Raw genomic sequence first — 57,671 nt, 5'->3', positions numbered from 1 at the left:
TCATGACCCCGCTGTTTCAGCGTTTATCTGTTCTGTTTCTCTCCCTGTTTCTTTTCGGTTGCAGCTCTACTCCGGATATTCCCCCCTTTTCTGCCAGTGGCTATCTTGCCGATCGTGGTGTTGTTCGTATCTGGCGTAAAAACAGCGACCACCAGTCGGTCCATATCCGCACCTTCTATACGCCGTTCAGTGGCGGTGAGGGTGAAGTGACGGATTATGTCTGGCTGGAAGAGTCGTTGATCAGCATCCAGCGTCAGGTGAAGGGCAACCAGCCTGATGATGTGACCCTGCGCTTTGACCAGGCTGGCGGTCTTAACTTTATGCAGCGCCAGCTTTCAGGCCGGCGTGAAGCGGTCAGTCCGGATGCGGTTGAGCTCTATAAGTTTGATGCCGAGCGGATGCGTAACCTCAGCGATGCGCTATTAAGCGGTCAGGTGTTCCTCAGACAGGGACACTGGCTGGGAAACAATGTGCTGGAGAGTTGCGAAGGCCAGCAGGTCAGACCGGCTTTTGACGCCGACGCTCTGCAGATGCTGACACAGCAGCAACGCCGCGCATCGGCACCGCTGATGGTGTCATGGCTTGAAGCGCCGGAAGGGATACAGCTATTGCGGGTCAGTCAGCAGGATGACTGCTCACAGCAGCCGACAGAAGAAGATATGTGAATTGAAAAGGGGGCACCTGGTGCCCCCTGAACTTATTTGCGATTAATGGCGCGGTAGCCGATATCGCGGCGACAGAAGCTGCCCTGCCATGAGATTGGCTGTGTCAGCTCATAAGCCCGCTTTTGTGCCGCGGCCACATCGTCGCCCAGCGCGGTTACGCACAACACGCGGCCACCGTTTGTCAGCACCCGATCCTCTTCCAGCCGTGTTCCGGCGTGGAATACCTTGCCGTCAGCAACTTCTTCCAGTGGCAGACCGTGAATCTGATCGCCCTGAGTGTAGTCACCCGGATAACCGCCCGCCGCCAGGACCACACCCAGCGCAGGGCGGGGATCCCATTGTGACGTTTTCTGATCCAGCTTACCGTCACAGGCGGCCAGGCAAAGATCGACCAGATCCGACTGCAGACGCAGCATGATCGGCTGAGTCTCTGGATCGCCGAAGCGGCAGTTGAATTCGATCACTTTCGGCTGCCCGGTGTGATCGATCATCAGACCGGCATAGAGAAAACCGGTATAGACATTGCCTTCAGCCGCCATGCCGCGCACGGTCGGCCAGATAACCTGATCCATAACGCGCTGGTGGATCTCATCGGTGACAACCGGAGCCGGAGAGTAGGCACCCATTCCGCCGGTGTTCGGACCGGTATCGCCATCGCCCACGCGTTTGTGATCCTGGCTGGTGGCCATAGGCAGCACATGCTCGCCGTCCACCATCACGATGAAGCTGGCTTCTTCGCCATCCAGAAACTCTTCAATCACAATGCGGTGTCCGGCATCGCCAAAGGCGTTACCGGCCAGCATATCCTGAACCGCATCCTCAGCTTCCTGCAGCGTCATCGCCACAATTACGCCTTTACCTGCGGCCAGGCCGTCGGCTTTGATGACGATAGGGGCGCCTTTCTCACGCAGATACGCGAGAGCGGGCTCAACCTCGGTGAAGTTCTGGTATTCCGCACTCGGGATCTGATGACGCGCCAGGAAATCTTTAGTGAAAGCCTTAGAGCCTTCCAGCTGCGCAGCGGCCTGAGTCGGACCAAAGATAGCCAGCCCGGCCTCACGGAAGGCATCCACGATGCCAATTACCAGCGGCGCTTCGGGGCCGACAATCGTCAGATCAATCTTTTCACGCCGGGCAAACTCAAGCAGGGCAGGAACATCAGTCGCACTAATCGCGACATTCTGCAGCGCAGGCTCTAATGCGGTACCCGCGTTACCCGGCGCCACAAACACGGTTTCCGCCAGCGGCGACTGGACTGCTTTCCAGGCCAGAGCATGTTCACGTCCGCCATTGCCGATTACTAAAATTTTCATCTGTTTCTCTCCAGAACGATTAATGGCGGAAGTGACGCATGTCGGTGAAGATCATGGCAATGCCGTGCTCATCAGCCGCCGCAATCACCTCTTCATCGCGGATAGAGCCGCCAGGCTGGATGACGCAGCTCACGCCTGACGCGGCTGCCGCATCAATACCATCACGGAACGGGAAGAAGGCATCCGACGCCATGGCTGATCCTTTTACTTCCAGCCCTTCATCGGCTGCTTTAATGCCGGCAATCTTAGCGGAATAGACACGGCTCATCTGTCCGGCACCGATACCAATGGTCATGTTGTCGCGTGCATAAACAATGGCGTTAGACTTAACGAACTTCGCCACTTTCCAGCAGAACAGCGCATCACGCAGTTCCTGTTCGGTTGGCTGACGTTTACTGACTACGCGCAGCTGGCTGGCATCGACCATGCCGAGATCGCGATCCTGTACCAGCAGACCCCCGTTGACACGTTTGAAATCCAGTGCGGCAGTACGGTTTTGCCATTGGCCGCAGATCAGGACACGGACATTCTGCTTCGCGGTGGTAATTTTCAGCGCAGCCTCGGAAACCGCTGGCGCGATAATCACCTCAACAAACTGGCGGCTGATAATGGCCTGCGCAGTTGCTTCATCCAGCTCGCGGTTAAAGGCGATGATGCCGCCAAATGCGGAGGTCGGATCGGTCTGGTAAGCGCGATCATAGGCTGCCAGCAGCGAGTCACCGGTCGCTACGCCACAAGGGTTCGCATGTTTGACGATGACGCAGGCGGGTTCACTGAACTCTTTGACGCACTCCAGTGCAGCATCCGTGTCAGCAATGTTGTTATAGGAGAGCGCTTTACCCTGAACCTGCCGGGCAGTCGCCACTGAAGCTTCAGTGATATTCTCTTCTATATAGAAGGCAGCATCCTGATGGCTGTTTTCACCGTAGCGCATATCCTGCTTCTTAATGAAGTTCAGATTCAGAGTACGCGGGAAACGGCCGGCGGGCTGATTACGATCACCGTGATAGGCGGGCACCAGGCTGCCAAAGTAGTTAGCGATCATGCTGTCATACGCGGCAGTGTGTTCAAACGCTTTGATCGCCAGATCGAAACGGGTCTCAAGCTTCAGACCATTTTCATGGGCATCCATTTCGGCAATGATCGCATCGTAGTCGCCGCTGCTGACCACGATTGCCACATCTTTATGGTTCTTGGCAGCAGAGCGCACCATGGTCGGGCCACCGATGTCGATATTTTCCACTGCATCTTCCAGTGAACATCCTTCACGGGCGACGGTCTGTGCAAAGGGATAGAGGTTAACGACCACCATGTCGATTGGGCTGATGTCGTGCTGCGCCATAATGGCATCATCCTGGCCGCGACGACCTAAAATGCCGCCATGCACTTTGGGATGCAGGGTTTTGACGCGTCCATCCATCATTTCCGGGAAACCGGTGTAGTCAGAGACTTCTGTGACAGCCAGACCCGCATCCGCCAGCAGGCGAGCTGTTCCGCCTGTGGAGAGCAGTTCGACACCGCGACTTGAGAGCGCCTGAGCAAATTCGAGGATACCGGCTTTGTCAGAGACACTGAGCAATGCGCGGCGTACAGGACGAGTTTGTTGCATGGTGGTTTATCCCTTGGCTTTGTTTCGCGTGTATAAGAGCGTTACATCAGGCTTTACAGCGGTTTTCTCTTCTCTATATAGGAAGAAAAAATCAAAAACCTCAGGTAACGCCCCGAAAAGGGGTGTCCGGAACTTCGCCCGGCATTGTAGCGAAAACGTTTGCGTGATGCTCGCCTAAATTTATCTGGCCCGACTAATGTGGATAACATTGTGTGTAACTGCGTATAACAGCCGCTTTTGCTGTGGAATGCAGCGAACGCTCTTTTTTATGCAATTTATGGGTTGCGCCTCTCAGACAACTCCCTATAATGCGCATCCATCAACACGGAACACCGGCAACGGAAAACGGGTTGAGAGGCACAGGAGACTGCGCCGCCGGAGAAAAACTTCTGAAATAGAGGTTGACTCTGCAGGAGGAAAGCGTAATATACGCCACCTCGCGACAGGACGCTAACGCACTGTTCGCACTGCTCTTTAACAATTTATCAGACAATCTGTGTGGGCACTCGCAGGATTGATATCAGCGTCTCCGGACGTAAAAAAATATCAAGCCTCACGAGTGAACACATAATGAAATTCATTATGACGTTTTACAGATGAGCACCGCTTAACTTGTTTAAGCAAATCAAACTTAAATTGAAGAGTTTGATCATGGCTCAGATTGAACGCTGGCGGCAGGCCTAACACATGCAAGTCGGACGGTAGCACAGAGAGCTTGCTCTTGGGTGACGAGTGGCGGACGGGTGAGTAATGTCTGGGGATCTGCCCGATAGAGGGGGATAACCACTGGAAACGGTGGCTAATACCGCATAACGTCGCAAGACCAAAGAGGGGGACCTTCGGGCCTCTCACTATCGGATGAACCCAGATGGGATTAGCTAGTAGGCGGGGTAATGGCCCACCTAGGCGACGATCCCTAGCTGGTCTGAGAGGATGACCAGCCACACTGGAACTGAGACACGGTCCAGACTCCTACGGGAGGCAGCAGTGGGGAATATTGCACAATGGGCGCAAGCCTGATGCAGCCATGCCGCGTGTATGAAGAAGGCCTTCGGGTTGTAAAGTACTTTCAGCGGGGAGGAAGGCGACGGGGTTAATAACCCTGTCGATTGACGTTACCCGCAGAAGAAGCACCGGCTAACTCCGTGCCAGCAGCCGCGGTAATACGGAGGGTGCAAGCGTTAATCGGAATTACTGGGCGTAAAGCGCACGCAGGCGGTCTGTTAAGTCAGATGTGAAATCCCCGGGCTTAACCTGGGAACTGCATTTGAAACTGGCAGGCTTGAGTCTTGTAGAGGGGGGTAGAATTCCAGGTGTAGCGGTGAAATGCGTAGAGATCTGGAGGAATACCGGTGGCGAAGGCGGCCCCCTGGACAAAGACTGACGCTCAGGTGCGAAAGCGTGGGGAGCAAACAGGATTAGATACCCTGGTAGTCCACGCCGTAAACGATGTCGACTTGGAGGTTGTTCCCTTGAGGAGTGGCTTCCGGAGCTAACGCGTTAAGTCGACCGCCTGGGGAGTACGGCCGCAAGGTTAAAACTCAAATGAATTGACGGGGGCCCGCACAAGCGGTGGAGCATGTGGTTTAATTCGATGCAACGCGAAGAACCTTACCTACTCTTGACATCCAGCGAACTTTCCAGAGATGGATTGGTGCCTTCGGGAACGCTGAGACAGGTGCTGCATGGCTGTCGTCAGCTCGTGTTGTGAAATGTTGGGTTAAGTCCCGCAACGAGCGCAACCCTTATCCTTTGTTGCCAGCGATTCGGTCGGGAACTCAAAGGAGACTGCCGGTGATAAACCGGAGGAAGGTGGGGATGACGTCAAGTCATCATGGCCCTTACGAGTAGGGCTACACACGTGCTACAATGGCGCATACAAAGAGAAGCGACCTCGCGAGAGCAAGCGGACCTCACAAAGTGCGTCGTAGTCCGGATCGGAGTCTGCAACTCGACTCCGTGAAGTCGGAATCGCTAGTAATCGTGGATCAGAATGCCACGGTGAATACGTTCCCGGGCCTTGTACACACCGCCCGTCACACCATGGGAGTGGGTTGCAAAAGAAGTAGGTAGCTTAACCTTCGGGAGGGCGCTTACCACTTTGTGATTCATGACTGGGGTGAAGTCGTAACAAGGTAACCGTAGGGGAACCTGCGGTTGGATCACCTCCTTACCTGAAGATACCTTCCCGCGCAGTGTCCACACAGATTGTCTGATAGAAAATAACGAGCAAAGTGTCTTTCGAAGACAGACTTAATTGTCCCCTTCGTCTAGAGGCCCAGGACACCGCCCTTTCACGGCGGTAACAGGGGTTCGAATCCCCTAGGGGACGCCAAAGCTTGGTGACAGGTGAAAGATGTTACCCACATATCTTAAAGATGACTTACGAGTCATGTTTAAGATATTGCTCTTTAACAATCCGGAACAAGCTGAAAATTGAAACGACGCAGCGCGTCATTCCTCCGTAATAAGGAATGACAAAGCGATGCGTTCGAGTCTCTCAAATGCTTGCAGCACGCAGCGTTGTAAAACGCCTGTGGGTTGTGAGGTTAAGCGACTAAGCGTACACGGTGGATGCCCAGGCAGTCAGAGGCGATGAAGGACGTGCTAATCTGCGTAAAGCGACGGTAAGGTGATATGAACCGCTACAGCCGTCGATGTCCGAATGGGGAAACCCGGTGCACTCTGTGCATCATTGCAGCATGAATACATAGTGCTGCAAGGCGAACCGGGGGAACTGAAACATCTAAGTACCCCGAGGAAAAGAAATCAACCGAGATTCCCCCAGTAGCGGCGAGCGAACGGGGAGCAGCCCAGAGCCTGAATCAGCTTGTGTGTTAGTGGAAGCGTCTGGAAAGTCGCAGGGTACAGGGTGATACTCCCGTACACAAAAACACACATGCTGTGAGCTCGATGAGTAAGGCGGGACACGTGGTATCCTGTCTGAATATGGGGGGACCATCCTCCAAGGCTAAATACTCCTGACTGACCGATAGTGAACCAGTACCGTGAGGGAAAGGCGAAAAGAACCCCGGCGAGGGGAGTGAAACAGAACCTGAAACCGTGTACGTACAAGCAGTGGGAGCCTTCTTTATGGGGGTGACTGCGTACCTTTTGTATAATGGGTCAGCGACTTATATTCTGTAGCAAGGTTAACCGTATAGGGGAGCCGCAGGGAAACCGAGTCTTAACTGGGCGTTAAGTTGCAGGGTATAGACCCGAAACCCGGTGATCTAGCCATGGGCAGGTTGAAGGTTGGGTAACACTAACTGGAGGACCGAACCGACTAATGTTGAAAAATTAGCGGATGACCTGTGGCTGGGGGTGAAAGGCCAATCAAACCGGGAGATAGCTGGTTCTCCCCGAAAGCTATTTAGGTAGCGCCTCGTGAACTCATCTTCGGGGGTAGAGCACTGTTTCGGCTAGGGGGCCATCCCGGCTTACCAACCCGATGCAAACTGCGAATACCGAAGAATGTTATCACGGGAGACACACGGCGGGTGCTAACGTCCGTCGTGAAGAGGGAAACAACCCAGACCGCCAGCTAAGGTCCCAAAGTCATGGTTAAGTGGGAAACGATGTGGGAAGGCACAGACAGCCAGGATGTTGGCTTAGAAGCAGCCATCATTTAAAGAAAGCGTAATAGCTCACTGGTCGAGTCGGCCTGCGCGGAAGATGTAACGGGGCTAAACCATGCACCGAAGCTGCGGCAGCGACGCTTATGCGTTGTTGGGTAGGGGAGCGTTCTGTAAGCCGTCGAAGGTGTGCTGTGAGGCATGCTGGAGGTATCAGAAGTGCGAATGCTGACATAAGTAACGATAAAGCGGGTGAAAAGCCCGCTCGCCGGAAGACCAAGGGTTCCTGTTCAACGTTAATCGGAGCAGGGTGAGTCGACCCCTAAGGCGAGGCCGAAAGGCGTAGTCGATGGGAAACAGGTTAATATTCCTGTACTCGGTGTTACTGCGAAGGGGGGACGGAGAAGGCTATATCAGCCGGGCGACGGTTGTCCCGGTTTAAGCGTGTAGGCGGAGTGTCCAGGTAAATCCGGACGCTTGTTAACGCTGAGGCGTGACGACGAGGCACTACGGTGCTGAAGTGATAAATGCCCAGCTTCCAGGAAAAGCCTCTAAGCATCAGGTAACACAGAATCGTACCCCAAACCGACACAGGTGGTCAGGTAGAGAATACCAAGGCGCTTGAGAGAACTCGGGTGAAGGAACTAGGCAAAATGGTGCCGTAACTTCGGGAGAAGGCACGCTGGCGCGTAGGTGGAGGGACTTGCTCCCCGAGCCGAAGCCAGTCGAAGATACCAGCTGGCTGCAACTGTTTATTAAAAACACAGCACTGTGCAAACACGAAAGTGGACGTATACGGTGTGACGCCTGCCCGGTGCCGGAAGGTTAATTGATGGGGTTATCCGTAAGGAGAAGCTCTTGATCGAAGCCCCGGTAAACGGCGGCCGTAACTATAACGGTCCTAAGGTAGCGAAATTCCTTGTCGGGTAAGTTCCGACCTGCACGAATGGCGTAATGATGGCCAGGCTGTCTCCACCCGAGACTCAGTGAAATTGAACTCGCTGTGAAGATGCAGTGTACCCGCGGCAAGACGGAAAGACCCCGTGAACCTTTACTACAGCTTGACACTGAACATTGAGCCTTGATGTGTAGGATAGGTGGGAGGCTTTGAAGCGCGGACGCCAGTTCGCGTGGAGCCAACCTTGAAATACCACCCTTTAATGTTTGATGTTCTAACGTAGGCCCGTTACCCGGGCTGCGGACAGTGTCTGGTGGGTAGTTTGACTGGGGCGGTCTCCTCCTAAAGAGTAACGGAGGAGCACGAAGGTCAGCTAATCACGGTCGGACATCGTGAGGTTAGTGCAATGGCATAAGCTGGCTTGACTGCGAGAGTGACGGCTCGAGCAGGTGCGAAAGCAGGTCATAGTGATCCGGTGGTTCTGAATGGAAGGGCCATCGCTCAACGGATAAAAGGTACTCCGGGGATAACAGGCTGATACCGCCCAAGAGTTCATATCGACGGCGGTGTTTGGCACCTCGATGTCGGCTCATCACATCCTGGGGCTGAAGTAGGTCCCAAGGGTACGGCTGTTCGCCGTTTAAAGTGGTACGCGAGCTGGGTTTAGAACGTCGTGAGACAGTTCGGTCCCTATCTGCCGTGGGCGCTGGAGAATTGAGGGGGGTTGCTCCTAGTACGAGAGGACCGGAGTGAACGCACCACTGGTGTTCGGGTTGTCATGCCAATGGCATTGCCCGGTAGCTAAGTGCGGAAAAGATAAGTGCTGAAAGCATCTAAGCACGAAACTTGCCCCGAGATGAGTTCTCCCTGACTCCTTGAGAGTCCTGAAGGGACGTTGAAGACTACGACGTTGATAGGCCGGGTGTGTAAGCGCAGCGATGCGTTGAGCTAACCGGTACTAATGACCCGTGAGGCTTAACCTTACAACGCCAGAGGCGTTTTTGAGAGACACAATTTTCAGCCTGAACCGGATATATCTGCGCGGCCTTACGGGCGGCGCGGAGACAGAATTTGCCTGGCGGCTTTAGCGCGGTGGTCCCACCTGACCCCATGCCGAACTCAGAAGTGAAACGCCGTAGCGCCGATGGTAGTGTGGGGTCTCCCCATGCGAGAGTAGGGAACTGCCAGGCATTAAACAAGTGAAGAAGCCCCGCACAGTAGTGCGGGGCTTTTTTACGTCCGCGCTTTGCCACGTTAAGCTGAAACATTTTCATTTTCTGCATCAAACCTCGACATCTTACAACGAACAGGCTAATGTTGGGCATCTGGATGTCTAAACGTTTATATGGTTGTAAGAGGTGAGCAGGTTATGCCAATCAGGGTTCCCGACGAATTACCGGCAGTGAATTTTTTGCGTGACGAAAATGTCTTTGTGATGACATCGTCGCGCGCCAGTGTTCAGGAGATCCGCCCGCTTAAAGTGCTCATACTGAATCTGATGCCGAAAAAGATCGAAACGGAGAATCAGTTTCTGCGTCTGCTTTCCAACTCGCCCTTACAGATCGATATTCAGCTGCTGCGCATCGACAGCCGTGAGTCACGCAATACACCCACTGAGCACCTCAACAACTTCTACTGCAATTTTGAAGATATCCAGCATGATAACTACGATGGCTTAATCGTGACAGGTGCGCCACTCGGGCTGGTTGATTTTAATGATGTCGCTTACTGGCCACAGATTCAGCGCGTTCTGCACTGGGCAAATGAGCATGTCACCTCAACCCTGTTTGTCTGTTGGGCGGTGCAGGCTGCGCTTAACATTCTGTATGGTATTCCCAAGCAAACCCGGCATAACAAACTGTCTGGCGTCTATGAGCATCAGATACTGCATCCCCATGCGTTACTGACCCGCGGTTTTGATGATAATTTCCTCGCACCGCACTCACGCTATGCTGATTTTCCCACTCATTTGATTACGGATTACACCGATCTTGAGCTGTTTGCTGAATCGGAACAAACCGGTGCCTATCTGATGGCGAGTAAAGACAAACGTCTGGTGTTCGTTACCGGCCACCCGGAATATGATGCCCTGACGTTGTCTGGTGAGTATCATCGCGATTATGAAGCGGGAGTGAATCCGGAAGTCCCTTATAACTATTTCCCGCAGGATAATCCGGCCTTGCCACCCCGCGCCACCTGGCGCAGTCACGGCAATCTGCTGTTCTCGAACTGGCTCAACTACTACGTTTACCAGATCACGCCGTTCGATCTGCGTCACATGAACCCAACGCTGGAATAGTCCCGTCTGAAGATCAACTGAACCGTGTTAGCCGATGGCAACACGGTTTTTTTTCGCCTGCAAAAAGTCAAATGAAAGCAATTCCTTTAATGGATTAAAGTTTTATTACAGATAAAACATGAGGATAGATTTATCTTTCCATTAAAATGGAAATAGTTTTTGATTTAAAAAAATAAATGCTTATGCTCTGATCCTGTAGCTTACAAAATAAACACCGTGTGGATCCGCTGCTTTCGATCCTTTAAATACAGGAGAACGCCAGCATGACAGACTCAGTGATCAGCCATACCCTGATTTTCAGCCAGCCCTTTAGCCATGCCGAACAGCAGCTGTTAACGCCCGAGGCTGTTTCTTTTTTAGAGACTCTGGTCGCACGCTTTGCACCGCAACGCGAAGTGCTGTTATCGGCTCGCCAGCAGCGTCAGCAGCAATATGACCAGGGCTATCTGCCAGAATTCGATATGGAAACGGCTTCCATAAGAGCCAGTGAATGGCGTATTCAATCTATTCCGGCAGATTTAGAAGATCGTCGGGTCGAGATCACCGGCCCACCCGATCGGAAAATGGTAATTAACGCCCTGAACTCAAATGTTAAAGTCTTTATGGCCGACTTTGAAGATTCGCTGTCTCCGGAGTGGTCGAAGTTGATTGAAGGGCAGCTGACACTGCGCGAAGCAGTAAAGGGCACCCTGAGTTATACCAGCGACAAAGGCAAAATTTATCAGCTCGGCGCTACCCCTGCCGTGCTGATGTGCCGGGTGCGCGGTCTGCATCTGTCAGAAAAACATGTCAGCTGGCAGGGGAAGGCAATTCCGGCCGGGCTGTTTGATTTCGCGCTCTATTTCTTCCACAACGTCCGGCCATTACTGGCCAAAGGCAGCGGTCCTTATTTCTATCTGCCGAAAACCGAGAGCTGGCAGGAGATCGCCTGGTGGCGTGAGATCTTCAGTTTCAGCGAGGATCAGTTCGATCTGCCGCATGGCACGATCAAAGCCACTGTCCTGATCGAAACCTTACCCGCCGTGTTTCAGATGAATGAGATCCTGTGGAATCTGCGCGATCACATTGTTGGCCTCAACTGTGGCCGCTGGGATTACATCTTCAGCTATATCAAATCCCTGAAACAGCATGCGGATCGCGTGCTGCCGGATCGCCAGTCCGTCACCATGTCTCAGCCATTCCTGGACGCTTATTCGCGACTGCTGATTAAAACCTGTCATCGCCGGGGCGCTTTTGCGATGGGCGGGATGTCAGCGCTCATCCCCGCTAAAGATCCTACGCGCAATGCCTGGGTACTGCAGCGCGTGACGGAAGATAAGCAGCGGGAGGCAGGTAACGGGCATGATGGCACCTGGATTGCTCATCCTGGTCTGGCAGAGACCGCGATGGCGGTCTTCAACACCGCGCTGGGCGACCGGCCAAACCAGCTGCAGGTCATGCGGGAAGAGGATGCGCCGATCACGGCGGAGCAACTGCTGGCGCCCTGTCAGGGTGAGCGCACCGAAGCCGGTATGCGCGCCAACATCCGTGTTGCGCTGCAATATCTGGAAGCGTGGATCAGCGGTAACGGCTGTGTCCCGATTGACGGACTGATGGAGGATGCCGCCACCGCTGAGATCGCACGCACCTCAATCTGGCAATGGATTCGTCATCAGCAAATGCTGAACAACGGTCAGCAGGTCACAGCTGAACTGTTTCTGCGCTGGCTGAACGAAGAGCTGCATCTGCTGCAAAACGCGCTGGGCGAAGCCCACTTCAGCGCCGGTCGCTATGACGACGCGGCGCAGCTGATGGCTCAGATCACCACCGAGCGCGAGCTGGTTTCCTTTCTTACCCTGCCAGGCTATCGCCTGATCCCCTGAACAGAGGAGCTATTGCCATGACACGTACTCAACAGATCGATCAACTGGAACAACTCTGGCAGACCGCACGCTGGCAGGGCATTAGCCGCCCTTACAGCGCAGCAGAAGTCGTCAATCTGCGCGGCTCGGTCCTGCCCGCCTGTACGCTGGCAGAGCGCGGTGCGGAGAAATTATGGGCGTTGCTGAATGGCGAGGCGAAGAAAGGGTATATCAATAGCCTGGGTGCGCTGAGCGGCGGGCAGGCACTGCAGCAGGCCAAAGCGGGCATCGAAGCGATCTACCTTTCTGGCTGGCAGGTGGCTGCGGATGCCAACGTGGCGGGGCAGATGTATCCCGATCAGTCGCTCTACCCGGTGAACTCGGTGCCGGAGGTGGTGACGCGCATTAATCAGACTTTTCAGCGCGCCGATCAGATTCAGTGGTCCAGCGGCATTGAAGCGGGGGACAGCCGGCATACCGATTTCTTCCTGCCAATTGTGGCCGATGCTGAAGCTGGTTTTGGCGGCGTGCTGAATGCGTATGAGCTGATGAAGGCGATGATTCAGGCGGGCGCGGCGGCGGTCCACTTCGAAGATCAGCTGGCGGCGGTAAAAAAATGCGGTCACATGGGCGGCAAAGTTCTGGTACCGACTCAGGAAGCCATTCAGAAACTGGTGGCGGCACGGCTGGCTGCCGATGTGATGGGCGTGCCAACCGTGCTGCTGGCACGCACCGATGCCGACGCCGCTGACCTGATTACCTCAGACTGCGATGAATACGATCGGCCCTTTATCCAGGGCGACCGGACGGCAGAGGGCTTCTTTCGCACCCACGCCGGCATTGAACAGGCGATCAGTCGCGGGCTGGCCTATGCACCTTATGCAGACATCCTGTGGTGTGAAACCTCAACGCCGGATCTGGCGATGGCGCAGCGCTTTGCCGACGCCATTCATGCGCGTTTCCCCGGCAAGCTGCTGGCCTACAACTGTTCACCGTCGTTCAACTGGAAGAAGAACCTCGACGATCGCACCATCGCGAAGTTTCAGCAGGCGCTCAGCGATATGGGCTATCGCTTCCAGTTCATCACGCTGGCGGGCATCCACAGCATGTGGTTCAACATGTTCGATCTGGCCCACGCCTACGCCCAGGGCGAAGGGATGCGTCACTATGTTGAAAAGGTTCAGCAGCCTGAGTTCGCTGCCCGCGATCGCGGTTACAGTTTCTCATCGCATCAGCAGGAGGTGGGCACCGGCTATTTTGATCAGGTGACCAATATCATTCAGGGCGGTAAGTCCTCGGTCACCGCGCTCACCGGTTCGACCGAAGAGCATCAGTTCTGACCCTTTTTCTCTGACTGATTCCCCGTCCGCAAACCGCGGGCGGGCGTTTACCGGAGCTGATTATGCCGCCACGCGAATCATTGATCGCCCACACTATCCTGCAGGGTTTTGATGCACAGTATGGTCGCTTTCTCGACATCACTGCTGGCGCGCAGCAGCGGTTTGAGCAGGCGGAATGGCAGGCGGTGCAGCATGCCATGAAGGCCCGCATTCATCTCTATGATCATCACGTCAGCCTGGTTGCCGATCAATTGCGGGTGCTGAACGGTGCGGCCAGCTGGGATGAGATGTTCTGGCTGCGGGTTAAGGACCACTATCAAAGCCTGCTGCCCGGCTATCCACGGCATGAAATTGCCGAAAGCTTCTTTAATTCTGTCTACTGCCGGTTACATGGACATGCCGATCTGCAGCCGGACCGGCTGTTTATCTTCAGCTCTCAATCCCTGACCGCACCGGTCACACCTTTGCGCCCGTTATCGCGCCGTTATCAGCCGGAGCGGGGCTGGCTGGCACTGGTGGATCAGGTGTTGAGCGATTTACCGCTGACGTTGCCGTGGCAGCAGCGCGCTCGCGATGTCGGCTGGATTGTCCGCCACCTGCAGTCGCATTTTCCCCGGTTGAACCAGGGCTGGCTCGAGGTCAACAGTGAACTCTTCTATCGTAACAAAACCGCCTGGCTGGTGGCGCGCCTGCATCTGCCGGAAGGCATCTTGCCCTGTCTGCTGCCGATCCAGCGCAGTGAAACGGGCGAACTGTGGATCGACACCTGTCTGACCGATGTGAATGACGCCAGCATTGTCTTTGGTTTTGCCCGCGCCTATTTCATGGTTTATGCGCCGGTGCCTGCGGCGCTGGTCGCCTGGCTGCAACCGATTCTGCCTGGCAAAACCCTGGCGGAGCGCTATATGGCGATTGGCTGCCAGAAGCACGGTAAAACCGAGAGCTATCGCGAATATCTTCAGGCGCTGGCAGAGAATGAGACGGCCTTTGAGATCGCACCCGGCGTGCGCGGCATGGTGATGCTGGTCTTCACGCTGCCGGGCTTTGACTGGGTGTTCAAGGTCATCAGGGATCGCTTCGCGCCGCAAAAAGAGGTGACGGAAGCACAGGTCCGCGCCTGTTATCAGCAGGTCAAAGAGCACGATCGCGTGGGACGTATGGCGGATACGCAGGAGTTCGAACAGTTTGCGCTGCCGCTGTCGCGCATCTCACCGGCGCTGCTGGCAGAACTCCATGCCTGCGTGGCTGAGAAGCTGCATATCGAAGGCGATCGCCTGATTATTCGTCACCTGTGGCTGGAGCGTCGTATGCAGCCGCTCAATCTCTACCTGGCCCAGGCGAATGCCGCAGAGCGACGTCACGCGATTGAGGAGTATGGCAATGCCATCCGACAGCTGGCGGCGGCCAATATCTTTCCCGGAGACATGCTGTTTAAAAACTTCGGCATCACCCGCCATGGCCGGGTGATTTTTTACGATTACGATGAGATTCGCCCGATGCAGGAGCTGCACTTCCGGGAGGTGCCCGCGGCGCGCTATGAGGAGGATGAACTCAGCGCCGAGCCCTGGTACAGCGTCGGGCCGGACGATGTCTTCCCGGAAACCTTCCGCTATGCGTTATGCAGTGAAGCCGCTACCGGCGCATTGCTGCTGCAACTGCATCCGGAGATATTCGACGCCCGCTGGTGGCGCGCGCAGCAGCAGCGCATTGCCCAGGGCCATGTGGAAGAGGTGATCGCCTGGCGGCAGACGCAGCGTTTCAGCGTCTGCTACGGCGCAGATAAAGTTAACGACCGCTGTACGCCAGCGTAACCTGGCGCGCTTCGCGGATGACCAGTGCACCTAATTCAGTAATCCGATCGTCTGTCATGCGGGCGATGGGGCCGGAGATGGAGAGCGCGGCAAACGCCTCGCCATGTTCGTCATAGATCGGCGCGGCGACACAGCGTAGTCCAAGCGCATGCTCTTCATCATCAAACGAGAAGCCCGCTTTGCGCACCAGCGCCAGATTCTCTTTCAGACTCTGCGGTGACATCAGGGTTTTCGGCGTGTAGTAATGCAATCCTTTCTGATGCAGCAGGGCGGTGACCTGCTCATCGCCCAGATGGGCCAGAAACGCTTTGCCTGCGCCAGACGCATGCATCGGCAGCTTGCCGCCAATCGGCGCAGACATTCGCATCAGCTGGGTACACTGCACCTGATCAATGATCACCGCCTGGTGATCGCTGAGATCCAGCACCGCCAGATTCACCGTTTCACCGGACTGCTCCATCAGGCTACGCAGCACCGGGTGTACCAGCGCCAGCAGGTTACGGCTCTGCAGGAAACTGCTGCCGACCACGAAGGCGTGTGCGCCGATCGTCCACAGCCCGAGATCGCCCACCTGCCGGACAAAACCCTGCTGCTGCATGGTGCTGAGCAGGCGATGCGTGGTGGAGTTAGGCAAACCCGCCTGCTGAGCCAGCTCGGTCAGCGCTACGCTGCCATGTGAGTCAGCAATCAGCTCCAGCAGCGTCAGGCCGCGGGTCAGCGATTGCACCTGACCGCCCGCGGGTGCGGCGACAGGGGTGCCACGGGGTTTCTTGCCGCGCTTAACAGGAACCGGCGTTGCCATCATTGTTTCTCCTTTTACATTGTGGAAATCATTTTCGTTTTAATCACGCGCATTGCAAACGCTGGTTTTCTGGTCAGACCTGTATAGCCGTGACCTGAAAATCTCTCATTCGAGGTTACTTTGTCGCCTGACCAGCTTGTGCCAGAATGAAAAACGGGCTTTTCCGCCAGCAGACTGACGTGAATGGGGCAACAGTGAGCAATAAAATCGACGCGTTAAAACAGCAGCTCGCACAACGCATTATGGTGCTGGATGGTGGTATGGGCACCATGATCCAGAGCTATAAGCTGGAAGAAGAGGATTATCGCGGCAGCCGTTTTGCTGACTGGCCTTGCGATCTCAAAGGCAACAACGATCTGCTGGTGCTGAGTAAACCAGCGGTGATCCGCGAGATCCACGACGCATATCTGGCGGCGGGTGCGGATATCCTCGAAACCAACACCTTTAACGCCACGTCGATTGCGATGGCGGATTACCAGATGGAAAGTTTATCGGCGGAGATCAATTTTGAAGCGGCCCGCCTGGCGCGAGCCTGCGCCGATGCGTGGACGGCGAAAACGCCGGATCGTCCGCGCTATGTTGCGGGTGTGCTCGGCCCGACCAACCGCACCTGCTCGATCTCACCCGACGTCAACGATCCTGCCTACCGTAACGTTACTTTTAATCAGCTGGTGGAGGCGTACCGCGAATCGACCCGCGCGCTGGTGGAGGGCGGTTCCGACATCATCATGATTGAAACGGTGTTCGATACGCTGAATGCCAAAGCAGCCGTCTATGCGGTGCAGACCGAGATGGAAGCGCTGGGCGTTGCGCTGCCGCTGATGATCTCCGGCACTATCACCGACGCCTCCGGCCGAACGCTCTCCGGCCAGACCACCGAAGCTTTTTACAACTCGCTGCGTCACGCCGAACCGCTCTCTTTTGGCCTGAACTGCGCGCTGGGACCCGACGAGCTTCGTCAGTATGTGGCGGAACTGTCGCGCATCGCTGAAGGCTATGTGACCGCCCATCCCAACGCCGGCCTGCCCAATGCCTTTGGCGAATATGATCTGGATGCGGAAGTGATGGCGCAGCAGATTGGTGAATGGGCCACCGCCGGATTCCTGAACATTATCGGCGGCTGCTGTGGCACCACACCGCAACATATCGCTGCCATGGTGGCGGCGGTTGAAGGCGTCGCACCGCGTCAGTTGCCGACGATCCCGGTGGCCTGTCGTCTCTCCGGTCTGGAGCCGCTTAACATCACCGCAGAGTCACTGTTTGTTAACGTCGGTGAGCGCACCAACGTCACCGGCTCGGCAAAATTTAAACGGCTGATCAAAGAAGAGAAGTATAACGAAGCGCTGGAAGTGGCGCTGCAGCAGGTGCAGAGCGGCGCGCAGATCATCGACATCAACATGGATGAAGGCATGCTCGACGCCGAGGCGGCGATGGTGCGCTTTCTGAATCTGATTGCTGGCGAACCGGATATCGCCCGCGTGCCGATCATGATCGACTCCTCAAAATGGGAGGTGATTGAGAAAGGGTTGCAGTGCATTCAGGGCAAAGGGATCGTGAACTCAATTTCGATGAAAGAGGGTGAAGCGGCCTTTATTCATCATGCCCGTCAGGTCCGGCGTTACGGCGCGGCGATGGTGGTCATGGCGTTTGACGAAGTGGGGCAGGCGGATACCCGCGCCCGAAAAATTGAGATCTGCCGCCGTGCTTACCGGATCCTCACCGAACAGGTCGGTTTCCCGCCGGAAGATATTATCTTCGACCCCAACATCTTTGCGGTCGCCACCGGCATCGATGAACATAACAACTACGCCATGGATTTCATTGGTGCCTGCGAAGATATCAAGCGCGAGCTGCCCCATGCGATGATCTCCGGCGGCGTCTCCAACGTATCGTTTTCATTCCGTGGCAACGATCCGGTGCGTGAAGCGATACATGCCGTCTTTCTCTATTACGCCATCCGTAAAGGCATGGATATGGGCATCGTCAACGCAGGCCAACTGGCGATTTATGATGATTTGCCAGCAGAACTGCGCGAGGCGGTAGAGGATGTGATTCTTAACCGGCGGGATGATGGCACCGAGCGGCTGCTGGCGCTGGCGGAGAAATACCGTGGCGGCAAAAGCGATGGCGCGCAGGAAAAACAGCTCGCGGAATGGCGCAGCTGGGACGTGGTGAAACGGCTGGAGTATTCGCTGGTCAAGGGGATCACCGAGTTTATCGAGCAGGATACCGAAGAGGCGCGCCAGCAGGTACCACGGCCGATAGAGGTGATTGAAGGCCCGCTGATGTCCGGCATGAACGTGGTCGGTGACCTGTTCGGTGAGGGCAAGATGTTCCTGCCGCAGGTGGTGAAATCGGCGCGCGTGATGAAGCAGGCGGTGGCGTATCTGGAGCCCTTTATCGAAGCCAGTAAAGAGGCGGGGCGCAGCAACGGTAAAATCGTGCTGGCCACGGTCAAAGGCGACGTGCACGACATCGGCAAAAACATTGTCGGCGTGGTGCTGCAGTGTAATAACTACGAAATCATTGACCTTGGCGTGATGGTGCCGGGCGAAAAAATTCTTAAAACGGCGCGCGAAGTGAATGCGGACATCATCGGCTTATCAGGCCTGATTACGCCGTCGCTGGATGAGATGGTCAACATGGCGAAAGAGATGGAGCGTCAGGGCTTTACCTTACCGCTGCTGATTGGCGGCGCGACCACCTCGAAGGCGCATACCGCTGTCAAAATTGAGCAGCATTACAGCGGCCCGACGGTCTACGTGCAGAACGCCTCACGCACCGTTGGCGTGGTGTCGTCGCTGCTTTCCGCTACCTTAAAAGAGGATTTCGTCGCCCGAACCCGCAAAGAGTACGAGACCGTGCGCATTCAGCATGCACGCAAAAAGCCGCGCACGCCGCCGGTCTCGCTGCAGGCGGCGCGCGATAACGCCACCTCAATTGACTGGGAGAGTTACACGCCACCCGTGCCGCATCGTTCCGGGGTCAGCCAGGTGGAGGCCACCATTGAAACGCTGCGCAACTACATCGACTGGACGCCGTTCTTTATGACCTGGTCGCTGGCGGGCAAATATCCCCGCATCATGGAGGATGAGGTGGTGGGTGAAGAGGCGCAGCGTCTGTTTGCCGATGCCAATGCGATGCTCGACAGATTAAGCCAGCAGTCGCTGCTGAAGCCACGTGGCGTAGTTGGTATTTTTCCGGCTAACCGGGTCGGCGATGATATTCATCTCTACAGTGATGAGCGGCGTGATGAGATTTTGTGTGTGAGTCATCACTTACGCCAGCAGACCGAAAAAACCGACTTCGCCAACTACTGTCTGGCGGATTTTGTGGCCCCGAAATCGAGCGGTAAAGCGGACTATCTCGGGGCCTTTGCGGTGACCGGCGGGCTGGAAGAGGATGCGCTTGCGGAGGCGTACGATCGTCAGCATGACGACTACAACAAGATCATGGTGAAAGCGCTGGCTGACCGTCTGGCGGAAGCCTTTGCCGAATACCTGCACGAGCGGGTACGTAAGGTGATCTGGGGCTTCGCGCCTAACGAAAATCTCAGTAATGAAGAGCTGATTCGGGAAAATTATCAGGGGATACGTCCGGCGCCAGGCTATCCGGCCTGCCCGGAGCACACTGAGAAAGCCGCTATCTGGCGTCTGCTGGCGGTGGAAGAACAGACCGGCATGAAGCTCACCGAATCCTTTGCCATGTGGCCGGGCGCGTCAGTCTCTGGCTGGTACTTCAGCCATCCTGACAGCCGCTATTTCGCCGTGGCGCAGATCCAGCGTGACCAGGTGGAAGATTATGCGGCACGCAAAGGGATGTCGGTCACAGAAGTTGAGCGCTGGCTGGCGCCGAATCTCGGCTACGACGCGGACTAAGTAAAAAAGCGGCCTGAGGGCCGCTTCAGACTGCTGACAAATCCAGCTCCGGTTAAATCTGGCAGCAATTAAGAAACTCAGCGCGCAGGGAACCCGGTCAGAGGAGGAAAGCGTCCCGCGCCAGGGACGGCGCGGGCCGAGCGGCCAGGGATGGCATTAGCGCCTTTCCGATCTGACCGGGTTCCCTGAGCAGGCGCGATCTCATTGCTATGCTTTGCTTCAGGCGTATGCTCCCTGAGCCTGCTTTCTGTTAACCGCATGAAACGGCCCTGAGGCCGCCATCTGCTTAGTTAAAGCGCGCGTCGCGATCGGACGTCAGATCATACAGCTGGTACTTGCGACCCAGCATCTGACCGCCATCACGCGTCAGCGGCACCCAGTTCACCTGCGCGCGACCGCGCGTTGGCGTCACGGTGAACAGATCCATTGGGATAGAGATATAGAAGCCTTTGGTGAAGTCGCCTTCGCCATACTCTTCAGACGAGACGTTGGTTTTGGTGGCATAGACACCCACCATCACGCCGCTGTCGAAGCGCTTCGACACATCGACCGTCACGCCTTTATCTTTTGCCAGATACTGACCGACGCTGGTTTTCACCAGCACATCCTGCATGAACCATGGACGCCAGTAACCCGTCAGGTTGCCGGTTGAGGCTTTATAGCGATTGAACTGCATCATGTTGTCCCAGTCACGCTGACGGACATAGTTGGCATCGACGCCCACCGCCCAGTTCGCATCGACCGGACGATAGAGCAGCTCGCCGCCCACGCCGCCGTACATCGTCTCCAGGTACCCGCCGTAAACCTGACCATAGAAGCCGTTACCGAGGTGGCCCATATAGTTTGCCTGCAGATCGTTGACGTAGACGTTGTTCTCAACGTAGTCGCGGATATGGGTACGCACGCGCGGCAGCGAAGAATCCGCCGGTGCGCCGTTGTAGTTGAACTTGTCGTAGTTGTTGGCGAGGTTACCAAACAGACTACCGCCCACCAGCAGGTGATCCGTCAGCCAGTAATCAGCGTTAGCCATTACGCCGACCTGATACATATAGAAGCTTTCCGGGCCGCCCACCGACTGATTCAGCACCGGTGAGAGGCTGTAGTTCAGGCGATCCTGACGGATAAACATACCCTGCTCGGTGCTACCCGGATCGACCGGTTCTTTGCGTGTCTGTTGCAGTGGCTGCTCATGGCCCAGCGGATAGCCTTCCAGATTGTTACGCAGGCTGGCGACCTGCGTCTCAGTCGTCACCTGTGGCATGTTAAAGCGCGACTCGGTGACATTGATGGTGTCGATGCCGTCAGGCAGGTGGTTCATGATGATGCGGTTAGCACGATCCACCCCTTCACGGGTATCGCGATACTTTGTCTGCTCGCCTGACACATAGATCGTGTGACCCTGAGTCTGAATACGCGGACCATCGAGACCGGCATTGTATTTCAGATCGGTCAGCTGAGTGCCCACCACCGTCGGCTCCAGCAACTTAGGTTGCGGCTGCGGATTGTAGGAAGGCTTCTCACTGTCGATGTGCGCCTGACGCAGATCGTTGAAGTTGGTGCGAATGGTGACACCAAACATAAAGGTGTTACCGCGTTCGTAGCTGGCGTTGATGTCAGCCCAGTCGGTCACGCGATAAATCGCGCCGACGTTGAGCTTGCTGCGCTGCTCAAGGCGACCAGCAAAGTCATTCTGGTAGTCGTTGCCCTCATACTCCATTTTAAGGCGCAGCGGCTGCCAGGGCGTCTGATACTCCACGCCGCCAAACAGCGCCGTCGGGCCGTGGAACATCTGCGAGCCGTTGATTGAACCCGCTTCGCCCACCTGCGGACGCTGGCAATAGCTGTCGCTGTATGAGCAGAAGGGGTTCTTCACGGTGCCGCTGTTGCCGAGATAGCCCCAGCCAAGCCCCAGGGTAAAGTCGAACGGTCCCCATGCTTTGGTCGCCACCAGATATTCGCTGTCGAACAGACCGGTACCGCCCAGATCGCGGGTGCCCACCGCCACTTCCGGCAGCCAGAAGCCCTCCTGCCACAGACGGAGTTTCAGGTCGAAGGCTTTATCTTTATAGCTCTGCGTGCCGCTGAATTCTGAGACCGCACTGTACTGACGGGTGCGTACGTCGGTATACCGCACCGTGGTCTCCAGCCAGGGAAAGAGCTGCAGTGACGCGGAGTAGTATCGGTACTGATCGTTGTCGCGCGCGTTGAGGCTGAACTCGCCCTCTTTGGCCATGCGCGCCGTCGGCACCTGCATCAGACCCACGCCGCCGAAATCGGATTGTGAAGGACCCACCGGCTCGGGCCAGGTGTCAGCCTGCGCCTGACAGGCTGCCGCCACAGAAACAGCCAACAGGCTGAAGAGATAACGTTTTTTCATCAGTCTGGTATCCGGTGAGTCAGTACGGAAAGGATGCGTTCATTAAGGTCTTCATAGCTGCCTGGCAGGCTCCATGACGAAAAGCCGAGCCAGATAATGCTGCCTGGCTCCACTTCCGCGTGGCGATGATTCCAGTAGGCAACCGGCACCTGCTGTGTGGTGCCTGAAGGTGCAATCACCGTGACAAAATTGCGTTCTGCCCCGGAGAGTGCGTCATGACCATCCAGATAGTCGCGTACTGATTTACCCGGCTGCCAGCTCACTTTGCCTGCGCCGCTCAGCGCGCCGAGCAGCAGCACAGAATCGGAGGGGGCCTGCAGATAGAGGTCATAGCTGCCTTCCAGCCGACGGTTGTCAGCCGGATGCAGACGGATCCAGTCCGGGTCGAGCGACGTGAACTGGCGACCTGCCACTTTGATGGCGTTCAGCTGGCGGATCACCTCATCAATGGCCGCCGCCCGATCGCCGCTGCTGTCGGCACGCCAGGCACGTAACGCGCCCAGCGTCTGTTGATAGTGCTGCTGTGCTACTGCACTGGCGCCGCGCTCGGCAATAAAGGTCGCGCGCCAGTCAGTGTTGACCTGCAGTGGAGGCAGAGCCACCAGCTGGGACAGATCCGCGACCTGGCTCAGCTCAGCCTGACCGCCGTTGTGCGGTGCATGAACGATAACCTGCGCGGTTGCCTGCGCTTCTGCGGCGCTGAACAGGCTCAGCCCGGCCAGCAAAAAAGTGATTTTTTTCATGATTTCGCCGGCTTCAGAATAGTGATATCTACAGGGAAGGCGTCTGCCGCCAGCATCTGATGGGCCTGCACCACATCGCCGCTGCTGTTATCGATCCAGAAGGTGTTTTCCCACTCGCGGTTACTGCTGTCGATGCTCACCTGCTCATGCCAGACGCGGCACGGAATGCGGTTGCCCGCCACGGTCAGGACTTCGTCGGTGCCGCGCTGGAAGGTTGAACGCACAGTCGCGCCGCGAACCTTGCCCTGTTCGGTCCACTGCACGATGCGGGTCCAGCCTGCGCCGTTGCTGATATGCAGGCTGTCAGCGAGCGGATCCTGTTGCAGATTGCTGACGCTCAGCAGGTTATCCGGCAAGCCCAGGGTTTTAACCAGGCGGCCATGCTGTGTCGCCAGCATCGCCTGATCCTGTGTCACCCATTTCTGCTGACCTTTCTCGTTGTAGCCGAGCACCACAAAAATGCGCGGACCTTCATTCAGGCGAGCATAGAGACTGGCATAGGGAAGATTGTTGACCTGTTGATCGGTAACGGTCACGTCGTCCGGACCGTTAACCGCAAGCAGCAGCGTCTGTTCAAGACCTTTTTGCGTTTGTGTACAGGCCTGCAGCAGCAGGCAAGCGAGCAGCAGAGGAAGTTGGCGCACTGTGTGTCCCTGATAAGTCATGCCAAAGTAAAAAATAACCACACAGGCGTGTGGTTATGTTTAAAGGTGCTCTGCCCGTCCCGTTCCGGCTGCAGAAATACAGGTTACGTGGCTCAGCGTCATCACTCACCGAAGTCAGTGGTTCAGCCTCTGCCCGTTTGCTGCAGATCAGCAATCAGACGGGGGTCGGGCATCCATCAACGAGTGGTGCTCGTCGTGGTCGTGGTTGTTGTACCGGTATTTGCACCGTCACCACCGCCAGAAGCGGCAATGCCGAGCCCGACCAGCGCGCCAAGTGCACCGATACCCACAGCGGTCGACGTGCCAGCAGAGATTGCTCCCGCCTGCGCGCCAGCTGCAGTACCAGCTTCTTCCGGCGCAGCAAATGCGCTGGAAGAGACGGCAACGAAGATCAAGGCTGCACCGGCAACCATAGTTTTTTTCATAACAGCGTTTCCTGCATTGAGTGAATGAAGGATCTCTGTCCGCTGAGGTTGCAACACAGTCAGACTGCGGCAAAATCGACGGACAGTCCCATTGCGGGCGCGTTCAGTATAGGGCAACAAAATACCAGAGTTCAGCACCGGAAAAACCAGGGTGAATAGCGGGGTGGACGCGTGATTTAATTAGCTGGATTGGGGATAACTACTTTTTATATCGGAATATTTCGGGCTGATGCCAGATATTTCGCTGCTGGCGAATCAATTGCAAAGCGTAATGTTCTTTTTTATTAATATCTGGTACGGAATAAGAATAATCAGAATTTACTGAGGATTGCTGAAGCTGAATATGATTATGAATCAATGGCTAACAATAGAGATCGTCCCGTTTCAGGTCCATTTTATACTTTAGATCGGTCCGTTCAGTGTATCGATGTTCAGAATTATCTTAGGGGATTTTAAGACTTTTCCCTGACAATCCATCCTCCCCGACGATATAAACAGCCCATTCAGATGTAAAAACAGACAAAAAAAGGGCGGCAAAGTTGCCGCCCGATGAAATTAACGCTGATTAACGCCAGGATTTATAGCGGTTAATTAAGGCATTAGTGGAGCTGTCGTGAGTGGTAATTTCGTCCTCGTTTTCCAGTTCCGGCAGAATACGGTTCGCCAGCTGCTTACCTAATTCCACACCCCACTGATCGAAGGTGAAGATATTCAGGATGGCACCCTGAGTGAAGATTTTGTGCTCATACAGGGCAATCAGTGCACCCAGGCTGTAGGGAGTAATCTCACGCAGCAGGATGGAGTTAGTCGGGCGGTTACCTTCAAACACCTTGAACGGCACGATATGGGCCACAGACTCTGCGGATTTACCGGCATCGGTAAACTCTTTCTCTACGACGTCGCGTGACTTACCAAACGCCAGCGCTTCAGTCTGGGCAAAGAAGTTAGAGAGCAGCTTCGGATGGTGATCCGCGAGTGCGTTATGGGTAATGGCCGGGGCAATAAAGTCACACGGAACCAGCTTGGTACCCTGATGGATCAGCTGATAAAACGCGTGCTGACCGTTGGTGCCAGGTTCGCCCCAGATGATTGGGCCAGTCTGGTAGTCTACCGGATGACCGGCACGATCCACATACTTGCCGTTTGACTCCATATTCCCCTGCTGGAAATAGGCGGCAAAGCGGTGCATGTACTGGTCGTAAGGCAGAATCGCTTCGGTTTCAGCATCAAAGAAATTGTTGTACCAGATGCCAATCAGCGCCAGCAGCACCGGCAGGTTCTGCTCAGCCGGCGCAGAGGCGAAGTGCTGGTCCATGGCATGTGCGCCGCTCAGCAGCTGCTCGAAGTTATCGAAGCCAATCGAGAGAATAATCGACAGGCCGATCGCTGACCATAGTGAATAGCGGCCGCCAACCCAGTCCCAGAATTCAAACATGTTGTTGGTGTCGATACCGAATTCGCCCACCGCTTTGGCGTTGGTCGACAGCGCAGCAAAGTGTTTCGCTACGTGTTGCTGGTCGCCCGCCGTTTTCAGGAACCAGTCGCGCGCGCTGTGGGCGTTGGTCATGGTTTCCTGGGTGGTAAAGGTTTTCGATGCCACCAGGAACAGGGTGGTTTCCGGGCTGAGATCTTTCAGCGTTTCGGCGATGTGGGTGCCGTCAACGTTAGAAACAAAATGCATGTTCAGATGGTTTTTGTACGGGCGCAGCGCTTCAGTCACCATAAACGGGCCGAGGTCAGAGCCGCCGATACCGATATTCACCACGTCGGTGATCGCTTTACCGGTATAGCCTTTCCATTCGCCGCTGATGATGCGCTCAGAGAAGCCTTTCATCTTATCCAGCACCGCGTTGACCTCTGGCATCACATCTTTGCCATCCACCAGAATCGGTGTGTTACTCCGGTTACGCAGCGCGACGTGCAGCACCGCACGATCTTCGGTGCGGTTAATCTTCTCACCCGAGAACATAGACTTAATAGCACCGCTCAGGTCGGTCTCTTTGGCCAGCGCCTGTAACTTATCGAGGGTTTCCTGGGTGATGCGGTTTTTAGAGAAATCCACCAGCATCTGATCATCAAAGGTGGCAGAGAATTTGGCAAAACGATCGGCATCCTGGGCGAACAGATCGGCAATTTCTACCGACTTCATCTGCTCAAAATGCTGTTGCAGCGCTTTCCAGGCTGCGGTTTGTGTCGGATTGATATTTTTCATGGCAACACTCTTGTTGATATTAAGAACCGTCATTCCATCGGAGGCACATCATGCCCGTTTAGCGTTTCAGTATGACCACAGTTGTAACTGAAAGGAAAAATTTTGTCAGCGCGCGCCGGACAGGCGATCTGAACGCCGCTGTTTATCGCCAGCATTCACTGGCGCGAACAGCCAGCGGACCGCAGAGGCAACGCGCGGTAAAGTGTGACGCGAAAGTCTGCGCAAAACGTTGTGCCGTATCAGGGATTGCTGCATGGGCTGAACCCATTAAGCACTGTAGCCGCTGCGACGCAGAGTCATTTGTTTTCTGATGCGGCGCTCCGGTCATCGCTGACATTGACAGCAGGTCCAGAAAAGGCTAGATCTATGCGCCTACTTGCGCACCTGTGCGCAAGCCAGAAGAGGCGCGTCGCCCAGGCAGTGTGTTGGAGGAACCGTATCCGGTGAAAACACATGATGGGGAGCGACGCCGAGGTGGGTCAGCATGCGGTGTGCTGCCTGTCGGCTACAGGGGCTGAATCCTCTGGGTTGTCACCAGAAACGTCTGCAGTCGACGTTTCGCAAGGTGGGGCGCTTCTGGGTGACTCGTCTATCCGATCTTGTCCGCCCGTTTCTGCTCTTTCCTTGTGCCTGGCTGAAAGAATGTTTCTCGACCCTTTCATCGGCGAGAACAAGATAACCTGACACGAGGTCCTACATGTCTCAAACACTGATAGTGGCAAAATTCGGCGGCACCAGCGTAGCCGATTTTGAAGCGATGAACCGCAGCGCCGATGTGGTGTTGCAGGACGCCAGCACGCGTCTGGTAGTGCTCTCTGCCTCGGCGGGTATTACTAATCTGCTGGTTGCGCTGGCTGAAGGCCAGCAGGCTCCCCAGCGCGCTGTTCTGCTTGATGATATCCGCCGTATCCAGTACGCCATTGTTGATCGCCTGCAGCGTCCGGAAGTAATCCGCGATGAAATTGATCGGATGATCGACAATATCAGCATGCTTTCCGAAGCCGCCTCACTGGCAACCTCGAATGCCCTGACCGATGAACTGGTCAGCCACGGTGAGCTGATGTCATCACTGCTGTTTGTGGAAATCCTGCGTGAACGCCAGGTTAATGCGGAATGGTTCGATGTCCGCAAGGTAATGCGTACCGACGATCATTTTGGCCGGGCAGTACCGGATGTACAGGTGCTGGCGGAGCAGGCGACGGCGCAGTTACAGCCGCGCATTGAGCAGGCATTAGTCATTACTCAGGGTTTCATTGGCAGTGAAAGCGAAGGGCGCACCACCACCCTGGGTCGCGGCGGCAGTGATTACACCGCCGCGCTACTGGGCGAAGCGCTGAACGCGGCGCGTGTGGATATCTGGACGGATGTGCCAGGCATCTACACCACCGATCCGCGCGTGGTGCCGACGGCGAAGCGTATTGATGAAATTACTTTTGAAGAAGCCGCTGAAATGGCGACGTTCGGCGCGAAAGTGCTGCACCCGGCGACGCTGCTTCCCGCTGTACGCCGGGGTATTCCGGTATTCGTCGGTTCCAGTAAGGATCCGGCAGCCGGTGGGACCCGCGTCTGCAATGAAACCCGCAACCCGCCGCTGTTTCGTGCACTGGCGCTACGCCGTAAGCAGACGCTGTTAACGCTGCACAGCCTTAACATGCTTCATACGTTTGGTTTTCTTGCTGAACTCTTCAATATTCTGGCGCGTCATAACGTCTCGGTTGACCTGATCACCACCTCCGAAGTGAGCGTGGCGCTGACGCTCGACACCACCGGATCGACCTCAACCAGTGCCAGCCTGCTGACCCAGGCTTTACTGACTGAACTCTCGTCGCTGTGCCGGGTTGAAGTGGAAGAAGATCTGGCGCTGGTGGCGATTATCGGTAACCAGCTGTCAAAAGCGTGCGGCGTCGGCAAAGAGGTGTTTGGTGTGCTCGACCCGTTCAACCTGCGGATGATTTGCTACGGTGCCAGCAGCTACAACCTCTGCTTCCTGGTACCGGGCAACGATGCGGAAAGCGTGGTACGTACGCTGCATCGTAATCTGTTCGAGTAAACTTCTTTGCCATTCAGGCCGCGTCAGCGCGGCCTGAAAAGCGGCAAAAATGGTTCATATCTCCCTCATTACTCCCCGGCATGCGAATTCCGATAAAACCTGTTAATTCATAAAGTTAATTCCTGTTATTGCCAAATGGCAACCCCTTTCTCTGCGCATTTCGTGCACCTGCATTGCGCTCCCTTTCCGCAGATTTATAATCCCGCCGCTGAATCAATTCACCCAAATTTAGGAAATATCATGAAAAGGTTAGTCGCAGAGGCGCTGGGTACCTTCGTGCTGGTGGCCGGCGGTTGTGGTAGTGCCGTGCTGTCAGCTGCGTTCCCGGAACTGGGCATTGGCTTCGTGGGCGTGGCGCTGGCTTTCGGGCTGAGCGTGCTGGTCATGGCGTATGCGGTCGGTCACATCTCAGGCGGGCACTTTAACCCGGCGGTGACCCTGGGATTAGTGGCAGGCGGACGTTTTCCCGCGTCTCAGGCCATTCCTTACATCATCGCGCAACTGGCAGGCGGCATTGCCGCTGGCGCAGTGCTCTATCTGATCGCCAGCGGTAAAGGCGACTTCAGTGCAGCGGCCAGCGGCTTTGCGGCAAATGGCTACGGCGAACACTCGCCGGGCGGCTTCAGCCTGCAGTCAGGTATGATCGCCGAAGGGGTGATGACCGCTATCTTCCTGATTGTGATCATGGGTGCCACCAGCGAGCGCGCGCCGAAAGGCTTTGCACCTATTGCGATTGGCCTGGCGTTAATCCTGATTCACCTGATCAGCATTCCGGTAACCAATACCTCGGTTAACCCGGCACGCAGCACTGCGGCAGCCCTGTTCCAGGGGGACTGGGCGATCTCTCAGCTGTGGATGTTCTGGTTAATGCCGATTATCGGTGCCGTGATTGGTGGTTTGATCTACCGCGGTTTAGAGGAAAAAGCAGCGTAATTTCGTCAATATTCAGCGGATCGGCAGCAGTCGATCCGCATTTTCCCGCCTCGACCCATCTTCGCCTTACGCCATGATAATGAAATGTTATGATCCGGCCTTCGTCACGGCAGTCGTTCCTGCATGGCGACTCTCTATGGCAAATCTGCATAAAACATAACATTCTTATAAGGAAGTCTGGCTATGCTCGCCACGTTAACCCGCCTGTTCCCGCTCTGGGCCGTGCTGTTATCTGTCGCCGCTTATTACTCTCCAGGTACGTTTCTCGGCATCGGACCCTGGGTCACTTATCTGCTGATGCTGATTATGTTCGGCATGGGTGTGACCCTGAATATCGACGATTTTAAACGGGTCCTGACCCGACCTGCGCCGGTGATTGCCGGAACCTTTCTGCACTATCTGGTGATGCCGTTAGCCGCCTGGGGACTGGCAAAACTGTTTCATATGCCGCCCGATTTGGCTGCCGGTATGATTCTGGTCGGCTCAGTTGCCAGCGGCACCGCCAGCAACGTCATGATCTATCTGGCGAAGGGGGATGTGGCGCTGTCAGTGACAATCTCGTCAGTCTCTGCGCTGGTGGGTGTGTTCGCCACGCCGCTGTTAACCCGCTTTTATGTTGATACCCACATTGAGGTTGATGTGGCTGGCATGCTGCTGAGTATCGTGAAGATCGTCGTGATCCCCATCTCCCTGGGACTGATCATTCATCACAGCATGAACAGCGTGGTTCGCCGGGTCGAACCCTGGCTGCCTGCATTTTCGATGGTCTGCATTCTGCTGATCATCAGTGCGGTGGTGGCGGGCAGTCAGGCCTTTATTGGATCGGTGGGTCTGATGGTGATCGCGGCGGTGATCCTGCATAACGCGATTGGCCTGCTTGGCGGCTACTGGGGTGGCAAGCTGTTTGGCTTCGATGAGTCAACCTGCCGTACCCTGGCGCTGGAGGTTGGCATGCAAAACTCCGGACTGGCGGCGACGCTGGGAAAACTCTACTTCTCACCACTGGCGGCATTGCCAGGCGCGCTGTTCTCGGTGTGGCACAACCTGTCAGGTTCACTGCTGGCGGGTTACTGGTCAGGAAAGCCGATTAAGAAGAAGTAACAGTGGCGGCGCATTATTGCACTGCGCCGCATCTCACTGCTGCCGCGCCGGACGATCACCGCTCCGGCGCAGCAGGCTATTCACTCCGCTCAGTTTTATTCATAGTCACGTTCATCGTCGGGCTGTTCCAGCACCGTGTAGGCCACACTGCAGAACAGTGAATTCAGGCGCTTCATGTCGCCCAGTAAACCGAGGTGCAGCGAACTGGTCTCAATGCTCTGCACGTTCTGCTGGTGCAGCCGGTCAACATGCGCGTGAGAGTAGCGGCGGATCATCAGACGGAAGCGATGTTTAGCGCGGCGCAGACGTTTAGCGCTGGTGACATCGTGTGACAGAAACACCGACAGACTCATTCTGAGGTTAGCGATCAGCAGCTCATGCAGCTCCTGCAGCTCTTTTAATCCCTCGGCAGAGAAAGCGCGGCCCGCTGCCAGCGACTTGTCAGCGACATCGCCGCTCATCCGCTCAATGATGTCCCCGGCCTGCTCCAGATTTAGTGACATTTCAATGATTTCGCCCCAGCGACGCGAGTCCTCTTCGGGGAGGTCCTCTTTTGGCATCCGCGCCAGATAGAGTTTGATGGCGGTATAGAGCACATCGACATCATCATCCAGCCTGCGCACCGTGCGTTCCTCGCGGGATTCGCCATGTACCACCTTATTAAACGCCTCCAGCATCTGCTCCAGCACGTCGCCCATGCGCAACGCTTCGCGGGCGGCATTCACCAGCGCCAGCGCCGGCGTATCCAGCGCGCTGCGATCGAGGTGTTTCGGCTTAAGGTGCAGCGCGTTATCCACGTCGTCGGCGATCATACGACGACAGAGGCGCGCCATCAGGTCAGCAAACGGCACCATCGCTACGCAGCGGATCAGGTTGTAAAACACATGGAAGAAAATCACTAACTCTTCATCGTTGACCGGCAGCTTATCCAGCCACTCTGCCACAATATCGACAAACGGCAGGATGAACACGCAGCCGATCAGCTTGAACAGCAGGCTGCCGAGCGCCACGCGCTTGCCCGCGGCATTTGAGCCGCTGGCGTTGATCATCGCCAGCAGGCCGCTACCGAGATTGGCACCAATCACCAGACAGAGCGCCACCTTGAATGAAATCACGCCGGTGGCGGTGAGCGTCGCGGTGATCAGCACCGCGGCCAGGCTGGAGTAACTGATGATGGCGAATACCGCCCCCAGCAGCGCATCAAGCATCACGTCGCCGGTCAGGCTGGAGAAAAGCACCTGGACACCGGCGGCCTGGGTAATCGGCCGAGCCGCTTCGACAATCAGCTGCAGCGCCAGCAATATCAGGCCCAGGCCGATACTGGCCCGGCCTAACTGACCCGCACGGGTCTGCTTGCGGCTGAGGAAGAACACCACGCCAAAGAAGATAAACAGCGGTGAGAGCCAGGAGAGATCAAACGTCAGGATACGCGCCATAATAGCGGTGCCGACATCCGCGCCAAGAATCACTACCAGCGCGGGCGTCAGGCTGACCAGATTCTGTGCCACAAAAGAGGTCACCAGCAGCGTGGTGGCGTTGCTGCTCTGCACCAGCGTGGTCACGCCAATGCCCGCCAGAAACGCCATCGGTTTTTTTTCTATGCTGCGACTCAGGACGCGGCGCAGATCGGCACCGTAGACCCGCATGATGCCGGTTCGTACGATATGCGTGCCCCAGACCAGCAGGGCCACTGCAGAGAGTAAATTAAGCAGGGTTAACACGTGGTGTCGCTCCTCGAATGTCAGGCTCAAAGCACAGACTGCCAGCCTGACGGAAGAGAGCAATCTGTGAAGGGGATTGCCGTGCGATGCGTGATTTTTTCCTGTGTTTTAAGCCACCTGGCGCAAAGTCGACATCTCTAATTGTAGACCAATCTTCCTGCCAGCGGGGTGCAAATCCGCCGCCGATCGGTTAAGCACATCAACCGAAAGTTCCACATCATGCGCCCGGATACGATAGCGGATCACGTTGCCCAGCAGACTGTGGCTGAGGATTTCCGCAGGAATGCCCTGGCCCGGCGCAGTGAACAGCATCGATTCCGGGCGAATGGCCACCTGGCTATGGAAAGGCTGCCCGGTCAGTCGCGTCGCCTGCTCAGCGCTCAGCAGGTTGTAGTTGCCAATAAATCCGGCGGCAAAGAGATCGACCGGTTGGGTATAGAGCGCTTCGGCATCGCCATTCTGCACGATTTTGCCCCGGTTCATCAGCACGATACGATCGGAGAGCGTCAGCGCCTCCTCCTGATCGTGGGTGACGAACAGGGTGGTGAGATTCAGCTCGCGCTGGATGCGCCGGATTTGATCGCGCAGATGGCGGCGAATACGTGCATCCAGCGCTGACAGCGGTTCATCCAGCAGCAGCAGACGCGGACGCGTCACCAGCGAACGTGCCAGTGCCACGCGCTGACACTGCCCGCCTGACAACTGGTGCGGATAGCGGCGTGCATAATCACTGAGTTCAACCAGCTCCAGCACCTCCAGTACCCGCTGGCGAATCTGCGCTTCGGGCAGTTTCTGCATCTTCAGGCCAAATGCGACGTTCTTCTCTACCGTCATATTGGGAAACAGCGCATAGCTCTGGAACACCATACCGATGGCACGCTTCTGCGGGGCCAGCGGTACAATATCTTTGCCCTCCAGCCTGATTTCACCGCTGTCGACGCTGGTTAACCCCGCCAGACAACGCAGCAGCGTCGATTTACCGCAGCCGCTGGGGCCGAGCAGGGTGACAAATTCCCCTTCAGCGGCGCTGAAATCGATCTGCTCAAAAATGGGCGTGGGTCCATAGGACTTGTTCAGCTCTCTGACCTCAAGGTAACTCATATTCAGCCTCGTTCGGGATTCAGGGCGTTGGCCAGCCAGGTGACCAGCAGCACCACAAAGAAGTAGGAGATCACCAGGGCGCTGGTGAAGTGACCGCTGCCGTTACGCATGTTGAAGAGGTAAACCTGCAGGGTTTCATAGCGGTTGCCGACCAGCAGGTTAGCGAAGACAAATTCGCCAATCAGGAAGGAGAAAGAGAGCAGCACGGCAATCAGCATCCCTTTGCGCAGGTTGGGCAGCACGACCCACAGCGCCGCCTGCCAGGTGCTGGCACCCAGCAACTGCGCGGCATCAATCAGCTCTTTGAGGTTGATCGCCTGCATATTGTTCGCCAGCGCCCGGTAGATAAAGGGCAAGGCGATAGTGAAATAACAGCCGATTAAGATCCACGGCGTGCCGGTCAGCATCAGCGGTGACGAAGAGTAGAGTTGCAGTAATCCCACTGACGACACCACCGGCGGCACGGCGAAAGGCATCAGGATCAGGACGTTCATCACCGCATCCAGTCGAGGAAAATAGTAAGCGATTACAAACATGGCAGGCAGCACCAGCACCAGCGAGAACAGCAGCGCACCCAGGCAAATCAGCAGCGAATGGCCCAGCGCCGTCAGAAATCGCGGGTCGCTCCAGAGCTGGATGAACCACTTCAGGCTATAGCCCTGTGGCAGAATGGTGTTACTCCAGTCGGACGACAGTGCATAAAGCAGTGTGGCCAGTAAAGGCAGTGCCAGCAGGGTAAAGAGTAACCCGACCATTATCCGGTGATAGAGGTGCTCAGCACGTGACATGGCGGCTCCTTTCATGGCTGTTTCGCATTGAGATAGCTACGGCGCACCAGATACTGCTGCACCAGGGTAATCAGTGCCATAATCGCCACCAGCAGCATTGCCAGCGCGCTACCTGTGTTGGGATCCAGCGAGATATCGCCGGAGACCAGCGCGGCAATACGCACCGGCACCACGTTGAAATTACCCGTGGTCAGGGCATAAATCGTGGCATAAGCGCCCAGCGCATTCGCCAGCAGGATCACAAAGGTCCCGAGCAGCGCCGGAAACAGAATCGGCAGGCCGATGTGCCACCAGTAGTGCCAGCGGCTGGCACCCAGCAGCGCAGCGGACTCCTGCCACTCTTTTTTCAGCCCGTCGAATGCCGGGTAGAGCAGCAGCACGCCCAGCGGGATCTGGAACCAGGTGTAGACCAGCACCATGCCGTTGCGCGAGAAGAGTCTGAAGCTCTCAACCAGACCATAATGGCGCAACAGCAATGTCAGGCAGCCGTTCAGCCCCAGCAGAATCACAAAGGCAAACGCCAGCGGGACACCGGCAAAGTTGCTGGTCATGTTGGTAAAAGCGATGAGAAAGCGCTGCAGTCGCCCGCCGCCGAGCTGATGCAGTGAATAGCCGGTGACCAGTGCAATCAGTAAGCCGTAGACGCTTGACCAGAGTGAGATATCCAGCGAAAAACGAAATGCCTGCTGGTAGAAGGGCGAGGTGAGAATGTCCTGATAGTTATCCCAGCCCCACTGGCTGTTCATCTCACTCCAGAAGCTGTTAATGGCGATCCACAACAGCGGTGCCAGCTGAAAGGCGACCCAGAACAGGGTGAACGGTAACAGCAGCAGCAGCGCGACTCCTTTTCCTCTCATCTCTTCGGCTCCGCCAGCAGGCCGCGACAGACCGGCTTGTCATGCGCCACCTCAAGCAGTTCACACAGCGTGCCGCACAGATCGGTCTGCTGCGGTGCCAGGTCAGGCTGCAGCGAGAAAGCCCGGCCAAAGACAAACAGCGGCACCGTGGTCTCTTCCGGCAGAATGCCGCCGTGGGAGCGATCGTCATTCATACCGTGATCGGCGGTCACCATCACCTGATAGCCCTCAGCCAGCCACAAGGGCATCCACTGAGACAGCAGGCCGTCGGCGATGCGTGCCCGGTTGCGGTACTGTGGCGAGGAGAGGCCCGATTTATGACCGGCATCGTCGATATTCATCGGGTGGATTAGCAGAAAATCGGGATCGTGACGCAGTCGCAGGCTCTCTGCATCTTCAAACAGATGCGAGTCGGGATAGCTATCGTCAGAATAAAAATGGCCATACTGAATGGGCAGGTCCGGCGCGTCAGTGTGACGATCGCGCGCCGGAACGAACGGCGTTCGGTTATAAAGCTCACTCACCCAGTGGTAGGCCGCCGCCGCAGTCGTCAGTCCCGCTGCTCGCGCAAAGTGAAAGACGCTGCGCTCGCGGCTTAACCGGCTGACGCCATTATGAATAATGCCGCTTCTGACCGGCGGAACACCGGTCAGAATGCACTCATAAAGCGGGCGTGACAGCGAGGGTAATTCACAGGTCATACGGTAATAAAACCCGTTGCCCTGCGAACATTCGGCATGCAGGTAACCCATTGCATGTTGTGCGACCTGATTGCTCAGGCCGTCCAGCACTACCAGGATGGTCTTCATTCCGTTCTCCCTGCCGCGAATTACTGCTGCATATTGATGATGACGTTTTCCTGCCACAGGCGCGGCAGCATTTTCGACGATTTATCCCAGGCAGCCTGATCCTTCACCGGACGGGCATTTTTATATTCAGATTGCGGCAGCAGGCGAGCCTGAACGTCCGCTGGCAGCGTCAGATGCTCGGCACGGATCGGACGGGCATAGCCCTTCGCCAGATTGATCTGTCCCTGGTCTGAGAAGATATATTCGCGCGTCAGTTTTGCGGCGTTAGGGTGTTTCGCATATTTGTTGATGACGGTGGTGTAGCCGGAGGTCACGGAGCCATCAGACGGGATAACCACTTCGTAGCGGTTTTTGTCGATCTGGTCCCGGTAGTTAAGGGCGTTAAAGTCCCACACCACCGCCATCTGCACTTCGCCTTTTTCGATATTGGCAATCACCGGATCGGTAACGCCAAGACGACCCTGTTTGGCCAGATCGGCAAAGAAAGCAAGCGCCGGTTTCAGGTTCTTCTCATCGCCACCTAAGGCGTAGTTTGCCGCCAGTACGCCGTTGGCCGCCTGAGCTGCCACGCCGACGTCACCGATAGTAACCACATACTTACCTTTTTTCAGATCGGCCCAGCTGTGGGGGATATCTTTAACCTGCTGCTTGTCGATCAGAAAGGCGATGGTGCCGGTATAGGCCAGCGCCCAGTGGCCATCTTTATCTTTGGCCCAGGCCGGAATCTGATCCCAGTGAGTGGGTTTATAGGGCTGGGTCACACCTTTAGCGACAGCGATCGGGCCAAAGGCGGCACCCACGTCACCGATGTCAGCGCTGGCGTTCTCTTTCTCTGCATCGAATTTCGCCAGCTCCTGCGCCGATGACATATCGGTATCGCTGTGCTTAAGGCCATATTTGCTGCTGATGTCGTTCCAGGTATCTTTCCAGTTAGCCCAGCTATCCGGCATCCCGACGCTGTTGACCTGGCCTTCACTGCGTGCCGCTTTTTCCAGGGCGGCAAGGTCGTTATCGGCGGCCTGCGCAACGGGCAGGGTGAGCACTACAGCACTGGCTACTACAGAGGCGATAAACGCTTTCATCTCAGTTGCTCCGGGTGTAAGTTGATGGGCCTGGCTGGTCTAGTCCAGCAAGAACCGAGCCAATGTAGCCCCTGTATATGAACGATTTATGACAGGGCGGCGCTGTGCAGGGGATGGGCGATGAAAGAGGTGACCCGTTCGCCTGTCAAAGGCGCGTTTACCTGAACAGTAAGAGTGCGGAGTCGCACCAAAATGAGGCTACTGTTGTGGAGTCGATAGCACTCAAAACGGCGGATGCGATCGCCAGCGTCCTGCTGACGCGCATTCAGGCCGGAGAGTTCAGCGCCGGGCGACTGCCGGCGGAGCGTGCCTTAAGCGAGGCGTTCAGCACGACCCGGATTACCCTGCGGGAAGCACTGGGCAAGCTGGAAGCCCAGGGGATGATCTACCGGGAACTGCGTCGCGGCTGGTTTATCGCACCGCCGCGACTGATCTATAACCCGCTGCATCACAGCCACTTTCATGCCATGGCAATGGAGCAGGGACGGCAGGCGGCCACCGAGGTCATCGCCGCCGAACAGGTCGCGGCGCACGACAGCGTGGCGACGGCGCTGCGGCTGGCATCCGGTTCGTCGGTTTACTGCATCCGCCGCCTGCGGCGCATTGACGGGCGCGCGGTGCTCTATGTTGAACACTACCTCAATCCGCGTTTTTTCCCTGGTCTGCTTGATGAAGATTTGACCCGCTCACTGACCGATCTCTATGACCAGCGCTACGGCATTCGTTACGGTGGCGCGCGCTTCACCATCCTGCCTGGCCCGCTGCCGGAGGTCGCCGCACCCATGCTGAATGTGGCACCGGGCAGCCCCGGTTTGTTGATCACCCGCATCAATCGCAACCAGCAAAAAGAGGTGATTGATTGCGACTGTGAATACTGGCGTTACGATGCGCTCTGTGTTGATGTGGAGGCCTGAGGAGTTATTGTGATTTGCGTCACACTCGCGCATGATATCGCGCGATAACAACTCCTTTTTTAAGGCGCAACATGAGTGACAAAAATCCTTTGGCCCGCCACCTTGCAACGGTACTGCAATGGGTGCTGAATCTGGGTCTGCTGAGTCTGGCGATCATCCTGATCGTCTTTTTAGGCAAAGAAACTATCCATCTGGCAAACGTGCTGTTTAACACCAGCGAGCAGTCATCCTCCTATCTGTTGATTGAGGGAATTGTCATTTATTTCCTCTACTTCGAATTTATTGCGTTGATTGTTAAGTACTTTCAGTCGGGTTATCACTTTCCGCTGCGCTATTTTGTCTATATCGGTATCACGGCAATTATCCGCCTGATTATCGTCGACCATAAAAATCCCTTCGATACGCTCTGTTACTCTGCGGCGATTCTGATTCTGGTGGTCACCCTGTGGCTGGCAAACAGCAACCGCCTGAAACGCGAGTAATCCCCCTGCCGTCTGTCATGACGGCAGGTGTTCGCATCGCGTCTCTGCGCTAAACTAGCGTCCTGAAAATTATTGGGAGTGGTGCTATGTCGCAAGACGCGCTCAGCTTATTACGTGCACTCAACTGGCTTTCTCCGTCGCAGGCAACCCTTGCGCCGCCATTGCTCGACTGGCTGATGGAGGAGGATTCAATGACGCGCCGTTTTGAACAACATTGCCAGCGGGTCACGGTTCAGCCGCTGCGTGAAGGCTTTATCGACGCCAGCGAGTTGGGTGATGAAAAGGGCTTGTTGCCAGACGATAAACGCTTCTGGCTGCGCGAAGTGCTGCTGTTCGGCGACGATCAGCCCTGGCTGGCTGGCCGTACGCTGGTGCCGGAAAGCACCCTCAACGGGCCAGAAGCGATGCTGCAGCAACTGGGCACCCGGCCGCTGGGCCGCTATCTCTTCTCCTCTTCGACGCTGACCCGCGATTTTATTGAGCCGGGGCAGGTAGAGGGATTGTGGGGACGGCGCTCACGCCTGCGTCTCTCCGGCAAACCGCTGCTGCTGACTGAACTGTTTTTACCGGCATCGCCGCTCTATCGCGATCTGGTCTGAGGATCCTGTGGTGCAAAATAGCTTAAGTATAAATAAATGGCGGGCCTACACGCGCCTGATGCGTATCGATAAGCCTATCGGTACGCTGCTGCTGATGTGGCCAACGCTCTGGGCATTATGGCTGGCTGACATGGCGATCCCGCCGCTACCGGTGCTGGCGGTGTTTGTTGCCGGGGTCATCGTGATGCGTGCAGCCGGTTGTGTGATCAATGACTATGCCGATCGCAAAGTAGACGGTTATGTCGAACGCACGAAGCATCGGCCACTGGCCAGCGGCGCGGTGAGTGCAAAAGAGGCTAAGCTGCTGTTCGTGATCCTGGCTCTGGCGGCTTTTGCGCTGGTGCTGACCATGAACATGATGACGATTATGCTCTCCGTGGTGGGGCTGGCGCTGGCCTGGGTCTATCCCTTTATGAAGCGTTATACCCACCTGCCGCAGGTAGTGCTGGGTGCCGCCTTTGGCTGGGCAATTCCTATGGCATGGTCCGCAGTTAGTGAGTCCTTACCTCTGGTCTGCTGGCTGGTATTCATCGCCAACATCTGCTGGACGGTCGCTTATGACACCCAGTATGCGATGGTGGATCGGGATGATGACCTGAAGATTGGCGTGAAGTCGACCGCGATTCTCTTTGGCCGTTTCGACAAGCTGATCATTGGTCTGCTGCAACTGGCGACGCTGCTGCTGATGGCGCTGGTTGGCCTCATGCTGCATCTGAACAGCGCCTTCTACTGGACGCTCTTGCTGGCCGCCGCGCTGTTTATTTATCAACAGAAGCTGATCGCCGGACGCGAGCGGCAACCCTGTTTCCAGGCTTTTCTCAATAATAACTATGTCGGGATGGTGCTGTTCCTCGGTGTACTGATGAATACCCCGCCGTTCAGCCAGCTGTTCTGATAGAGAGTTTACAGACATAAAAAGGCGATCCGGGAGGTCGCCAAACCTGATGAGGATGAATCTGGCAGCAATGAATGAGCTCAACGCGCAGGGAACATGGGCAGAAGAGGAAAGCGTCCCGCGCCAGGGACAAAAACGCCGGGAGCGTTTTTGAACAACGCAGAGCGTTGGTCCGGCAACGGGCGCACCTCAGGGATGAGGTGCGTAATCGCGCGGGCCGAGCAGTCAGGGATGACGCTTTTACGTCTTTCCGATCTGACGATGTTCCCTGAGCAGGCACCGTCTTACAGCGAATCGGACCAGACCTGGCCTATAAAAAAGGCGACCTCATGAGGTCGCCTTTTTACTATGCGCGCTGCGGTCAGTCGTGCGCCACAGCGGTTTCAATCGTCATACGGACATCGCTGGTGACCAGGTCTGCCAGCATATGCCAGGTCGCCAGAGTCTGCGCAACATCGGCATCACCGCTGTCGCTGATATACCCTTCATCGCGCAGGGTCAGGACCAGTGAGGTAAAGACCGCTTTGTCGAAGAATTCCGGAGCATTGATACCGTGCAGCACCGACAGACGCTGTGCCAGCGTCCGGCTCTCTTTCTCCAGCGTGCCGCGGTTAATCGTCGGCTTGGCGCTGAGAATGGAGAACGTAATGGCATAGCGCTGCAGTGTTTCACGCACACCGGCGGCCAGCAGTTGCAGCGTGCGATAGCGCGCTGAGGAAAAGCGCAATTCGCCGGCTTCGAGCGTAATCAGGCCCTGACGCGCCAGCTCCTGACTCAGTTCGGTCAGCAGTTGCGGCAGCTCATCGGTCTGCCAGCGCAGGAACAGCTCACTCTTCAGCATCGGGTAGATCAGGCTCACCTGACGCAGCAGTTCTGCTTCGCTCAGCGTCTGATGCTGCTGAACTATGGCGGCAATCAGCGACGGCATCACCAGCATGTGATGAATATTATTGCGATAGTAGGTCATCAGCACCGCCTGCTCACGTGGCAGAATGATGATGTCGCCAATGCTGTCCTTTTCACTCTCAAACTTATTCATACCCATGGCGTGATCCAGCAGCGCTTCCGCTGAAAGATCGGGTACGGTCGCATTTGGCGAGTAAGGCACGTTGCGCAGCAACTGGGTATAGCACTCCAGTTGTTCAATCAGCTGTTCACGGGTTAGTGAGCGCTGACGTGACGCCAGCAGGGCGGTGACACAGAGGTTCATGGCGTTAGCCGCGCCCGCTTCATTGATACGCACCATCAGGCTGGCAGCAATATCGTTGACGGTCGGAGTTAACCAGCTGGGACGCTGCGGCTCAATCGGATCGATGGCATCGCGCCATTCCGGTACCCGCTTGTTGAGATAGTTGACCAGCGGCAGGGGTTCGCCAAAGTTCACGTAACCCTGACCGAGATTGCGCAGCTTGCGTAAGCCGCGCACCATCTGCATGAAGCCCTCTTTCTCTTTCGCCGCGCCGCGCAGTTCTTTAGCGTAAGTGCCCACTTCCATTACGTGCTCATAGCCGATATAGATCGGCACCAGCGTGATAGGGCGATTTCCGCCGCGCAGCATCGCCTGCAGCGTCATGGCTAAGGTGCCGGTTTTAGGGTCCAGCAGGCGACCGGTTCGTGAACGGCCTCCTTCGACAAAGTACTCAACCGAATAGCCGCGGGTGAACAGCTCGCCGAGATATTCGCGGAATACCGTGGCGTAGAGCTTGTTGCCTTTAAAGGTACGACGAATGAAGAAGGCGCCCAGACGACGGAAAATCGGGCCGGCTGGCCAGAAGTTGAGATTGATCCCGGCTGCGATGTGCGGCGGCACCAGGCCCTGATGATAGAGCACATAGGAGAGCAGCAGATAATCCATGTGGCTGCGATGACACGGCACATAGACAATCTCGTGGCCATCCTGCGCCAGCTGGCGGACTTTTTCGCCGCCATTGACGTTGATGCCCTGATAGAGCCGACTCCAGAGCCAGCCCATCACGCGGTCAGTTACGCGGATGGCTTCATAGGAGAAGTTTGCCGCAATTTCCTCCATCATCTCGACAGCGTTCTGCTGCGCTTTCTCATGGGAGATTTTTTTACTGCGTGCTTCATCCTCTACTGCTTTTTCAATCGCTTTGGATTGCAGCAGACGATTAAACAGATCCTGACGCGCCGGCAAGCGCGGGCCAATCGCCGCCAGCCGCTGGCGGGCAAAATGAATGCGCGCCACGCGAGCCAGCTTCTGGGCGATCGACTGATCCGTACCGTGTTCAGTTGCCATGCGGCGCAGCGACACCGTCGGTGAGAAGCGGACAAAACTGTCGCGCCCGTGCCAGATCACCGCAAAGAACTTCTGCACCCCGTTCAGCACCCGCAGGTGTGGCGTTGCTTCGCCCTGGACTTCACGTCCTGGTGCGCGGCCAAACATCACCGTGACCGGCAGCATCTGAATATCCAGCTTAGGGTTATTGCGATGCAGGTCCAGGTAATCGTGAAAGATTTTCACAGATTCAACGCTGGGCACAAAATAGGGGAAGACGCGTGGGCCATTGTGGATAAACACGTGACGCGGCAGCAGAGAACCATCAATCTCCAGCGGAGTGAGCGGGTCGGGCAGATGATGCCGCAGACACTGTGCGCGTAAAGTCAGTAAGTCGGCCTTCGAATCGTAAGGCAAAACATACATAATAGGTCGGGTCGGATCCAGACCATGTTCAGACACGGGATCGGCCGGAATGGCCTTACTTTTTACCAAAAACGACAGTGGTAAATTAAGCAGTTTGTAATAGAGTTTACGCCAACCTGACATAGACAACATGAAGCCTCTTGTTAGCAAAGCGCCGCAAGCATACCAGAAAGCGCAGCGAAGATCTGTGGTGGTGCCAATTGCACGCAGCCCAGACATTGACGTCAATCCGATGAAAGGGTTCCCACATCATGGCAAATAATGCCACCGGACTTATCAGAATAGTAAAAGCTGCAGGTTACTCATGGCAGGGACTGCGTGCCGCCTGGCAACATGAAGCTGCGTTTCGGCAGGAAGCGCTGGCTGCGCTGGCCGCTATTGTTATCGCGTGCTGGCTGGATGTCGATGTGGTCGCCCGCATCCTCATGATTGGGACGGTGGTGCTGGTGGTCATTGTTGAAATCCTCAATAGCGCCATTGAAGCGGTGGTCGACCGTATTGGTCAGGAGCATCATCCGCTGGCGGGCCGGGCAAAAGACATGGGTTCGGCGGCGGTGTTGATCAGCATCTTACTGGCACTCTTCGTCTGGATCGCGCTGCTCTGGACACATTTGCGATAAGCCTTCCATAACGCGTCTGAGGGCGCGTTTTCCCTGACAATCGGTTTCCATTTCACCAATACCTGTATATACTCACAGCGACTGTATAAACAACCAGGGGGCGGGATGAAAGCATTAACCAGCAGGCAGCAGCAGGTCTATGACCTGATTCGCGACCATATTTCTTCAACGGGCATGCCGCCTACGCGTGCCGAGATCGCCGCGCAGCTGGGCTTCCGTTCGCCGAATGCGGCAGAAGAGCATCTGAAAGCGCTGGCGCGCAAAGGCGTCATCGAGATCGTTTCCGGTGCATCGCGCGGCATTCGACTGTTAATGGAAGTAGAAGCCTCAGAAGGGCTACCGCTGATTGGGCGGGTTGCTGCCGGTGAGCCGATCATGGCGCAGGAACATATCGAAACCCACTATAAGGTCGATCCGGGCCTGTTTAAGCCGTCTGCTGACTTCCTGCTGCGCGTCAGCGGAATGTCGATGAAAGATATCGGGATTATGGATGGCGACCTGCTCGCGGTGCATAAAACCCAGGATGTGCGTAACGGCCAGGTTGTGGTTGCCCGCATTGATGATGAAGTCACCGTTAAGCGCTGGAAAAAGCAGGGTGCTATCGTGCATCTGCTGCCTGAAAACAGCGATTTTGACCCGATTGTTGTCGATACCCGTGCGCAGTCACTGACCATTGAAGGTCTGGCAGTTGGCGTGGTGCGCAACGGCGAGTGGCTCTGATTCTTCTGCCAGCGTGCATTCGTCTTCTCTGATGCTATTCTGTCTGCCCTAATTTTGTCGCTGCCTCTTTTGCGCAGCGACACTGAGCACGGAACGGCGAATGCGCTTTATTACGGCAACCGATAAAAATCTCTGGCGGCTTGCGCTGCCGATGATCCTTTCAAACATCACCGTTCCCTTACTGGGAGTGGTCGATACTGCAGTAATTGGTCATCTCGACAGCCCTGTCTATCTTGGCGGGGTTGCGGTCGGGACGACAGTGACCAGCTTCCTTTTTATGCTGCTGCTTTTCCTTCGAATGAGTACTACTGGCCTTACGGCACAGGCGTTTGGCGCGGGCGATAAAACCGCTCTGGCGCGCGCGCTGACGCAACCGCTGATTATCGCGCTGCTGGCGGGCGTACTGTTCATCGCTTTGCGTTATCCGATTATTCAGCTGTCGACCCATCTGGTTGGCGGCAATCCCGATGTACTCGAACAGGCGGCACTGTTTATTCAGATTCGCTGGCTCAGTGCGCCTGCCACGCTGGCAAACCTGGTCATTCTGGGCTGGCTGCTGGGCGTGCAGTATGCACGCGCGCCGGTGATCCTGCTGGTCGTGGGGAACCTGGTTAACATCGTGCTCGATCTCTGGCTGGTGATGGGGCTGCACTGGGGTGTCGCGGGGGCGGCCACCGCCACGGCGCTGGCAGAGTACATCACGCTGGGTGTCGGCAGCATCATGGTCTGGCGGGTGCTAAAACTGCGCGGAATTACGCTTAGCCTGCTGAAGCAGAGCTGGCGCGGTGACAGCGGCCGGCTGCTGCGACTGAACCGGGATATCATGCTGCGCTCTCTGATGCTGCAACTCTGTTTCGCCTCGCTGACCGTGCTGGGCGCGCGACTCGGCCCTGATGTGGTGGCGGTTAACGCGGTATTACTGATGTTTATTACTTTTACTGCCTACGCGCTGGATGGCTTTGCCTATGCGGTTGAAGCTTTTGCGGGTGAGGCGCATGGTGCAAAAGATGGCAGCAAACTCCTGCGCGTCTGGCACTCTGCCTGTCGGCAGGCGGTGGTGGTGGCGCTGTTCTTCTCGCTGATCTATGCCATTTTTGGCCCGCAGATCGTTACCCTGCTGACCTCTCTTCAGTCACTTCAGCAGACAGCGGACCGCTATCTGATCTGGCAGATGATAATGCCGTTGATCGGCGTCTGGTGTTATCTGCTGGATGGCATGTTCATCGGGGCGACGCGCGGGCGCGAGATGCGTAACAGCATGGTAGTAGCCGCAGCCGGCTATTTTCTGACACTGCTTAGCGTACCGGTGCTGGGTAACCATGGTCTTTGGCTGGCAGTCACGGTTTTCCTGGCGCTGCGCGGCCTGTCGCTGTGGCTCATCTGGCGTAAACACTGGCGTCAGAACAGCTGGTTTGATGCCTGAGTCAGCCGTTGCTGCACGCAAGCCGATACGGATTATTCTGTATTATTCCACGGTTAAGAAATTGGCTACTACAATTAACTTTATGCAGCGCAGTTAACCAGCGCTTTGTATCGTTATTTTGTTAAGCAGCAAGATAATCATTAAACCCGAGGATTGGAGGTCTGCCATGAATAAAGACGAAGCAAGCGGCAACTGGAAGCAGTTCAAAGGCAAAATGAAAGAGAAATGGGGCAAGCTGACCGACGATGATATGCAGGTTATCGAAGGTAAACGCGATCAGCTGGTCGGCAAAATCCAGGAGCGTTACGGCTCTACGAAAGATGAAGCCGAGCGCGAAGTAACCGACTGGGAAGGTCAGAACAAAGATCACCGCTGGTAATCAGACAATAGCTTGATAATCAGCTGAATGCGTTCCGGTGGGCCCTCACCGGAACCGCACAAGGATGTGCCGATTATCCGCGTTTCCCCCGCTTTTTACCCTCATCCTGATGGTCATGCTCGCAGCTTTCATGGTGCGTACAGGCTTCAACCGCAGCACAACTTTCACATAAACCATGCGCTTCAATCACGCTGTGGCGTAATGCAAACTGCGCTTCACCTGCCAGGCTAGCAATAATCTTCTCTACGCCCTGCGCCTGCTTCTCTGTAACGGCGGCACAGCGGTCACAGACCAGCATCACCGACGTATGTGCTGGTGCCTCAAAATGGTGACACATGACGTAGCTGTTGTTGGATTCCACCCGATGAATGAAACCCTGCTCCAGCAGGAAATCAAGCGCCCGATAAACCGTGGGAGGCTTGGCCTGCGGCTCGCTGACCCGGAGTTGATCCAGCAGATCGTAGGCGCTGATCGAGCCAGGCTGCTCGGCCATCAGGCGCAACACTTCAGCACGCTGCGAAGTCAGACGCACACCGCGCTGCAGGCACATCTTTTCGGCCTGAATCAAAATTTGCTGCGACGTCATGTTTGTCATGAAAATTCTCCGCTGGATAAGTGATGTTATTTTATCACACATAGTTTCGCGGCGCTGAGGTTGGTTTCGTCTGAAAAAACAGCATCATTTGCCTGAAAAAGCAGCATATTCAGAATTTAAGCCGTCCTCTATCTCAAATCTGACGATAAATCAGATCCATTCTGAATCCACCTGAAGCGGAATTTGTTGGCATTTTGCTTTGCATCTCACTGAGTTAAGAAGTAATGTTCAGAAAGACTTAAGAAAAGTCTGGCATTATTTGAAATATCCCAATGCAGTTTGAACAATTACAACGGTTTTTTGATTGGAAAACGTCCAATCCTTTGAATTAAGACACTGTTTCCTTCGAATTCACAGCAATAACGCGTTAGCCAGGGTTCACAATAGGGCTAACAAACTATTCAGTCATTGAATGTTTCAATGGCAATTTCTCAGGTGATGGCAGGCAAATGGTGAAAAAATCCGCTCAACGTTCAGCGCTGATCTACACGGCTGCAACGACCGCGCTTTTCCTTTCTTCTTCCGCCATGGCGGCAGGGACCTGGTATGATGCACGTAATGACGCCATGGGCGGAACCGGCGTAGCATCTTCTCTTTATGGCTCCGCAGTGCTGGCGAACCCGGCATTAATGACGCGCGCCAAACCCGACGATAGCGTCAGCATTATTTTTCCCTCAGCGGGCATTCAGGTGACTGACAAAGATAAGCTGATAGATAAAGTCGATGATATTACGGACACCGTGGATCGTTACCGTGACGTGCTCAGTAATTTAACCTTCGCTGATTATCTGCGTGGCTATCCTGAAGTGCGCGCTGCCTCAGGCGATGTCGCTAACAAGCTCAGTGATTTGCGCGGTAACAAAGCAGACGGCAGCGCGGGTGCGGCCGTGGCCGTTACGATCCCCAACGACACTCTGCCTTTCGCCTTTATTACTAAGGCCTACGGTACGGCGCATGTCCGCGCCAACGTAGTACAGAGCGATATCGACTATCTGCGCGGTGTGGCTAACGGCACAGTGCTTCCTCGTCCTGGCGATCAAAATAACCTGCGCTCCAGCGCGAATGGATTAGCGGCCCTGACCACCGATTATGGTGTAGCGGTGGCGCATGAGTTCACCATCGCCGGTCAGCCGGTATCAGTTGGCGTGACGCCGAAAGTGCAGAAAACCTGGCTCTATAACTACACCGCCAGCATCTACAACTACGACAAGAACGACATCAACAATAGTAAGTATCGCAGCACCGACACCGGCTTTAACGTTGATGCCGGCCTGGCGACCACCTTTGCTGAAAACTGGACGCTGGGTGTAACCGGACAGAACCTGGTTTCACGCGATCTGCAGACCAAAGAGGTCAATGGTTTCCGCGACACCTACCAGATTCGCCCGCTGGTCACCACCGGTCTGGCCTGGGATAAAGGTCCGTTTACCGTGACGGGCGATGTGGATCTGACTGAAACCAAACGCTTCAAAACTCAGGATAACAGCCAGTATGCGGCAGTGGGCGCGGAATACCGCGTACTTGACTGGCTGCAGCTGCGTGCTGGTTATCGTGCGGACATGCGTTCTAACGACGAAAATGTCGCTACGGCCGGTTTTGGTCTGTCACCGTTTAACAAAGCCGTACATCTGGATCTGGCGGGCTCTGTGGGTGCTAACAACACCTGGGGCGCGATGATGCAGCTGGGCTTTAACTTCTAAGCGCGTTATTCAGACTGTTCGGGGGCGGGCGATGCACTATCGCCCGCCCTTGTGTTATCCTTGCACAGAATTCCATCACCCCTTAATTACCGGATTGTCTGCGCTTCATGCCTAATTTCTCTTCGCAACGTTTCTCTATCGCCCCTATGCTCGACTGGACCGATCGTCACTGTCGCTATTTTCATCGCCAGCTGACCGGTGACACGCTGCTCTACACCGAAATGGTGACCACGGGCGCAATCATTCATGGCAAAGGGGATTACCTGGCTTACAGTGAGGCTGAGCATCCGGTCGCGTTGCAGCTTGGCGGTAGCGATCCGGCGGCACTGGCGCAGTGCGCGAAGCTGGCAGAGCAGCGCGGCTATGATGAAGTGAACCTTAATGTCGGCTGTCCCTCTGATCGCGTGCAGAATGGCCGTTTCGGCGCCTGCCTCATGGCCGAGGCGAATCTGGTCGCAGATGCCGTTAAAGCGATGCGCGACGTGGTCTCAATTCCGGTCACGGTGAAAACCCGTATTGGCATCGATGAGCTGGACAGCTATGAATTCCTGACCGATTTTATCGGCACGGTGGCGGGGCGAGGTGAGTGCGAGACATTTATCATTCATGCGCGTAAAGCCTGGCTCTCCGGCCTCAGCCCGAAAGAGAACCGCGAGATTCCACCGCTGGATTATCCCCGCGTCTATCAGCTGAAACGCGATTTTCCGCAACTGACCATCGCCCTCAATGGCGGCGTAAAAACGCTGGAAGAGGCACAGACTCATCTGCAACACCTTGACGGCGTGATGATGGGACGTGAAGCCTACCAAAATCCCGGCATTCTGGCGCAGGTCGATCAGACATTGTTTGGTCGTCAGCATCCGGCGGCTAACCCGGTTGAAGTGGTGCGCGCCATGTATCCCTATATTGAAGCAGAACTGGCGAAGGGGACGTATCTGGGACATGTCACGCGCCATATGCTGGGTTTGTTCCATGGGATTCCGGGCGCCCGCCAGTGGCGACGCCACCTGAGTGAAAATGCCCACAAGCCCGGTGCCGATGTCCGTGTGCTGGAAGCGGCGCTGGCGCTGGTCGCCGATAAGATCCCGCAGGAAGCCTGACGCCTCATCTGAACCCGAAAAAACCAGCTCTGAACGCTGGTTTTTTTTACGCCACTATGTGGTTTTTTTCACCAGATTGCTCTCTTCTGTTTATCTCTTATCAACTAAAAATCAATAAGTTAACTGTTGGCACGTTTTTTGTAATAACTATAACAATCGGAATTAAAAAGGAGCGCTGACGTGGAAATTTTATTCGTATTAGGGTTTTTCCTGATGCTGTTGCTGACAGGCGTTTCGCTGTTGGGCGTGCTGGCAGCACTGGTGGTCGCAACCATCGTGATGTTTGTCGGTGGACTGTTTGCAATTGTTATTAAAGTGTTGCCGTGGCTGGTGCTGGCGGTAATTGCGGTCTGGCTGCATCGTGCCTTTTTTGGCGACAGCGATGAGCGAGCACGTCGCAAGCTGCGGCGTAAGATCAACAGGTTAGACCGCAAAGGCTGGCGCTAAATGCGGTGAAGATCACAGTGTGAGAGATTGGTCAGGGCTGATCTGCAATTAAACATATTTTTTACTTATGTTTTCTGGCAGGATGCCTGTCGTCAAATCGATGTGCCATCGACTCGACATGAATTCATCGCCGCTGTCCCTACACCAGCGCGAACAAAAAATAAAAAAAGAGAAGGGCTTCCCGCGGGAAGCCCTTTTTGTTGCTCACTACTATGGAATTAAGAGACAGGATCCCTGCGTGGCGCGGCTCTCCAGCATCTGGTGCGCTTTGCTGGCCTCTTTCAGCGCAAACTTCTGCTGCTCCGGTACATCAACTTTAATTGCGCCACTCGCCAGCAGGGAGAAAAGCTCGGCACTGGCGGTTTCCAGCTCCTGCTGGTTGGTGATATAGCCAAACAGTGAAGGGCGGGTCACAAACAGCGAGCCTTTCTTATTCAGAATGCCGAGATCAATCCCGGTCACCGGACCCGAAGCATTGCCAAAACTGACCATCAGCCCATGACGGCGCAATGAGTCCAGCGATGCTTCCCAGGTATCTTTGCCCACTGAGTCATAAACTACGCCCACTTTTTTCCCGTCGGTCAGTTCGCTGACGCGTTGCGCAATATTCTCTTCGCGGTAGTTAATCGTCGCCCAGGCGCCAGCCTTCTTGGCCATCGCTGCCTTTTCTGCTGACCCGACTGTGCCAATCAAATGGGCACCCAGCGCTTTTGCCCACTGACAGGCAATTAAACCGACGCCGCCCGCAGCGGCATGAAAAAGGAAGGTCTCACCGGCGCTGATTTTATAGGTCTGGCGCAGCAGATATTGTGTGGTCAGCCCTTTCAGGTAGCTGGCTGCGCCCTGCTCAAAACTGATCGCCTCCGGGAGATGCATCAGGCGATCTTCCGCCACGTTGTGCACTTCGCTATAGGCCCCCATCGACGCCAGACAGTAGACCACGCGATCGCCGGGCTTAAATAATGTCACGCCACGTCCAACCCGCGACACCACGCCCGCGGCTTCTGTACCCAGGCCAGAGGGAAAAGCGGCGACCGGATAAAGTCCGCTGCGAACATAGGTATCGATGTAATTAATGCCGATAGCGCGATGTTCTACCTGCACTTCATGTTCGGCCGGATCAGCAGGTTCAAAATCTGTCCACTCTAAAACGTCCGGGCCGCCCTGTGCGCTGAACTGAATACGCTTTGCCATTCTGACTCCTGTGATTGTTTCATCATGAGGGTGAGGCACGCACCCCAACTAAGGTATACTTGCGCGTCCCCACAGAAGATCGGTAATGCATTCACTATGGCAGGAAATAAACCCACCAACAAATCGAACGAAACGCAGGATCGCCAGCTCGCAGGCGTGAAAATGCCCCCGCATTCGCTGGAAGCGGAGCAGTCGGTGCTCGGTGGGTTAATGCTGGATAACGAGCGCTGGGACAATGTCTCTGAGCGCGTCGTCGCGAATGATTTTTTCAACCGCTCGCATCGGCTGATTTTTTCAGAGATGCAGCGGCTGCTGGAAAACAGCAAGCCCATTGACCTGATTACGCTCTCCGAATCGCTGGAAACCCGTGGCGAGCTGGAGATGGCGGGCGGCTTTGCCTATCTGGCGGAACTGGCGAAAAACACCCCGAGCGCGGCGAACATCGGCGCCTATGCTGACATCGTGCGTGAACGTGCGGTGGTGCGCGAGATGATCGCCGTCGCTAACCAGATTGCTGATGCCGGTTATGATCCGCAGGGGCGTAACAGCGAAGAGCTGCTCGACTTCGCGGAGTCGAACGTCTTTAAAATTGCGGAAGCGCGCGCGGATAAGGATGCTGGCCCGAAAAACATCGAGCAGATTCTGGAATCGACCGTATCGCGTATCGAATCGCTCTATCAGACACCGCACGATGGCGTCACTGGCGTCGATACCGGCTATCAGGATCTGAATAAAAAGACCGCGGGCCTGCAGGGTTCTGATCTGATTATTGTCGCCGCACGTCCTTCGATGGGTAAAACCACTTTTGCGATGAACCTGTGCGAAAACGCCGCCATGCTGCAGGAAAAACCGGTGCTGATCTTCAGTCTGGAGATGCCCAGCGAGCAGATCATGATGCGTATGCTGGCGTCACTCTCCCGCGTCGATCAGACCCGCATCCGTACCGGACAGCTGGATGATGAGGACTGGGCGCGTATTTCCGGCACCATGGGTATCCTGCTTGAGAAGAAGAACATGTACATTGATGACTCTTCCGGCCTGACGCCCACCGAAGTGCGTTCACGCGCCCGGCGCATCTACCGTGAAAACGGTGGATTAAGCATGATCATGATCGACTATCTGCAACTGATGCGCGTGCCGTCGCTGTCGGACAACCGTACGCTGGAAATTGCTGAGATCTCCCGCTCGCTGAAAGCACTGGCCAAAGAGCTGAACGTGCCGGTTGTGGCGCTGTCGCAGCTTAACCGCTCGCTGGAGCAGCGAGCCGATAAACGTCCGGTCAACTCGGATCTACGTGAATCGGGCTCGATCGAGCAGGATGCGGATTTGATCATGTTTATCTATCGCGATGAGGTTTACCACGAAAACAGCGATCTTAAAGGGATCGCGGAGATCATTCTGGGTAAACAGCGTAACGGCCCGATCGGTACAGTACGCCTGACCTTTAACGGTCAGTGGTCACGCTTCGACAACTACGCTGGCCCGCAATACGACGACGAATAATCCCCGGTTTGTGCTGTCATGCACGATCTGTGCATGACAGCCCCCATCATCACAAAATAGTGTTGGACAACCTCTCGGGTTATCGGGTTATCTGTAACAAAGCGACGCCCATCACGCTGTGGAAACGGAATGACTCACGTAGACGATTACGACCTTAAAATCCTGACTTTATTACAATCCAACGGCCGTCTGACCAATCAGGAACTCAGCGATCTGGTCGGCCTTTCTGCCTCACAATGTTCCCGCCGTCGTATCAATCTGGAACAGGCTAATCTGATCCTGGGTTATCATGCCCGGCTGTCGCCCGATGCCATCGGGCTTGGCATGGTGGGATTGATTGAGGTGCGTTTAATTAACCACACCGCAGAATATGTTGAGAGCTTTCACCGGATGGTGGAGCAGGAACAGGCGATCGTGGATGCCTATAAAACCACCGGCGATGCGGACTATCTGCTTAAAGTGGCAGTGGCCGATCTCAATTCCCTTAGTGCGTTAATCAGCCAGTTAGTCGCGGGCCACCAGAGCGTTTCCCATGTGAAAACCTCGGTAGTGCTGGGACGCATGAAAGAGAACGGGCTGATGATGCTGCCTGAGCAGAAGACGCGCTAAAAAGGTGCGCGCTGTGCGCTTTTGGTGCACACTTGCGGCAATTAATGCGAAGAGCGCGCATGGAGTTGGACTTTAACGCATAGGTTGACGGTATTAGTCGGAATTTATGCACAAAGTTCTTTTTTAAAGCGCCTTAGATATCAATGGGATATCGCTGGCACCCGGTTTACAGCAGTTCAGTGCTGTGGCGATGGTGCGTTTTTTGCATCGAAACCGCATCCTTTGCACTGAGAAAACCCCATGGATAACATCGCAGAACCCTCCCGCGTCCCGCATTCGCGCATTGAAGATGCGCTGGCGATGGTGCTTGGCACCCTGATGGTCTCGTTCGGCGTCATTATGCTGAAACAGGCGGGGGCGCTGACCGGCAGCACCGCAGGCATCGCCTTTCTGATCAGCTACCTGTCGCCGCTTTCGTTCGGCAGCGCGTTTTTCCTGATCAACATCCCTTTTTACTGGCTGGCGGTAAAACGCATGGGCTGGGAGTTTACGCTGAAAACCTTCTGCGCCGTCGGTCTGGTGTCGCTGTTCACCCAACTGCACCCGCTGTTCGTCCACTTTTCTGACCTTAACCCCTTCTATGCGACACTGTTCGGTAACGTCATCATGGGAATCGGGTTTATAGTGTTATTTCGTCATAAGGCGAGCCTGGGCGGCATCAATATTCTGGCGCTGTGGCTACAGGATCGCTTTGGGATCCGCGCGGGGAAACTGCAAATGGCCGTCGATACCTGCGTCGTGCTGGCGTCACTGTTTGTGGTGAGTGGCCCCATCCTGCTCGCGTCGATTGCGGGTGCGGTGATCCTGAATCTGATTATTGCAATGAACCACCGTCCGGGACGCTATCGGGTTTAATCCGCATCTTCCCTCTGGACCAATCATGGAGACCTACACCGTGTTTCAAAACGTTGATGCCTATGCTGGCGATCCGATTCTGTCGTTGATGGAAGCCTTCAAACAAGACCCACGCGAACACAAAGTTAACCTGAGTATCGGCCTCTATTACGACGAAAAGGGCATCATCCCGCAGCTGAAGGCTGTAGCCGCTGCCGAAGAGCAGATCTATGCTGAGCCGCATCAGGCATCGCTCTATCTGCCAATGGAAGGGCTGAACAGCTACCGTAGTGCGATTGCACCGCTGCTGTTTGGTGCCGATCATCCGGTGTTAAACGCGGGCCGTATCGCCTCTATTCAGACGCTGGGCGGTTCTGGCGCGCTGAAAGTGGGCGCGGATTTCCTTAAGCGCTACTTCCCGCAGTCTGCGGTCTGGGTCAGCGATCCGACCTGGGAAAACCACGTTGCGATTTTTAATGGTGCAGGTTTTGAGGTAAATACCTATCCCTGGTATGACGCAGAGACCCACGGCGTGCGGTTTGATGCCTTTATCAGCACCCTGAAAACCCTGCCAGCGCAGAGCGTCGTGCTGCTGCATCCCTGCTGTCATAACCCGACCGGCGCTGACCTGACTGATGCGCAGTGGGATCAGACCGTTGAGGTGCTGAAAGCACAGCAGCTGATTCCTTTCCTGGATATCGCCTATCAGGGCTTTGGTGCCGGCATGCAGCAGGATGCCTATGCGTTGCGCGCGGTCGCGGCGGCGGGCCTGCCAGCCCTGGTGAGCAACTCCTTCTCCAAAATTTTCTCGCTCTATGGCGAGCGCGTAGGCGGTCTCTCTATCGTCTGTGACAGCGCCGAAGAGTCAGCGCGTGTGCTGGGCCAGTTAAAAGCGACGGTTCGCCGCAACTACTCCAGCCCGCCGAATTTCGGTGCGCAGGTTGTTGCGCGCGTACTCAACGATGACGAGTTGAAGGCCAACTGGCTGGCTGAAGTGGAAGCGATGCGCTTACGCATTCTGGACATGCGTCAGTCGCTGGTGGACGTGCTGAGCACCGCACTGCCAGGTAAAAACTTCGACTACCTGCTGAAGCAGCGTGGCATGTTCAGCTACACCGGCCTGAGTGCGCAGCAGGTCGATCGTCTGCGCAACGAATTTGGCATCTATCTGGTGGGCAGTGGCCGCATGTGTGTGGCCGGTCTGAACAGCACAAATGTGCATCAGGTGGCTGAAGCGTTTGCCGCCGTGATGTAACGGCAGCCATGCTGTGAAAAAAACCGTCAGGGTGCTCTCTGGCGGTTTTTTTATGGGTCAGGGTTTACCTTTCGGCGACATGCTGCACACTTAAACGGGGTAACCGTTTCAGGAATAAGCTATGTGGCATCAACAAACTATTACGCTGAGCGCGAAGCCGCGCGGGTTTCATCTGGTCACCGATGAGATCGTGAACTCGCTCTCCGGACTGCGTGATATCAAAACCGGTCTGCTGCATCTTCTGTTGCAGCATACTTCGGCATCGTTAACCTTAAATGAGAATTGCGACCCGACGGTGCGCAGCGACATGGAGCAGCATTTCATGCGGCACGTGCCGGAGAATGCGCCTTATCAGCACGACTACGAAGGGCGGGATGATATGCCGGCGCACATCAAATCGTCGACCTTAGGGGTTTCGTTGTTATTACCGGTTCAGCGGGGACGTCTGGTGCTGGGCACCTGGCAGGGTATCTGGCTGGGCGAGCATCGCATTGAGGGCGGTGCCAGGCGGATTGTCGCCACTTTACAAGGGGAATCGTAATGAATAACTCAGACTTACTGACCTATTGCATGAGCAAGCCGGGCGCGGAGCAGAGCGTCCACAGTGACTGGAAAGCCACGCAGATTAAAAGCAACGGCGTGCTGTTTGCGATGGTACATGAGGCGAAAGGGCGACCCGCGGTCTCGCTGAAATCGACGCCTGCGCTGGCCGAATTACTGCGTGAAGAGCATAGCGATATTATTCCCAGCGAGCATCTGAACAAGTCACACTGGAGCACGCTGTTCCTGGACGGTTCGCTGAAAGATTCCCAGATCTACTATCTGATCGATGCCTCATTCCAGCAGGTTGCAACGGCCCGCTAGACGGCAATAAAAAACCCTCTTACCGGAGCAAGAGGGTTTCAGAGGCAGCGGGTTACGCGGCAGGCTGCTCGCGCAGGGTATTAATGTCGATAACGAAGCGGTATTTCACATCGCTTTTCAGCATGCGCTCATAGGCTTCATTGATCTGGTCCATCGCGATCAGTTCAATGTCTGACGTAATGCCGTGCTCACCACAGAAATCGAGCATCTCCTGGGTCTCTGCGATGCCGCCGATCAGTGAACCGGCGATGCTGCGACGCTTGAAGATCAGGTTAAACACCTGCGGTGCCGGGTGATCGTGCTCTGGTGCACCCACCAGCGTCATGTTGCCATCCAGCTTCAGCAGGGTGATGAAGGGGTTGAGATCGTGCTGAGCCGCCACGGTATTCAGAATGAAGTCAAAGCTGTTGGCGTGCTGCGCCATCTGCTCCGCATCTTTGGAGATCACGACTTCATCGGCACCCAGACGTTTGCCATCTTCAATTTTGGAAGGCGAAGTGGTGAACAGCACCACATGTGCGCCCATGGCATGGGCAATTTTCACGCCCATATGGCCCAGGCCGCCTAAGCCTACGATACCCACTTTCTTGCCCGGGCCGACATTCCAGTGGCGCAGCGGCGAGTAAGTGGTGATACCGGCACACAGCAGCGGTGCCACGCCCGCCAGCTCCAGGTTCTCGGGAATGCGCAGCACAAAGCTCTCATCAACCACCATCGACGTTGAGTAACCGCCGTAGGTAATGGCGCCGGTTTCGCGATCTTCACCGTTATAGGTGCCAACAAAGCCGTTTTCGCAATACTGCTCCAGCCCCTGCTGACAGCTCGGACAGCTGCGGCACGAATCGACCATGCAGCCTACGCCGACCAGATCGCCGACTTTGTATTTCTGCGTCTGCGGGCCAACGGCCGTGACGCGACCGACAATTTCATGACCCGGAACCACGGGGAAAATGGTGTTTTTCCACTCATTACGGGCCTGATGCAGGTCTGAGTGGCAGACGCCACAGAACAGCACCTCAAGCTGAACGTCATGGGCGCGCAGCTCACGCGGCTTAAAATCGAACGGTGCCAGTTTGGATTTTGCATCCTGAGCAGCATACGCATGCGTAATATTCATGGTGTCTCCAGTTTCGATGTGTCGTGAGTGTTATTCGATGAAGTGCAGCAGCGTTGATGTGCTGCGAAAACAGGGCGACGCCAGGGGCGTGCCAAAGAGGAACTGCTTAAGGATAGTCAGCGTGGGGAAAAGCGTATATGCCTATACATGTCTGAATCTTGCCTGATTCTGCATTTTTCTGGCTGTATCGCCAGGGGAGAGTAAAAGGCCCGCACGCGGCGGGCCTGACAAAATTACTTCTGTAACAGTGGTTTCAGGAAGCGTGCGGTATGTGATTTCTCACACTCCGCCACGGTTTCTGGCGTACCAGCTACCAGTATTTCACCACCGCCGCTGCCGCCTTCCGGACCCAGGTCGACAATCCAGTCTGCAGTTTTGACCACATCCAGGTTGTGCTCAATCACCACGATGGTGTTGCCCTGATCGCGCAGCTTATGCAGCACTTCCAGCAGTTGCTGGATATCGGCAAAGTGCAGGCCGGTAGTCGGTTCATCCAGAATGTAGAGCGTCTGACCGGTGCCACGCTTTGACAGCTCACGCGCCAGCTTCACGCGCTGGGCTTCACCGCCGGAAAGGGTGGTGGCGGACTGACCGAGGCGGATGTAGGTGAGACCGACATCGATCAACGTCTGCAACTTACGCGCCAGCGCCGGCACCGCATCGAAGAACTCACGAGCCTCTTCGATGGTCATCTCCAGCACTTCGTGAATGCTCTTGCCTTTGTACTTCACTTCCAGCGTTTCACGGTTATAGCGTTTGCCTTTGCACTGATCGCACGGCACATAAATGTCCGGAAGGAAGTGCATTTCGACTTTCAGCACGCCATCGCCCTGACAGGCTTCACAGCGTCCGCCACGCACGTTA

General features: G+C 55.8%; 45 protein-coding genes, 1 tRNA gene, 3 rRNA genes and 1 riboswitch (1 of these 50 running past the window's edge). Of the genes, 30 read left to right on the top strand and 19 right to left on the bottom strand.

From position 1 onward, the window contains the following. The first annotated feature begins 2 nt into the window (after positions 1–2). Positions 3–665 (top strand): DUF1481 domain-containing protein, encoded by a 663-nt coding sequence (locus ACR8BN_RS18025; protein ID WP_010261073.1) that lies wholly within the window; start codon positions 3–5, stop codon positions 663–665. A 32-nt stretch (positions 666–697) separates the two neighbouring features. On the opposite strand, the gene purD is transcribed toward ACR8BN_RS18025, so the two are convergent. Further along, a complete protein-coding gene (gene purD, locus ACR8BN_RS18020; RefSeq protein WP_083070738.1) occupies positions 698–1,978 on the bottom strand; it encodes a phosphoribosylamine--glycine ligase in 1,281 nt (426 codons plus the stop codon). Positions 1,979–1,997: 19 nt separating this feature from the next. After that, positions 1,998–3,587, bottom strand: coding sequence for a bifunctional phosphoribosylaminoimidazolecarboxamide formyltransferase/IMP cyclohydrolase (purH, locus tag ACR8BN_RS18015; RefSeq protein ID WP_064704174.1), 1,590 nt, complete (start codon positions 3,585–3,587; stop codon positions 1,998–2,000). 633 nt (positions 3,588–4,220) lie between these two features. Between purH and ACR8BN_RS18010 the strand changes: the two genes are divergently transcribed. The 8 genes from ACR8BN_RS18010 (at position 4,221) to aceK (ending at position 15,351) form a co-directional block, all read left to right on the top strand. Continuing rightward, positions 4,221–5,760 (top strand): 16S ribosomal RNA (locus tag ACR8BN_RS18010). A gap of 86 nt (positions 5,761–5,846) precedes the next feature. Next, positions 5,847–5,922, top strand: a tRNA-Glu gene (locus ACR8BN_RS18005). Positions 5,923–6,134: 212 nt separating this feature from the next. Further along, positions 6,135–9,043 (top strand): 23S ribosomal RNA (locus tag ACR8BN_RS18000). 91 nt (positions 9,044–9,134) lie between these two features. Beyond that, a 5S ribosomal RNA gene (rrf, locus tag ACR8BN_RS17995) occupies positions 9,135–9,250 on the top strand. Together the 16S, 23S and 5S rRNA genes with 1 tRNA gene alongside form the textbook arrangement of a ribosomal RNA operon. 179 nt (positions 9,251–9,429) lie before the next feature. Next, positions 9,430–10,359: a homoserine O-acetyltransferase MetA gene (metA, locus tag ACR8BN_RS17990; protein WP_031593864.1), complete on the top strand. Its 930-nt coding sequence runs from the start codon at positions 9,430–9,432 to the stop codon at positions 10,357–10,359. Positions 10,360–10,622: 263 nt separating this feature from the next. After that, complete coding sequence (aceB, locus tag ACR8BN_RS17985) at positions 10,623–12,221, top strand: malate synthase A (RefSeq protein ID WP_434747195.1); 1,599 nt, start codon at positions 10,623–10,625, stop codon at positions 12,219–12,221. A 17-nt stretch (positions 12,222–12,238) separates the two neighbouring features. After that, positions 12,239–13,540: an isocitrate lyase gene (gene aceA / locus ACR8BN_RS17980; protein ID WP_031593866.1), complete on the top strand. Its 1,302-nt coding sequence runs from the start codon at positions 12,239–12,241 to the stop codon at positions 13,538–13,540. Between the two features lie 62 nt (positions 13,541–13,602). After that, on the top strand, positions 13,603–15,351 hold the full coding sequence (gene aceK / locus ACR8BN_RS17975; protein ID WP_010672197.1) for a bifunctional isocitrate dehydrogenase kinase/phosphatase: 1,749 nt from the start codon (positions 13,603–13,605) through the stop codon (positions 15,349–15,351). On the opposite strand, the gene iclR is transcribed toward aceK, so the two are convergent. Beyond that, on the bottom strand, positions 15,326–16,153 hold the full coding sequence (gene iclR / locus ACR8BN_RS17970) for a glyoxylate bypass operon transcriptional repressor IclR (protein ID WP_010252683.1): 828 nt from the start codon (positions 16,151–16,153) through the stop codon (positions 15,326–15,328). The genes aceK and iclR overlap by 26 nt on opposite strands. Before the next feature lie 242 nt (positions 16,154–16,395). On the opposite strand from iclR, the gene metH reads away from it, so the two are divergent. After that, a complete protein-coding gene (metH, locus tag ACR8BN_RS17965) occupies positions 16,396–20,031 on the top strand; it encodes a methionine synthase (RefSeq protein ID WP_434747596.1) in 3,636 nt (1,211 codons plus the stop codon). 286 nt (positions 20,032–20,317) lie between these two features. On the opposite strand, the gene ACR8BN_RS17960 is transcribed toward metH, so the two are convergent. The 5 genes from ACR8BN_RS17960 to pgi form a co-directional block, all read right to left on the bottom strand. Continuing rightward, positions 20,318–22,408, bottom strand: coding sequence for a YjbH domain-containing protein (locus tag ACR8BN_RS17960; RefSeq protein WP_033770826.1), 2,091 nt, complete (start codon positions 22,406–22,408; stop codon positions 20,318–20,320). Continuing rightward, on the bottom strand, positions 22,408–23,151 hold the full coding sequence (locus ACR8BN_RS17955; RefSeq protein ID WP_425023365.1) for a capsule biosynthesis GfcC family protein: 744 nt from the start codon (positions 23,149–23,151) through the stop codon (positions 22,408–22,410). Before ACR8BN_RS17955 ends, ACR8BN_RS17960 begins: the two co-directional genes overlap by 1 nt. Then, positions 23,148–23,795 carry a YjbF family lipoprotein gene (locus tag ACR8BN_RS17950; RefSeq protein WP_031593871.1) on the bottom strand — a complete coding sequence of 216 codons (648 nt, stop codon included), beginning with the start codon at positions 23,793–23,795 and terminating at the stop codon, positions 23,148–23,150. The genes ACR8BN_RS17955 and ACR8BN_RS17950 overlap by 4 nt, the downstream gene beginning before the upstream one ends. A 197-nt stretch (positions 23,796–23,992) precedes the next feature. Beyond that, positions 23,993–24,241, bottom strand: coding sequence for an exopolysaccharide production protein YjbE (yjbE, locus tag ACR8BN_RS17945; protein ID WP_010252668.1), 249 nt, complete (start codon positions 24,239–24,241; stop codon positions 23,993–23,995). A gap of 565 nt (positions 24,242–24,806) precedes the next feature. Further along, positions 24,807–26,453 (bottom strand): glucose-6-phosphate isomerase, encoded by a 1,647-nt coding sequence (gene pgi / locus ACR8BN_RS17940; RefSeq protein WP_275102590.1) that lies wholly within the window; start codon positions 26,451–26,453, stop codon positions 24,807–24,809. Between the two features lie 391 nt (positions 26,454–26,844). Next, a riboswitch (Lysine riboswitch) is annotated at positions 26,845–27,037 on the top strand. A 113-nt stretch (positions 27,038–27,150) separates the two neighbouring features. Between pgi and lysC the strand changes: the two genes are divergently transcribed. From lysC to panS, 3 genes are all read left to right on the top strand, one after another. Next, on the top strand, positions 27,151–28,503 hold the full coding sequence (gene lysC, locus ACR8BN_RS17935) for a lysine-sensitive aspartokinase 3 (RefSeq protein ID WP_022625207.1): 1,353 nt from the start codon (positions 27,151–27,153) through the stop codon (positions 28,501–28,503). Positions 28,504–28,743: 240 nt separating this feature from the next. Beyond that, positions 28,744–29,436: an aquaporin Z gene (aqpZ, locus tag ACR8BN_RS17930; RefSeq protein ID WP_434747194.1), complete on the top strand. Its 693-nt coding sequence runs from the start codon at positions 28,744–28,746 to the stop codon at positions 29,434–29,436. 183 nt (positions 29,437–29,619) lie between these two features. Beyond that, positions 29,620–30,537: a ketopantoate/pantoate/pantothenate transporter PanS gene (panS, locus tag ACR8BN_RS17925; RefSeq protein ID WP_434747193.1), complete on the top strand. Its 918-nt coding sequence runs from the start codon at positions 29,620–29,622 to the stop codon at positions 30,535–30,537. Between the two features lie 95 nt (positions 30,538–30,632). On the opposite strand, the gene ACR8BN_RS17920 is transcribed toward panS, so the two are convergent. The 6 genes from ACR8BN_RS17920 to ACR8BN_RS17895 form a co-directional block, all read right to left on the bottom strand. Then, entirely contained in the window at positions 30,633–32,258 is a 1,626-nt protein-coding gene (locus ACR8BN_RS17920) for a Na/Pi cotransporter family protein (protein ID WP_031593875.1), read from the bottom strand. 108 nt (positions 32,259–32,366) lie between these two features. After that, complete coding sequence (locus tag ACR8BN_RS17915; protein ID WP_039392085.1) at positions 32,367–33,359, bottom strand: ABC transporter ATP-binding protein; 993 nt, start codon at positions 33,357–33,359, stop codon at positions 32,367–32,369. A gap of 2 nt (positions 33,360–33,361) precedes the next feature. After that, the gene (locus tag ACR8BN_RS17910; RefSeq protein ID WP_031593877.1) at positions 33,362–34,147 is read right to left on the bottom strand and encodes an ABC transporter permease; all 786 of its coding nucleotides are present in this window, start codon (positions 34,145–34,147) and stop codon (positions 33,362–33,364) included. Between the two features lie 11 nt (positions 34,148–34,158). Continuing rightward, entirely contained in the window at positions 34,159–35,004 is an 846-nt protein-coding gene (locus ACR8BN_RS17905; protein ID WP_010252254.1) for an ABC transporter permease, read from the bottom strand. Then, a complete protein-coding gene (locus ACR8BN_RS17900) occupies positions 35,001–35,813 on the bottom strand; it encodes an alkaline phosphatase family protein (RefSeq protein WP_039392082.1) in 813 nt (270 codons plus the stop codon). The genes ACR8BN_RS17905 and ACR8BN_RS17900 overlap by 4 nt, the downstream gene beginning before the upstream one ends. A gap of 20 nt (positions 35,814–35,833) precedes the next feature. After that, positions 35,834–36,895 (bottom strand): ABC transporter substrate-binding protein, encoded by a 1,062-nt coding sequence (locus ACR8BN_RS17895; RefSeq protein ID WP_010252250.1) that lies wholly within the window; start codon positions 36,893–36,895, stop codon positions 35,834–35,836. A 206-nt stretch (positions 36,896–37,101) separates the two neighbouring features. Here ACR8BN_RS17895 and ACR8BN_RS17890 point away from each other — a divergent pair, with 206 nt between their 5' ends. The 4 genes from ACR8BN_RS17890 to ubiA all read left to right on the top strand — a co-directional run bounded on the left by ACR8BN_RS17890 (position 37,102) and on the right by ubiA (position 39,785). Beyond that, on the top strand, positions 37,102–37,809 hold the full coding sequence (locus tag ACR8BN_RS17890) for a UTRA domain-containing protein (RefSeq protein WP_022625213.1): 708 nt from the start codon (positions 37,102–37,104) through the stop codon (positions 37,807–37,809). A 71-nt stretch (positions 37,810–37,880) separates the two neighbouring features. Then, entirely contained in the window at positions 37,881–38,291 is a 411-nt protein-coding gene (gene psiE, locus ACR8BN_RS17885; RefSeq protein ID WP_031591808.1) for a phosphate-starvation-inducible protein PsiE, read from the top strand. Between the two features lie 86 nt (positions 38,292–38,377). After that, positions 38,378–38,890, top strand: a complete 513-nt coding sequence (ubiC, locus tag ACR8BN_RS17880; RefSeq protein ID WP_109654275.1) for a chorismate lyase — start codon at positions 38,378–38,380, stop codon at positions 38,888–38,890. A gap of 58 nt (positions 38,891–38,948) precedes the next feature. Beyond that, a complete protein-coding gene (ubiA, locus tag ACR8BN_RS17875) occupies positions 38,949–39,785 on the top strand; it encodes a 4-hydroxybenzoate octaprenyltransferase (protein WP_406627629.1) in 837 nt (278 codons plus the stop codon). 361 nt (positions 39,786–40,146) lie between these two features. On the opposite strand, the gene plsB is transcribed toward ubiA, so the two are convergent. Beyond that, positions 40,147–42,570, bottom strand: a complete 2,424-nt coding sequence (gene plsB / locus ACR8BN_RS17870) for a glycerol-3-phosphate 1-O-acyltransferase PlsB (RefSeq protein WP_031591803.1) — start codon at positions 42,568–42,570, stop codon at positions 40,147–40,149. 128 nt (positions 42,571–42,698) lie between these two features. On the opposite strand from plsB, the gene ACR8BN_RS17865 reads away from it, so the two are divergent. The 4 genes from ACR8BN_RS17865 (at position 42,699) to ACR8BN_RS17850 (ending at position 45,589) form a co-directional block, all read left to right on the top strand. After that, positions 42,699–43,067: a diacylglycerol kinase gene (locus tag ACR8BN_RS17865; protein WP_039392133.1), complete on the top strand. Its 369-nt coding sequence runs from the start codon at positions 42,699–42,701 to the stop codon at positions 43,065–43,067. 105 nt (positions 43,068–43,172) lie between these two features. Then, on the top strand, positions 43,173–43,787 hold the full coding sequence (gene lexA, locus ACR8BN_RS17860) for a transcriptional repressor LexA (RefSeq protein ID WP_434747192.1): 615 nt from the start codon (positions 43,173–43,175) through the stop codon (positions 43,785–43,787). 100 nt (positions 43,788–43,887) lie between these two features. Then, a complete protein-coding gene (gene dinF, locus ACR8BN_RS17855) occupies positions 43,888–45,210 on the top strand; it encodes an MATE family efflux transporter DinF (RefSeq protein WP_425011576.1) in 1,323 nt (440 codons plus the stop codon). A gap of 166 nt (positions 45,211–45,376) precedes the next feature. Then, on the top strand, positions 45,377–45,589 hold the full coding sequence (locus ACR8BN_RS17850; RefSeq protein WP_031591796.1) for a CsbD family protein: 213 nt from the start codon (positions 45,377–45,379) through the stop codon (positions 45,587–45,589). A 73-nt stretch (positions 45,590–45,662) separates the two neighbouring features. On the opposite strand, the gene zur is transcribed toward ACR8BN_RS17850, so the two are convergent. Then, complete coding sequence (gene zur / locus ACR8BN_RS17845) at positions 45,663–46,184, bottom strand: zinc uptake transcriptional repressor Zur (protein WP_039392129.1); 522 nt, start codon at positions 46,182–46,184, stop codon at positions 45,663–45,665. A gap of 449 nt (positions 46,185–46,633) precedes the next feature. Between zur and ACR8BN_RS17840 the strand changes: the two genes are divergently transcribed. The 3 genes from ACR8BN_RS17840 to pspG all read left to right on the top strand — a co-directional run bounded on the left by ACR8BN_RS17840 (position 46,634) and on the right by pspG (position 49,431). Beyond that, on the top strand, positions 46,634–47,884 hold the full coding sequence (locus ACR8BN_RS17840; RefSeq protein WP_031591792.1) for a conjugal transfer protein TraF: 1,251 nt from the start codon (positions 46,634–46,636) through the stop codon (positions 47,882–47,884). Positions 47,885–47,991: 107 nt separating this feature from the next. Then, on the top strand, positions 47,992–48,984 hold the full coding sequence (gene dusA, locus ACR8BN_RS17835) for a tRNA dihydrouridine(20/20a) synthase DusA (RefSeq protein WP_434747191.1): 993 nt from the start codon (positions 47,992–47,994) through the stop codon (positions 48,982–48,984). Between the two features lie 180 nt (positions 48,985–49,164). Continuing rightward, entirely contained in the window at positions 49,165–49,431 is a 267-nt protein-coding gene (gene pspG / locus ACR8BN_RS17830; protein ID WP_010252199.1) for an envelope stress response protein PspG, read from the top strand. Positions 49,432–49,641: 210 nt separating this feature from the next. Here pspG and ACR8BN_RS17825 read toward each other — a convergent pair whose 3' ends face one another. Beyond that, a complete protein-coding gene (locus ACR8BN_RS17825; protein WP_434747190.1) occupies positions 49,642–50,625 on the bottom strand; it encodes a quinone oxidoreductase in 984 nt (327 codons plus the stop codon). A gap of 96 nt (positions 50,626–50,721) precedes the next feature. On the opposite strand from ACR8BN_RS17825, the gene dnaB reads away from it, so the two are divergent. From dnaB to ACR8BN_RS17795, 6 genes are all read left to right on the top strand, one after another. After that, complete coding sequence (dnaB, locus tag ACR8BN_RS17820; RefSeq protein ID WP_010252197.1) at positions 50,722–52,128, top strand: replicative DNA helicase; 1,407 nt, start codon at positions 50,722–50,724, stop codon at positions 52,126–52,128. 129 nt (positions 52,129–52,257) lie between these two features. Further along, on the top strand, positions 52,258–52,737 hold the full coding sequence (locus ACR8BN_RS17815; protein ID WP_010252196.1) for an Lrp/AsnC family transcriptional regulator: 480 nt from the start codon (positions 52,258–52,260) through the stop codon (positions 52,735–52,737). A gap of 240 nt (positions 52,738–52,977) precedes the next feature. Next, positions 52,978–53,592: a YitT family protein gene (locus ACR8BN_RS17810; RefSeq protein ID WP_003855751.1), complete on the top strand. Its 615-nt coding sequence runs from the start codon at positions 52,978–52,980 to the stop codon at positions 53,590–53,592. A 40-nt stretch (positions 53,593–53,632) separates the two neighbouring features. Then, entirely contained in the window at positions 53,633–54,826 is a 1,194-nt protein-coding gene (locus ACR8BN_RS17805; protein ID WP_208003210.1) for an amino acid aminotransferase, read from the top strand. 121 nt (positions 54,827–54,947) lie between these two features. Then, positions 54,948–55,367, top strand: coding sequence for a secondary thiamine-phosphate synthase enzyme YjbQ (locus ACR8BN_RS17800; protein WP_031591785.1), 420 nt, complete (start codon positions 54,948–54,950; stop codon positions 55,365–55,367). After that, positions 55,367–55,690 (top strand): MmcQ/YjbR family DNA-binding protein, encoded by a 324-nt coding sequence (locus tag ACR8BN_RS17795; RefSeq protein ID WP_031591784.1) that lies wholly within the window; start codon positions 55,367–55,369, stop codon positions 55,688–55,690. Before ACR8BN_RS17800 ends, ACR8BN_RS17795 begins: the two co-directional genes overlap by 1 nt. 52 nt (positions 55,691–55,742) lie before the next feature. On the opposite strand, the gene ACR8BN_RS17790 is transcribed toward ACR8BN_RS17795, so the two are convergent. After that, the gene (locus ACR8BN_RS17790) at positions 55,743–56,807 is read right to left on the bottom strand and encodes an NAD(P)-dependent alcohol dehydrogenase (RefSeq protein ID WP_010252184.1); all 1,065 of its coding nucleotides are present in this window, start codon (positions 56,805–56,807) and stop codon (positions 55,743–55,745) included. 233 nt (positions 56,808–57,040) lie between these two features. Then, positions 57,041–57,671, bottom strand: partial view of an excinuclease ABC subunit UvrA gene (uvrA, locus tag ACR8BN_RS17785; protein ID WP_031591782.1) — the final stretch only. The gene runs 2,198 nt beyond the window's last position; only the last 631 of its 2,829 coding nucleotides appear in the window; the start codon falls outside the window, past its right edge; the stop codon is at positions 57,041–57,043.

Origin of the sequence: Pantoea sp. Lu_F5_004 (assembly GCF_051136245.1) — a bacterium.
Classification (GTDB): Bacteria; Pseudomonadota; Gammaproteobacteria; order Enterobacterales; family Enterobacteriaceae; genus Pantoea; species Pantoea agglomerans.
Note: the sequence above shows the minus strand (reverse complement) of the source record. Positions and strands in the feature narration are given on the sequence as shown.

Bases quoted from the DNA above. Each gene is read 5' to 3' on its own strand.
- ACR8BN_RS18025 (WP_010261073.1), top strand. From the start codon at position 3: ATGACCCCGCTGTTTCAGCGTTTATCTGTTCTGTTTCTCTCCCTGTTT.
- purD (WP_083070738.1), bottom strand. From the start codon at position 1,978: ATGAAAATTTTAGTAATCGGCAATGGCGGACGTGAACATGCTCTGGCC.
- purH (WP_064704174.1), bottom strand. From the start codon at position 3,587: ATGCAACAAACTCGTCCTGTACGCCGCGCATTGCTCAGTGTCTCTGAC.
- metA (WP_031593864.1), top strand. From the start codon at position 9,430: ATGCCAATCAGGGTTCCCGACGAATTACCGGCAGTGAATTTTTTGCGT.
- aceB (WP_434747195.1), top strand. From the start codon at position 10,623: ATGACAGACTCAGTGATCAGCCATACCCTGATTTTCAGCCAGCCCTTT.
- aceA (WP_031593866.1), top strand. From the start codon at position 12,239: ATGACACGTACTCAACAGATCGATCAACTGGAACAACTCTGGCAGACC.
- aceK (WP_010672197.1), top strand. From the start codon at position 13,603: ATGCCGCCACGCGAATCATTGATCGCCCACACTATCCTGCAGGGTTTT.
- iclR (WP_010252683.1), bottom strand. From the start codon at position 16,153: ATGGCAACGCCGGTTCCTGTTAAGCGCGGCAAGAAACCCCGTGGCACC.
- metH (WP_434747596.1), top strand. From the start codon at position 16,396: ATGGTGCTGGATGGTGGTATGGGCACCATGATCCAGAGCTATAAGCTG.
- ACR8BN_RS17960 (WP_033770826.1), bottom strand. From the start codon at position 22,408: ATGAAAAAACGTTATCTCTTCAGCCTGTTGGCTGTTTCTGTGGCGGCA.
- ACR8BN_RS17955 (WP_425023365.1), bottom strand. From the start codon at position 23,151: ATGAAAAAAATCACTTTTTTGCTGGCCGGGCTGAGCCTGTTCAGCGCC.
- yjbE (WP_010252668.1), bottom strand. From the start codon at position 24,241: ATGAAAAAAACTATGGTTGCCGGTGCAGCCTTGATCTTCGTTGCCGTC.
- pgi (WP_275102590.1), bottom strand. From the start codon at position 26,453: ATGAAAAATATCAATCCGACACAAACCGCAGCCTGGAAAGCGCTGCAA.
- lysC (WP_022625207.1), top strand. From the start codon at position 27,151: ATGTCTCAAACACTGATAGTGGCAAAATTCGGCGGCACCAGCGTAGCC.
- aqpZ (WP_434747194.1), top strand. From the start codon at position 28,744: ATGAAAAGGTTAGTCGCAGAGGCGCTGGGTACCTTCGTGCTGGTGGCC.
- panS (WP_434747193.1), top strand. From the start codon at position 29,620: ATGCTCGCCACGTTAACCCGCCTGTTCCCGCTCTGGGCCGTGCTGTTA.
- ACR8BN_RS17915 (WP_039392085.1), bottom strand. From the start codon at position 33,359: ATGAGTTACCTTGAGGTCAGAGAGCTGAACAAGTCCTATGGACCCACG.
- ACR8BN_RS17910 (WP_031593877.1), bottom strand. From the start codon at position 34,147: ATGTCACGTGCTGAGCACCTCTATCACCGGATAATGGTCGGGTTACTC.
- ACR8BN_RS17905 (WP_010252254.1), bottom strand. From the start codon at position 35,004: ATGAGAGGAAAAGGAGTCGCGCTGCTGCTGCTGTTACCGTTCACCCTG.
- ACR8BN_RS17900 (WP_039392082.1), bottom strand. From the start codon at position 35,813: ATGAAGACCATCCTGGTAGTGCTGGACGGCCTGAGCAATCAGGTCGCA.
- ACR8BN_RS17895 (WP_010252250.1), bottom strand. From the start codon at position 36,895: ATGAAAGCGTTTATCGCCTCTGTAGTAGCCAGTGCTGTAGTGCTCACC.
- psiE (WP_031591808.1), top strand. From the start codon at position 37,881: ATGAGTGACAAAAATCCTTTGGCCCGCCACCTTGCAACGGTACTGCAA.
- ubiC (WP_109654275.1), top strand. From the start codon at position 38,378: ATGTCGCAAGACGCGCTCAGCTTATTACGTGCACTCAACTGGCTTTCT.
- ubiA (WP_406627629.1), top strand. From the start codon at position 38,949: ATGCGTATCGATAAGCCTATCGGTACGCTGCTGCTGATGTGGCCAACG.
- plsB (WP_031591803.1), bottom strand. From the start codon at position 42,570: ATGTCAGGTTGGCGTAAACTCTATTACAAACTGCTTAATTTACCACTG.
- ACR8BN_RS17865 (WP_039392133.1), top strand. From the start codon at position 42,699: ATGGCAAATAATGCCACCGGACTTATCAGAATAGTAAAAGCTGCAGGT.
- lexA (WP_434747192.1), top strand. From the start codon at position 43,173: ATGAAAGCATTAACCAGCAGGCAGCAGCAGGTCTATGACCTGATTCGC.
- dinF (WP_425011576.1), top strand. From the start codon at position 43,888: ATGCGCTTTATTACGGCAACCGATAAAAATCTCTGGCGGCTTGCGCTG.
- ACR8BN_RS17850 (WP_031591796.1), top strand. From the start codon at position 45,377: ATGAATAAAGACGAAGCAAGCGGCAACTGGAAGCAGTTCAAAGGCAAA.
- zur (WP_039392129.1), bottom strand. From the start codon at position 46,184: ATGACAAACATGACGTCGCAGCAAATTTTGATTCAGGCCGAAAAGATG.
- ACR8BN_RS17840 (WP_031591792.1), top strand. From the start codon at position 46,634: ATGGTGAAAAAATCCGCTCAACGTTCAGCGCTGATCTACACGGCTGCA.
- dusA (WP_434747191.1), top strand. From the start codon at position 47,992: ATGCCTAATTTCTCTTCGCAACGTTTCTCTATCGCCCCTATGCTCGAC.
- ACR8BN_RS17825 (WP_434747190.1), bottom strand. From the start codon at position 50,625: ATGGCAAAGCGTATTCAGTTCAGCGCACAGGGCGGCCCGGACGTTTTA.
- dnaB (WP_010252197.1), top strand. From the start codon at position 50,722: ATGGCAGGAAATAAACCCACCAACAAATCGAACGAAACGCAGGATCGC.
- ACR8BN_RS17815 (WP_010252196.1), top strand. From the start codon at position 52,258: ATGACTCACGTAGACGATTACGACCTTAAAATCCTGACTTTATTACAA.
- ACR8BN_RS17810 (WP_003855751.1), top strand. From the start codon at position 52,978: ATGGATAACATCGCAGAACCCTCCCGCGTCCCGCATTCGCGCATTGAA.
- ACR8BN_RS17800 (WP_031591785.1), top strand. From the start codon at position 54,948: ATGTGGCATCAACAAACTATTACGCTGAGCGCGAAGCCGCGCGGGTTT.
- ACR8BN_RS17795 (WP_031591784.1), top strand. From the start codon at position 55,367: ATGAATAACTCAGACTTACTGACCTATTGCATGAGCAAGCCGGGCGCG.
- ACR8BN_RS17790 (WP_010252184.1), bottom strand. From the start codon at position 56,807: ATGAATATTACGCATGCGTATGCTGCTCAGGATGCAAAATCCAAACTG.